A 57671-nucleotide genomic window follows, 5' to 3' on the forward strand; every position below is an offset into this window, starting at 1 on the left:
GCCAGATATAACATGCTCAGCCTTTATCAGCGGCAATGTGTGGATCAACGGTCATTCGGGGAACTCTTCAGGGCTTGTAATGATGAGATGAACAATCTATCTTTTATGGTTTCTTTGGAGCGGATCATGCGTTTAGCTTTGGTAAATATTCGGCGACTATTTGATTTTAACGAGCGTATGGTACAAGAGATGCTTGATCAGGTGATGGGTCAAGCCCTCAAGTATTTCGGCTTTTCAAGTGGTCCTGAGGAATTATTGGGGGTGTAAATTTACTCCTCCGAAAGTTGAGTTATTGAAAAATAGAAGTGGGGACCATTTTTGTCCCTTCTTGTATCTGCTGTCATAGTCTGCTGGGTTCAGATTAAAACTTTCTGCCGGTTCTGTGTTTTAAATGGCATTGGTGTCTTGCTGAAAAAAAGGAAATTTCTGTCCTTTCTTTAAATAAACCTTTATAGTATGTAAAATACAATAGTTCTAAATATATGGAAACTAAAATGTCTGCAATAACATTGCGGGATTTTAACCTTTAACTAAATAATAAATACGTCATGTCAAACAAAGTCATACTAAAATTCTTTTTTTCTATTATCGTCCCGTCCATACTTACCATTTTGCTTTTCATCACTTCGATGTATGTGATTCTGATACCATCATTCGAAAAAAACATGATGAACAATAAAAAGGAAATGATCAGGGAACTGACCAACACGGCATGGAGTTTATTAAAAGAATATGACGATGAATATAAGGCGTCTTTAATTACCCTTGAGGAAGCACAACGCCTTGCGTCAAAAAAAATTGGGAAAATGCGATATGGTGCCGAGGGAAAAGATTATTTCTGGATCACCGACATGAAACCAGTGATGATCATGCACCCCTATCGTCCCGAAATGAACAATTTAATGCTGGAGGACTATAAAGATCCCCAAGGGGTTAGATTGTTTATTGAAGCAATCAAAGTTGTAAAAACAATGGACGAAGGGTTTATCAACTACATGTGGCAATGGAAAGACGATTCCACTCAAATTGTTCCAAAGTTATCATACGTAAAAGGATTTAAAAACTGGGGATGGATCATAGGAACCGGTATTTATCTGGATGATGTAAAAGCTGAAATAGGTGCTTTAAAAGGAAGGTTAACAAGAATTTCATTATTAATATCAGCAATAATTATACTTATCCTTTCTTTTATAATCCGGCAAAGCCTTAAAATTGAAGCCAGACGAAAAGAGGCTGAAGATGACCTTTTACAATCAAGGCAAAAATACAAAACACTGGTAGAAGCGTCATCCGAAGGAACCATTATGATCAAAGACAGCAGGATCATTTTTTCCAATCAAATGTTTGAACAGCTATCCGGAAAAACACATACAGAACTTGTTGCGTCTAAATTTGAGGATATTTTCAGCATTAGCTGGGAAGAAGTTTTATTGTCTTGCGAAAAAACCAACAAATCCATTTCCATTGAAACCCAGGTAAAACACGGTGAAACTGTATTTCATGATATTGTGATCTCGGTAACAAGAATTTTCTTTGAAGAACAGGAAGCATATGTTGTGGTCACAAAAGATATATCACGAAAAAAACAAACAGAAAAAATCGTCCAGAATTTAAGCACCGAACTTCAAAGCTCCCTGATATTAATGAATCAGCCAATTTCTCAATTTGTAAAGCCGATTGTAAAAACCAATCTGCAAACAACAGTAGCTGAAGCCGCTTCATTAATGGACCGGAAAAAGATGAATCTCATTTTTATTGCCGATGATGATAAAATGCTTGGGGTTGTCAATGACAGCGACCTGCGTAAAAGAGTTTTGGCAAAAAACAAAGATGGGAAGTCTCCCCTTGTGGACGTGATGACCTCCCCAATTATTTGCATTTCAAATACTGCCTTACTTTACGAAGTTGTTTTGAAATTGAGGAAACAGAACATCAGCCACCTGGCTGTAAAAAACGATAAAAATGAAATTATCGGAGTCCTTAGCCATGAAGATATACTTGAAATCCAGCATAATTCATTAAGCTATATCCTCAGGGAAATTGAATATGCCGAAACTGTTAATGAACTTAAAAAGATCTATGACAAGATACCGGTTCTTGTTAATGCGTTATTGGAAAGTGGTAATAAAACCGCATTGATTACCCATATTATTACATCAGTATCCGATGCAATGACAAATCGTATAATAACTTTTGCTTTGGAAGACCACGGAGAACCTCCATGCCAGTTTGCTTTTGTTGCATTGGGCAGCGAAGGAAGAAAAGAACAAACCATTGCCACCGACCAGGACAATGCCATTATTTTTGAAGATGTCGGGGAAAATAATGTCCAAAAAATTAAAAACTACTTCCTGACATTTGCAGAAACTATCAATAATCACCTGGCCCATGTTGGATATGAGTTATGTACAGGTGAAATAATGGCCAAAAATCCAAAATACACGTTAAGCTTATCGGATTGGAAAAAGCAATTTACAAGCTGGATTAACACCCCCCAACCTCAAAACATAATAGACACTGCCGTTTTTTTCGATTTCAGGTGTATTTATGGCGATAATTTTTTCACAGACGAACTAAGAAAACATATAAACCTGCTTATTGATAAAAAAGCCGTTTTTGTTTACCACCTTGCCCAAACTGTTATTCAGTACAGGTCCCCGTTAAACATTTTTGGAAATATTGCCGGTGGTGATAACGAAACATTCGATATTAAAAAAATACTTGTTCCGGTTATTACGTTTATTAAGGTTTTCTCCCTGCAACGAAAAATTTCTGAAACCAATACCTTACAACGAGTTGAACAATTATTAAATCAAAACGTGATTCAAAAACCCATGTATGAGGAATTAAAACAAGCATACAATTTTTTAATGGGATTACGTTTTCATACCCAAACCAATGCATTAAACGAATTCAGAAAACCTGATAATACTGTCAATATTAAAAATTTAACTGAAATTGAAAAATCAACTTTAAAGAAAACATTTTCATTAATTTCTGAAATGCAAACAAAACTGAATTTGGAATTTAAAGGAAGGTAGTTTCCGAACTCCCTTATCTCTCTGCCGAAACGGTTTCGATAAAATCAAGACTGATTTTTCTTCTAAGCATTGAGATCCTGGAAATAACTTGTTTTAGATGTTCAACCTCTAAATCATTGAGTTCTTCGATGCCTAAATCATCATTCACCTTGTCCAAACCGGTATGTTTAAAAATTTGATTGAAAAACCTTAACCGCCATAGATAATTAAATATATAGACAGTTTCTTTGTGGAATTCTTCGGATATTTCTTCCTTTTCTCTAATGTCCTTTAGTCTTTTAATCGTATTTGCAGTATTAATTCCATGCTTTAAGGCATAAATTCTTGAGAAAATCTCAATCGGACGCAGTGCTTCTTTAAGATTCAAGGTTCTTGCGCCATCCTGCCGTTCAGTTTTTAACCGTCCAAAAACATTAAGGGGCGGTTTATGTATCAACGCATTTTTCGCGTAGTGATTGATAAATAGAGGGTATTGTTGCATTAACAATTGAATTTGTGAATGTATTGAGTTTGCTAAATCAATATTGCCATAAGTACATTTCAAATCGAAGAATACGTTAAATTCAAGAAACCCGTCAGGCGTTGGGGTGTTCATTATATTTTTCAATTTCTTATGCCACTCTTTTTCGGAAAGACACCATTTGGGGTGTAACGCCATAATGCCCGCCGGACAGAAATGATAACCGGAAGCATTGAGCTTGCTGCAAACCTTGTCTCCAAGCTTCAGGAAATATGCCCTTATCTTGTCAAGAGCTGTTTGTGTGGTATCTTCAAAAATTATTGCATTATCCTGGTCTGAGAACATGGTCATCTCATGCCTTGCATTGCTGCCAAGAGAAAGGAATGCAAAAGCAACCGGTGGCTGACCGATTTCATTTATTGACAGCTCAATACAACGAACGATAACTTCATCATAAGTAGTACCAATCACCATGCGCAAAGCTCTCGGCCTGGCGCCTATATCAATCATTTCTCGAATAATTGCCGGCAGTTTATTCATATTTTGGACAACATGTCCGATTCTATTACTCTCCCTGATTTTTTTGATAAGAGAATCATGAATGGGTGTATAATCAGTCGGAAGACTTGTGGCGGTTCCAACCCCAATATAGCTTTTGCGAACAATAGGACGTAAAGAAATAACATGCCCGTGTTTTTCAGATAGAAATATGCGAGATGTTGTAATAATAACATCAATAGAATTTCCAACAGAATCAGCAGCTACAGCTTCAAACTCTCCGGAATCAGACTCGTTTTTGAATACATTGCTCAGGTGTTCTCTTAACCTGCTGTTATTTTCCACATCAGGAAATATAATATCCCAGATATCGGTTTGATGAAGCTCTGTGTCAGAAAATCCTAACATTTGTTGTAACCTGAAATTTGAATATACGATTCTGCCGTCTACAGTCAGAAGGTAGCCCTCATGTGAAGATTCGACCAGCGCCCGATAGCGGTCTTTAACTTCTTTTAGACCTGCTTCAGCCCTTTTACGGTCGTTTTCAATGCGTCTGCTTTGTAAAAGAAAATAGGCTAACAGCATAAATAGTCCGTCAACCGTAATGCCAACGATTTGGAAAATATGCAGCTGCAAAGCCTCTTTTTCTTCTGCAATATCATTGATATATATACCTGTACCAACAATCCAGCCTCTTTGGGGAATTCCTTTTACATACGATAGCTTTTCAGCAGTCTTGTTTGGGTTATCTTTCCATTGCCAATGATATCTTAAATATCCCTCTCCACTGGATTCTACAATTCGAACGGACTCAACGAACAGTTTTTTTCCGCTTTTATTTTCTTCATCTGTATAGTTGCTCAAATCCATGCCTGTCAGCTCAGGACGATAGGGGTGCAGGATCATTTTAGGGGTCATATCAATGATAAAAAAGTAATTTTTATCCTGGCTGCCATAGCGCATCGTTTTTATTTCATCTATAGTACGCTGTTTGGCCTCTTCAGGGGTAAGCTCCCCCTTTTCTTCCAATACTTGATAGTGTGTAATTACGCTTGCTGCTGTTGCTGTCAGCTCCTTTACCATCAGCTTTTTCTGGTTTAGCATGTTATCTTCAAAGAAAGGAACCACGTAAAAGAATATATAACTGATAAAGAGTATCATCGCCAATATAGTCGGCAACACAATGCGACTACCGAAGCCATCAAAAAATTTCTCGCTTTTTTCCTTTTGATAATTGTAGGATTCGCCTTGAAAATAATCGGAAAGTTCTTCAAAACTCAATATTTTTTTATCTTCAGTTTCTGCGGCATCGTGATATTTTTCTGTAAACGTACCGTTTTCAAAGTCTTCTCTTTTGGGAAGATACCCCCTATAATCGTCCTTTACATGTGTTTCAAATACCTTTTTGATTTCTTCACGAGAATACTTGCCCTCAAACTTTTCATAAGCTTCTTCCAATCCTTCAATGCAATGACGAAATTTTCGGTGTGAATACGGGTCATAGTTAGCCGGGCTTTGCCCTGCAAGCAGTCTTTCAAATGAGCTTGTATCAAAAAAGCCATCAAGCCATTGGTGTATATCTTGTCCTGGTATACCAAAAAGGTCTTCGGTTCGCTTTACATGTTCTTCAAGTTTCATTGCAGTATCCTTGAGCTGTTTTTAACGGAGAAAAGTTAGCACATAAATGACAGCGTTTCAAAGATTTAATATATAAAGCCCGCCGATGCCAAGCATCGACGGGCTTTTTAAATGGCTGCCGCGGACCGTGCGGCAGTAATAAGTTTTTAGAAGATTCCAGGTATCCCGGGAAGCTGACCCACCAGCCCTAGGGAAACGACACAGACGATAAACATGATCCCTGGGATGACAAGTTTTTCATTCCAGGTGAGCATCTTAGCCCGCTCAGTATCGCCGATGAGCCCCAGGTTGTCCAGGAGCATGGCAGCGGCCCAGCCGAACACCGGATTTACAAAGGCGCAGGCAAAGATACAGGTTCCGGCACTCTGGGAATCCTTGTGGTTGCTGACCATCTGCATCCCTGCTTCAAGGAGCGGCAGGAATACGCCAACAATAAGCGCCACCCGCAGAACAGGTTCCCACATGGCAAGGTCCATGGGGTAGCCGAGGATACCGGCCACCACGCAGAAAATGCCGGTGAGAATCGCACCACCGGGAATTGGACGCTTGGCAATGGCTGCAGGAATCATGTATGTACCCCAGGACGAAGCTATATTGCCACCGCCAAGGCAGGAACCGATGGCCTGGCGAATAGATGCGACCATCATGGTATCGTCCACGTCCATAAGAACGTTTTCAGCCCCTTTCGGGTAGTTAAGTTCCTGGAATACCCGATGTCCAAGGTAATCCGGCGACCACATCGCAACGGCCAGAATGGCGAACGGAATAACGGCAATGAAATGGCCGATGTTCGGAAGTCCCATTTTCCATCCTGTATTCGTACCCCACCACCACATGGGATCAAAATGGGGAAGTCCCGGCGGCGTAGAAAAGCTGAAATCAGCGCCCATTGTGAATGCGATGATACCTGCGATGGCGGAACAAAGTGGGATGGCCAGCCAGCGCTTCTGAATACGCGCCAGATAGGCATAGACAAGCACGGTTACGCCGATGACCACAAAGGAAACCACGCCGACGCCACCTCCTGCCGCCCATTTTCCAAGTTTGCCGATCTGTCCCATAAGTCCAACAGCACCTAAATAAATCAGAAGCCCTCCCCGGACTCCTATTCCGGTCAGATTCATCAGCTTGGAACCGCCCTTTGTAATGGCGAGAATAAGGCCGAATAAGCCGATCAAGATACCCAGAGCCAGCGGATGCCCGCCAGCCGCAGCGACAACCGGGATGAGGGGGATCATCGGGCCGTGGGTGCCCGCAAGGTTTGAATTTGGATTAAGGAAGGCAGAAAAAAGCAGGACAAAGACAGCACCTGCGATCAGCATCTCTAATCGGACGTTCTCTGCGACGAATTCGGGTGTAAGAGCGTACTGGTCCGCAAAGGCGGCTACCATGGCGGTTACCATCACAACCTTTCCGATGGTGGCGGCAATAGCTGGTACAAAATCCTCGATTTCGATGCCGTAATCCCGGAAGGGCAGGTTGACCCGCCAGCGACGAAATTTCATAATAGTTAATTCATGGTCAAGATACTCAGCTCGAGTCTTAAACTCGCTTGCTTTCTTACGTTGTTCGCCATACGACTTTTCACTGTGCGCTACCATCTTGTAATCTCCTTCTCCTTCGCTACCCTACTGATCTTTTGTTGGATCTTCGTGCACACCTTTCGGAGTGCTTAGGTATAAATAAAGTACTTGGTTAGATAAATGGCCCACTGCCTCAACGATATCCAGATTGAAACTCTCTACCTTTTTCCCTTAATGAATGCAAGAACTATTTATTAGAATTTACTTTTTTACTTTAAGGGATCATAAACAACCAGGATTATGACTATGTATTTTATTCCAACAGGGATATTTATTAAAAAATATCAGGATACAGTACGCCTCTCCGGCTTCGGTGAGAGTCTGGATATTTTTAACTGGAAAAATATGTTTACCCTTAACATTTGAATTGTTACATTGGGGAATATAGTCGGTGGAACGGTTCTTGTAAAATGTGGCCATTGGTGGGTCTATGTGCCGGGGGCACAACCCAATTCGTAAAATAAAATTTGATGCCTTGAAACGGAAATCTTCATGAGTTCTGCAGCGATGGGGTTAAGCGAATGACATTGATATACAACAATATAAAAGAAGAAAGTGGTGAAAAGTTTACATCGGGTATAGTCATATCAACGGTATTGGCGGTAGTAAGTATAGTCATGTTTATTGTTTCGTTTTATGCAATTATTATCCCAATGTTTGAGCGCAGTGTCATGGAAAGAAAAAAGGAAATGATTCATGAATTAACGAATACAGCCTGGAGTGTTTTATCCGAATATGATGAGGAATATAAAGCCGGCAGGATGACATTGGACCAAGCGAAAGTTTTGGCTGCCGAGGAGGTGGACAGGATGAGGTATGGAAATGATCATAAAAATTATTTCTGGATTACGACCACCGACCCTGTAATGATTAATCATCCATATCGTTCGGACTTAAACGGGAAGAACCTAATTGATTTTTCAGACAAACATGGGAATAAGTTATTTGCTGATGCCGCTAATTTAATCAAGGAAAAAGGCGAGGGGATCATTCAATATTATTGGAAAAGGAAAGAGGATGCCCCGCGCGAAGTACCGAAATTATCGTATGTAAAAGCTTATCAGGAGTGGAACTGGATAATTGGTACCGGTATATATCTTGATGATGTAAGGCTGGAAATAAAAGCGTTGCGAAATCGGTTATTAAGAATATCGATTCTTATTATTGGCATTATAATTGTAATTCTTATTTATGTAATAAAGCAAACCAGAATCATTGAGGAAAAACGTAAAGATGCTGTAAATGAATTAAGGTTGTCTAATCAGAGATATAAAAGCCTGGTGGCTGCATCAACCGAAGGCACCTTAATGGTCGTTGAACGTAAGGTTGTATTTGCTAACAGTAAATTTATCAGCCTGCTCGATAATGAAACCGGGTCGCTGGTTGGAGCCGATTTCTCAGAACTATTTAAATTAAGCTGGGATGAAATGGTTTCAGGAATTAAAAATCCCAATAAAACATATGCTTTTGAAACCGAGCTTTTGAAATATAAAGCCGGTTACCAACATATCGTAGCTTATGTAACACAGGTTGAACAGTCGGATAGTACAGCGTACATATCTGATAATACAGCATATATAGTTGTTATAAAAAATATTACTGAAAAAAATAGACTCAGGCTTGATACCCAGAAATTGTCTGAGGATGTTCAGCTTTCACTGCAATTAATGAACCAGCCGGTTAAGAATCTGGTTAACGAAAATATTCATTGCGATATAAATATGCCGATAGGTAAGGCTATTGAGCTAATGAATAAGATGCGCAGCGAAATTATAAGTGTAAGAAGCCGCGATGAAACAGTAGGAATTGTAACCGATAAAGATATCCGGTGTCGTTTAATGAATAATGGAATTACTATGGATAGTCCGGTAGTCAGGTTAATGACATCGCCGGTAATCAGTATAAACCAGGGGGCATTACTGTACGAAGCTGTTCTTTTATTTAAGGAGCATGCTATTTCGCATCTTATGGTTACCAATAATAACAATAGAATTTATGGTTACATTAGTTATCTGAATTGTCTCGAAATGCAGAATAATTCGCTGACCTTTCTAATACAGGAAATACAAAATTGTGATGTTATCAGCGATATACGAAATATTTACAACAAGGTGCCTGTACTGATACAGGCAGTTTTTACCAGTACAGATAATATCAGCAGCGTATCTCGCATAATTACTTCAATAGCTGATGCCATAAACAAACGGGTAATAGAAATGGCAATAGCCGAAGTAGGAGAGCCGCCCTGCCAGTTCGCATTTATAGCTATGGGAAGCGAAGGCCGGGGAGAACAAACACTTAAAACCGACCAGGATAATGCTATAATTTTTGCAGAGCAGTCTGATGATAATAAAAAATATTTTTTAAGCCTGTCGGTGATAATAAATGAAAACCTGCATAAGATAGGTTATGCGCGTTGCGAGGGCGATCTGATGGCAGGTAACCCTGAGTGGTGCAACCATATTGATGAATGGAAGCATATATTTTCAAAATGGATTAATAACCCTGTTACGTTAAATGTTCTTGATGGTTCTCTCTTCTTTGACATGCGTTTGGTTTTTGGAAGTAAGCAGCTATTATCAGAACTGACTGATTTTGTATATGAAGAATTAGAAGGTAAAAATGAATTCTTCAGCCAGTTGGCTAAAACAGTCGCCGCAACTAAGCTGGTATTCGATAAAAAACGAGTCGATATTAAAAAGTTCCTGTTACCAATTGTCGGGTATTTAAGAACCAAGGCATTGTTTTATTCTATAAAACAAACAAATAGTATGTTGCGGTTAGATTATTTGATGGCATATGATTTAATTTCTGAAAGTAAGGCCCAAGAGATTGAAAAAATGTATAATTTTCTTATGCATCTGCGAATAAAGTGGCAGGTAAGCCTTATACTTGACAATGACTGGCCAACCAACACCATTTCGTTAATTAATCTTACTGCAATAGAGCAGGAAACGCTTAAAAATATAATTAAAGAGGTGCTAAAATTACAGGAAGAACTGCAATTAAAGCTTTAGGGACGGGCAGGGCCAGTCGTCGGGAAATTTGACGGAATATGGAAAAGTTAAAGCAAATACTGATACGATAGCCGTTGACAGGTGTCTTTTCAGTCGATATTTGTATATGCAAGGCGTTTGATAATATTGGCAGGCTCAAACGTGTGCTTGAACCGTAAACCCGTGTTTGAACGGCATAAAGGAGGAAAATATGAACAATTTGTCAGCATCAGTCATGACCCCCTGCCTGCCGGATACCTTGCCGCCTGAACAACAGTTTCTTTCCGGGGGCAGCAGATCGCCTGACAGAGGGGGGCGCCTCATCCGATCACAGACCGTTACGGTCCTGGAAAACGCCTTCTTATGTATTCCTCAAAATTTTCATGATGAACTTATTCCTGAATTCTTTGAATTTTTAGAAGAGCCCAAGACCCGGGCCGGAGTTCCTTGTGCTTGAATATACGCCGATTGCCCAGTTTGCCATAGGGCTCGACCACAGGGTAAAGGTCTGGAACAAAGCCTGTGAACTTCTCACCGGTGTTTCCGCTGAAGAGATTATCGGCACAGACCACCAGTGGAAGATTTTTTATTCCAGGAAACGGCCCGTTCTGGCCGATCTTGTCGTTGAACAGGACTATGAAAAGTTCCTTGAAATATACGGCACGAAAAATCCGGCCCAGTCCAGCATTGTGCCCAATGCCTGGGAAGCAACAGACTATTTTGAAAATTTTAACGGAAAACCAAGATATATATATTTTCTGGCGGCCCCGGTTTTTGATGATAAAGGCAACATTACAGGTGCAGTCACAACGCTTCAGGATGTTACGCTTCGCAAAATTCAGGAAGACGCCATGAAGCGTGAATCCGAACAGCTCCAGCAACAGTATTCACTATTGCAGTCCTCAATGGGTGAGCGTTTCAAGTTCTGCAATATCATCGGCAAATGCCAAAAAATGCAGGAGGTCTATGACATAATTATACGGGCGGCTGCCAGTGCTGACAGCGTTGTTATCCACGGCGAATCGGGGGTGGGAAAGGAGCTGGTTGCAAAGGCGATACACGATATCAGCCAAAGAAAAAACGCACCGTTTCTCCCTGTCAATTGTGGTGCTATTTCTGAATCTCTTCTGGAAAATGAGTTTTTTGGTCATGTAAAAGGCGCTTTTACCGGTGCCCATAATGACAAAAAAGGTTTTCTTTCCCATGTACAGGGCGGCACGCTGTTTCTTGATGAAGTTGGAGAGCTTTCCTTAAACATGCAGGTCAAGCTTTTGCGGGCAATAGAAGGAGGCGGGTATTCGCCGGTCGGGAGCAATGAGGTGCTTTATTCCGATTTCAGGATTGTTGCCGCAAGCAACCAAAATCTATGGGCGGAGGTTAAAAAAGGCAGGCTCCGCAGTGATTTTTTTTACCGCTTATATGTGATACCTATAGATATCCCGCCCCTTCGTGAACGCAAGGAAGACCTTGCCCTCCTTGCCGATTATTTTTTCAGCCAGATGGAATCAGCCCTTCACTTTGATGCGTTGCCCGGAAAAGACATAAAAGCGCTGTACAATTACCACTGGCCCGGAAATGTCAGGGAGCTTCAGAATGTTCTTCGCAGGTACATTACCTTTAACAGCCTTGATTTTATGGCTCTCCCGGATATTGATCCCCCTGTAATCCCGCCTCAACCCCCATCAGGCCCCATTGCCGTTTCCGATTCGGCTGCAGCACTTCCGCTGACAGATGCCGCTTCCCGGTTTGAGAAACAGCTTATTCTTTCTGCCCTTAACCATTGCCGGTGGCACAGAGAAAAAGCCGCTGAAAAACTGGGTATTTCCCGCAGGACGCTCTATCGAAAAATGATGTCCCACGGCCTCATAAGCGCTATATAAAAATCATCTTCCCTAATACCCTGGCAAGATCAAGCTTGCCGACCCTGTTCATATCCCATAAAGGCCGTCCCAAACAACGTGCGGTTAAGAAGTGATGACTTTCGCAGGACACTCTATTGCAAAACAATGGTTTATAGATTTTATCTGTCCCAAAATGGGACAAAACCGCTCATTCATTTTTATTTTTATATTTCAATACGTTACGTGCTTCTTTGTTTTTATTCGGGCCAAATCTGCCCAAAACAATTTTTTTCCCGTTTAAAGCCTCACCTGCCACCCCCCTTTTTTAGCAGAACTAAAATATGCGGATTATTAACAGTGATAATGGGCATCTGGGTTGATTATTCATGACAATAAACCTACTCGACAACGCTTTCAAGGAGTCGATGGCACAATGATTGCTAAGGTTAATATATGCTAATTTTAATGAAATTGATTTTTTGACCTGTTTAATTGCTGAGGTTTTGTATGAAAGAGACTAAAAAAGAATTACAGATGCTTTGAAATCGTTTGTTAACCGCCTGAGGGATTGCGCCTCTCCCCCCTCCTGAATCAGTGTGGAAGCTTTCGGGCAGGTTGGCAGAATAAAGTGTTTTTAAGAGGAGTGTTTTTACAGTTTTTTTTAATCATTTGAGACAGGAGAAAAAGATGAGAGACGAAACGTTGGCAAATCCGGGACCTCTCGGATTAATGGGATTTGGAATGACAACTGTGCTTTTGAATATTCATAATGCCGGTTTTTTTGAAATTAGTTCCATGATCCTGGCAATGGGTCTTTTTTACGGGGGATTGGCCCAGATTATCGCCGGTATCCTTGAATTTAAAAAAGGGAATACTTTTGGCGTTACGGCATTCATATCCTATGGTCATTTCTGGTTGACTCTGGTAGCGCTTATACTGCTGCCCAAACTCGGCTGGGCAGATCCGACGCCCGCAAAATTCATGGCTTGCTATCTGTTCATGTGGGGAATCTTTACAATGTTCATGTTTTTCGGGACATTAAAATCGAACAAAGGCCTTCAGTTTGTTTTTGCATCGCTGACGGTATTGTTTTTTCTTCTTGCAATCAAAGACTGGACTGGTTCACACCTTATCGGAATAATTGCCGGTTTTGAAGGCATCATCTGCGGACTGAGCGCAATTTATCTTGCCATGGCGGAAGTCCTCAACGAACAATACAGCAAAACAATTCTTCCGGTAGGCTTGCCTTAACCGAAAAAGCCCCCTTGTTCAGACAACTGAAAAGGGGGCTCTTAAAAAATAAGCATACTATATTATATGGAAACCCGATAAGAATGAGACCGTCCCAGGGCACAACAATTCCTGCAATAATAGACCCAAGCAGATACGCGCTGGAACCTCCTTCTGAATCCCCTCGGGAATCGGCCCATTTATTTTACCTAAACGATAGGGCCAAAACCTGCAACTGCAAAACTGGTAAGTATACCCTTTTTATCCGAGAACCATTTATCACCAAAGGAAATGAGAACATATGCCAGCCCATATCAGAATCTGAGCAAAGAAGAAAAGACCGGCTGAAAAAATCCATGCTGTTTGGGGTGCAGTGGATTGATAAGCACCGTCCGGATCAGACAAAACTCTGGTAAAGGCAGACCATGCACAAACAACACCAAAGGCTATTTGAATTAGAATAGCGCCAACGATGACAAACCAACGATTGATAACTTTTTTGGTAGACATTTGGAAAACCCTCCTTTTGTTAGTTGAACATAATTGGTTGAGCATCTTGAACGTTTAACTACAAGTTCAGCCGTCCGGGGGTGGGCAATAAGCGCATTCAAAAAACCGCACCCCCCGATGATCTTTTTCTACTTGTTATACTATACACTAATAACATTAAAATTGATTAACCCGGTCTTACACTTAAATATAGATAAAAAAGGAGAGCTTGTAAAACACTCTCCTTTTTTTTGTAAAATATTCTCCTTTTTTTAGTTTAATGCTCTGTTTTTACGTGTGTATATTATGCTGCTCGTTTTTCTTTGCCCTCCCAGTCGTACTCGTTTTTCTTTGTCAATAATGACACAACAACCAGCGTAATAAAGCTAAGCGGTATTGATATTATACCAGGATTATTCATGGGTATGGGCGCGCTTGAAGCGGGAAGTCCATAGACCTCAAAGGTCTTGGGCGAAAGTAAAATAATTGTTAAAGCGCTTATGATACCCACTACGATGGATGCGGAAATACCCTTTGCAGTGGTTCTCTTCCAGAACAACATCATTATAATTGCGGGCAGGTTTGCGGATGCTGCAACCGCAAAAGCCAGCCCGACAAGGAATGATACGTTTACCCCTTTGAATGCTATCCCCAGGAATATAGCGAGTATCCCGACCACGACTGCCGCGATTTTCCCCGCCTTTACCTGGCCCTTATCGGTCATTTCAATTCCCATATAATTGGACATCAGGTCATGGGCAACAGCACCGGATGCTGCCACAATGAGTCCGGATACTGTCCCGAGAACCGTTGCAAAGGCAATGGCACATATGATAGAAAATATTGCAACACCAAAAAATTTAGCCAGGAGAGGACCGGCCATGTTACTGCTCTGAACATCAAGCACACCAGTCGTCATTGCCCCCAGTCCCATGAAAAGCGTAAGGATATAAAAGAAACCGATAGATGTTATGGCAACGATAGTTGACTTACGCGCTGCCTTTGCGCTTGATACTGTATAATACCTGATCAGAATATGAGGCAGTGCAGAAGTTCCAAAGAATAATGCTATCATAAGGGAGACAAAATCAAGCTTGGACATAAAGGTTGAACCCTTATCTACCTTGAATCTTAATCCAGGTCTCATGATCGACTCACCTGGTGTCGGCGTCTGATACCAGAGATGTACTTTATCACCATTGTCAACAAATATTACCTTGGTGAAACGGACGATAGTGCTGGCTTCTATTGTTGACAGGAATTTAAATGGACTAAGGCTGCCTGTTTCTGTAACCTCTTTTCCATCAACCATGAGTTTGCTTACATGGCCTACCTGGAAGAACTTTTCGGCTTCCTTCGGCTCTCCATTGTAAAGCGCTTTGCCGTCTTTGCTGTGTACAACTGAAAGAGCCTCCTCAAGGCAGGCATTTCCATCTTTTTCAACCAAATGCCACCATGTATTTACGCCTTCTTTGTTCAATTTTACATAATGGCCCTTTGTATCATTATATGCCCCGGCTATTTTGTATTCAACGCTGTCAATTGCCGTAACATCCCCATCGGTCACAGTGGCATTTATTGTTTTGAATTTATGATAATTTTCCGATGGCGGCTGTTTAATGCCATGCACAAATATGCAAATTGAAAGAATTGTTGAGAAAATGATCAACAGGCCGCCTTTTAAGAATTGAACGTAAGTGGTTGATGCCATCCCTGCTGTGGCTACAATAAAAATAACGATAGCGCCGACAAGGATAACCCCGACGTAATGCGGCATGCCGAGCAGGGGCGTAACAAGGCTTCCGGCGCCTACCATTTGAGGCACAAGATAACATAAAGAGACAATCAGCGTGCTGATAGCCGCTGTAAGATGAATGCCCCTTGAATTATATTTATAGTTAAGTGCGTCTGTGAATGTGTATTTACCATAGCGCTTCAGCGGCTCGGCCACAATAAACAGCGCAACAACCCATCCGGCAAGATACCCGATTGAATATAAAAATCCGTCGTATCCGCTGAATGCAATCATTCCGCATATTCCAAGGAAGGAGGCGGCTGAAAGATAATCGCCTGCGAATGCAATACCATTTACACCCCAGTGTATATCTCCGCCAGCAGCATAGTAACCTTGTGATGTCTGTGTTTTTTTAGCGAAATAGGATGATAGCCAGAGTACACCAAGTACAAAGACAACAAATATTCCAACAGCAAACGGCGATGCATTGTATATCATTTTTCAGAACCCTCCGTTTCATTCAGTTCGTCTTCTTTTTGGGAACAAAGATAATCGTAAATGATTCCCATTACGAAGGCCAAAGCAATCAGGCCAAAGCCGTACACAACTGCCAGATTTTGACCGGCAAAAACTATCGTCGCCATTGTTTTCGGACTGACAACGTTTATAGCGATAAATCCGATATAGACTAAAACGTAAATAATGAACAAATACAAACCAAATTTTGTTTTGTAGGCAATTGCTTTGTCCTCACCCCATTGCGTCGCAGGTCCATGTGACATAGATTTTCCTCCTTATCTAAGAAAAGTAAAATTTAATTTCGGATCTACCTGTTTATAAACAGGATATCCTATGTTCCGGCGTCCTTTTTTCAATCGGCTTCAACAGGATATGAAAGCCGAACGCAGCTGCAGCCCAACTGGTAATACTGAGAACTGATGATACGAACGTCCTCTTTGAGAAAAACGGTTTGAGGTTTAAATAAATTGATCTGGTAATTACGGCGACTACTAGTTGTACTTTCCATTTCCCCTCCTTCTTTTTGATTTAGACTCTCGTACGATGCTTCTTTGTCGAACAATATGTATACCCACCAAATTCCGGTGGAATAATTGTTTTACTATACAGCAGAGAAAATCTTACGCTAACATTAAGGCCGGGTTTTAAAAGTTATTGATATACCGCAACTTGAACAAATTAAGTTTATTTATCGCCTTTGCCTTTCGGCAAAAAGTGCCCTTATTTTACCTTTCATTCATACATCCAAACTCTTTTTGATAAGGATCAAGACCCGAATGTATCTCATTATGAAGATTTGTAAATCGCCTGTCTTTAGACAAAATCTTCAAGTTTCCAATAAAATAATAAAAACTAATTTATAGTTCCGTATTATCTTATGAATAGCCTTGATGTCAAGTATTAAAATTTCAGTCCCAGAGTAATTTTAATTTGTCAAATCAAATCCCTTAAGTGGGCATATAAAAATAATTTCTGTTTTTCAGTATGTTGCAATAAATCATTGCGGTTTTTTTAATTTGCACAGCAAGGATATCAGATGAACATCCCCGTAGAAAATTTGCTTCCCTAATTGAGCTTTTGACATTAAAATCGCTGTCGCGTCTTGAATATTTGGCTGAATAGCAAATCGTACTAAGGGCTGCGGAAAAAAATAAATCCCCCATTTCGCTGGCTGTTTTATCCGTATTTTTCGTTGCGACTCAAAGCATCAGAAAACAATATGATTACTGAGCCGTGCCTTGAATACGAACAAAAATTCGGCGAAAGATCTGTGGCATTTATTTTTTCCGATTGATTCGTTAATTGATAAAAATGGATGGTTGATCACTTAAAGACAAAGGGGAGGGGAGCGGTATCATTTTGATGAAAGCCGGTTTTAAATATCGAGAACAAAAGAACGACTGTTATAGAAGCTATCGCTTGATTTGCCCCAAGGCAGAAAAACGATGACGGCATCCATAGATGCACCGTCATGGATGAAGTAAACGGGATCTTGCCAGCATTTCAAAATGAGCCGGAACACGATATGCTGTAATTACCGGCCAAAGGCTGTTTGGAGAACGTCACGCAGATACTATATATCGGCTTCGTTGGGAGGGGATCGCTGCCCTCCCAAAAACCGTCATAATAAAAAATGCGTTACAGGTTACCTGTCAGTGACCTGGACAGCACGTCCAGATAAAAGCGGGCATGGCTGATGGGCGCCGCTATGTTGGCCCGATGGTTGGCGAATATGCCGTCCGGGCTGCCCTCCAGAACGATCCAGGGATCTATGTGCGAGGCATGATAAAGGGCTTCAATCGTGTGATGGAGCACATCCATGCCCTGAACCGATCCGATGGTGTCGTCAAAATCCAGGGCCACTGCCTCAAGGATGGTGACCATGGCGCTAGCCACGCCCTTTGTGTAGTAAAAGACATCATCGGCCTTAAAGGTACTGATATTTCCCAGTTCCTTGACCAGATTCTCATCGCAACTGCCCAGGATGCTTTCATATGCCTTGAGCAGAGGAACCAGGTTGTCCACCCGCCGATAAAAACGCTCCTCCCTTCTTTCCAGCATGTTCTGATAATTTCGCCACTCGTCCAATCCTTCCTGATATTTACTCTCAGCCGAGGGAAACATATATTCGGAGGGCTTGATCATGAATGAGTTCATGGCGTATTCGAGACTGGGAACGTAGGCGTCGGTGCTTCCGGTCCGTGACAGATTTTCAGCCAGGGCGACCGCTGTTCTGCGGGTCACTTCCAAAATGCCCAATTGCAAATTCTTGATATTATCGGCAAATCTAATGATGTCATTGGGGCGCCACCCCAAAAATCTGTGGTTTAATTCATAATCAAGGGGCTTGATGCAGGCTTCCACAAAAGCCACTCCGCGGGGGCCTGTGCGCACCGGCGCGGCCTGCGTCGTTCCATGTCCATCAGCTGCCATTGTTGCGGGCGCATAACTATCTGCGTTATTTCTATCAGCGGTCTCATTCACAGTTGTGTGAGAGACTGTGTGATTTTGGGAGTTAGCCGCATACTGAGCGGTTCCATGAGAATCCTGCTTTTGCGCAACGGGTTGATGGATGGTCAGGGGACCAGGTGTGGCGTCCTTTGCCGCGCTGTGAGTGTCATGGGCCAAGTCGGTTTTCGGAACCACTTGCGTTTCATGGGTTTGCCCGCCCCTTTTTGCTGTAAAATCTTTCCACCAATTCATCCCCCACCATGTGGCATATCCGGAAACACCCAGAATCAGCACAGTGATGAAAAACCATTTGGATGTGAGCAGCTTTTTTAAAAAACTCTTTTTCTTTACCGCATCTCCGCCGTGAGCAGCATTCTTCCCGTCTTCCATATTTTTCTCCTTGCCAATAAAAAAAGTTTATGGTCAAGCTTCTCTTCGCTTACGTATCTCGCCAACCCCGATGTTCACGTTCCGGGTATCAAAATATTCCAGCAAGGGGATCGAAAATTTCCGCTGCATCCCCTCCAATCTCCTTAAATTGTGACGTTGACAAAGGATTAAGAACTTCCTTTTTTTTTAATAGCAAGGTATAACAAAGAATAAAAAGATTATCAAGGGCTTGAAATATAGCCCCAATCCATCGCAAATGGATGCGTTACGATAATCTTTTTCATCGGTTTAACGGGTCAGATTGTCTTTTCCCCACTCTTTCAAATCCTCCTCAGACATGCCCCGGAACTCGCTCAATGCCTCTCGAATCTTCTGGGTGGTGATTTCATTGACCTGCCGGATGTCAAACCGATCTATTTTGATGTCATAGAGGGTATAGTCGCCTTTGTTTTTTTTCAGATGCTGATACACCAGGTCACGGATAGCGCCCCAACTGTCTTTGCGGGTCTGGTCGGTAACGGGGGTGAGGGTATCAATATTTTCCAGCCGGGTGGCGCGGAATTTTAGTTCCAGCTTTTTCTGGAAAAATGCCAGCCATAAAATCATAATCAGACTGGCACCGATACCGCCCACAGACAATAGGGCCGTGGGATCAGCCATTGCGGCCAGTGTCATCATGATTAAGGCAATCAGGCCTCCTCCCAGAAGGCTGATCAGAAACCCGATAAACATTTTTTGTATGCGGAAACTTCTGAATTCCAGACCAAAGGTCTGAATCGCTTCAATATAATGGGCCAGACGATCCCCGTGAATTTCCAGATAGGATGCCAGATGATCCAGTCTGCGCAGGGGGGTCTGTAAAATGGTCTGTTTCAGATCCTCCCGCTGATTTTCAAGAAGGGGGAGAAACGGGGGCTCAAGTGCGGAATTCTTAGTGCTGGCAACTGCATTGGACGAATAGGTCATCCGGATCATGGGGATGTCCTTTCGTCCGGTAATCTGGGACAGATTCCAGCACAGGGTGCCGTAAACCCGCAACAGATCATTAAACGTGGTGCATTCATCAATACGGTTGAGTACAAAGATGATCCGGTCTTCAAAGGTATGGGTGGTCAGGGTATCCCGAATGCTTTTATAAGCCTCCCGCACGGTTCCGGCTTTGTGGGCGTCAAACAGAACGAGCACCAGTCCGGCTTTTTGGGCTAGATCGCCGATGACCTCCTGATAATCATATCCCCGATCCCGCTCGGTAATGCTGTCAAGCATACCGGGGGTATCAATGATGGCCAGATTTTTTAGAAAAGGCGAGTTGATTCTTTTCAGTTGAAAATGGGCTGCAAAACGCTGACCGTGTTTGCGAAGGGTGGAAAAGGGAAATTCAGGATCATTAAGCAAGGCCTTGCCGTCTTGCTGTTCCACCACCCGTATTCCTTCTGTTTCCGGCACGGAATCATCATAGGTCAGTACGGTGAATGAATCATCTGTGGGGGCCTGGCCTGTATCCTGAATCTTTGCGCCCAGAAATTCATTGATCAGGGAAGATTTACCGGATGAATAATTGCCGATAACCAGCACCATGGGACGCCATTTTACATTGATCTCCAGGGGTATATCGCTGTAACCGTACCGCTGGGCCACCGGTGTTAGGTGCTTGGTTATGGTCTCAACGATATCTTCCCGAAGGGCATTCATATAATTATCACGATGCATGGATTCGCTCCAAAATAATGTTCAGATTAAGATGCGCCGCTTAAAAATGATATCAGGCGACAAATATTGTCATTAAGTCAGCGAGTATAAAAAAATAGCACAAGGGTGTCAATTTGATTTATTGTCTTGGATGGGCAGATGGCATGAAAAAATCCTGGTGCCTGCGTCTGCCATTATCGTGCACCAGGAAAAAAAGATTTAGAATTTTTTTAAAGCCAATGCCCGGGGAGGCCGTCTGCCGTCAAAAAAATCGCAGGCTTTGTAATATTGAAGATCCTTAACCCAGCAGGTGCCGTACCCCGGATCCTTGGTCATTCTGGCTGCCAGGTGCAATGGTGCGGCAAGGGCTTCCATAAATGGGCCGCCAAGTTCGGTGGGATCCCTGAAACATTCCCAGTCGCAGGCCAGGCAGTATCCCTTAGGATCAATGGCCTTGAGGTTCAAGTCCGGAAACGGACCTAAACTTTCAGCGCCCCTGTACCCGCATGGGTAGGTGTTACCATCGGTGCAGTTCAGATAAAAAAAATCAATGCCTCCCCGGCAGCCGTATGGCGTATCTTTATTTTGGCCTGAATAGACATTGTAAAGGGTGTGAAGGCTGGCAAGGGGTGAAAAAATTCTTATTTTGGATCTGAATTTTGGAATGGTGTCTGAAAGTGCTTTGAACAGGAGCGCCTTTTCCGTGGCCGTGAAACAAACCACCCGGTCTGCAGACGCTGCGGCATAGACAGCATCCAGGTCCGCTTTATCCACGCTGTCCGTCATGCTCATGGGATAGCAGGCATTGGCAATGGTGAATCCCATGTTAATCACCTTGCTGTAAAAGTCGGCAAACCCCCGGATAAAGGCCTGGTAAAAGGGGGATGCTTCCGGATCTGAAAGATCTTTTCGGGTTGGCGGTGCAAGGGCCCGGGTGATTTGGGAAACATTGCGGTTCAGCCCAAGATTCACCGAAGGGAAAAGCCCTGTGTCATGGAAAATGGGTAATGCTTTTTCCATGCCCTGGACAACGCCGTCAAACCCGCGCATCTGCTCGTGGATGTGCGGGACGGATGAGTCCAGGCTGATCCAGAAATTGCGTAATGGCGTATCTGCAAGTTCCTGGGCAATGACCGTTACCTTGTCTTTGAAGTCGGGCCTGTCATGGCCGGCAAAAAAAAATCCATTGGTGCCGGTGCGGATATAGGGAATCCCGGCTTTTCCGGCGTGCCGGATAAGTTCCGGCAGATCCTTGCGCAGCAACATGGGCTCCCCGCCGGTAAAGGAGATGGCCTGAAATCCCTTTTCCCCTGCCGCATCGATGATCTCTTTGAGCTGATCATTGGTGAGCCGGGTTCTGTCAAATTTACTGGTTTTGCGCATGCCGCATTGGGGGCAGGTGGCATTGCACCGGTCCGTGATCTGGATAACAAGCTGGCCGGGCATCCGGCCTTTGAGCATACGTACGGCAGTTTTCAGTCCTGATTTTATATGGGCCATGATCATACCGCTTTGGCGAGTTCTTCCATGGACCCCGGGGTATCCATCTTTTTGTAGAACTCCCAGGACTGTATAAATGCATTGTCAAAGGAGCGGTCTTCCATGTATTCCCTGGCCCGCCGGGACATTTGACTGCACAGTCCCGGGGTGATCGCAAGTTCCTGCATGGCGGATAACAGGGCCGCACCATCATCGCTTTTAACAATAATGCCGGTTTTACGGTCCAGCATGTTTTCGCAGGGGCCGCCCAGGTCAGATACGATCACGGGCAGGCCCGAAGCCTGGGCTTCCAGAATCACATTGCCAAAGGTATCTGTGGTGGAGGGGAAGACAAAGAGATCTGCAGAGGCATACACCCGGCATAAAGGCTCGCCGGAAAGATAACCGGTAAAGGTCACGGGATAGTCTTTGAGCAGGGCTTTCATTTCACCGGCATAGGGGCCGTCCCCCACAACAATGAGGTGTACCTTGTCACTGGCGGTGGAAAGCGTTTTAAATGCATCCACCAGAAGCGGCAGGTTTTTCTCCTTGGAGATCCGGCCCACATAGAGAAATTTCAATGCATCCTCTTTAACTGCGTAATGGGAAGTCAGTATGTCGCAGCGCTTTGAGGGATGAAAGATCTCCGTGTTGATGCCCCGGGGTATGATACGGATTTTTTCGGCCTTGATGCCCCGTTCCGTGAGTTCGTCAAAGGAGTTTTGACTGGAAACATAGATCTGGTCCATCTGGTCGTAATACCAGATCATGAATTTCCAGGTCAGGTCTTCGATAAAATCATCCCCGGTCAAATACTGGGCATATTGGGGAAACTGGGTATGGTAGGTGGAGGTCAGGGGCAGCTTCAGGATTTTTGCAATGGCCAGGGCTGCCAGGCCGATTGGACCGGGTGTGGCAGAGTGGATATGGGTAAATCCCTGGTGAAAGCAATAATCCAGCATCTCCAGGAACGGCGGATAATACAGTTTTTGTTCCGTATATTCCGGGATTTCATAGACGCCCATGGGGGTGAAGTTTTTCACCCCGCGTCCTGTTTTTTCCGCCTGGGCATCACAGGTAATGATGGTCAGATGTTTGTCGTTTTTCAATGCTGCCTGGACCTGCTGCTGGAGGGTCTGGGCCACACCGTTGACATCGTAGAAGGTGTCGGTGAAATGTCCGAGATTGACTCTGGATCTGGGGGGCCGCATCCCGTTTCTGTACCTGGCAAAGCGGTTAAGGACTGCTGTGTTCATTTCATTGTCCTTGGCAAAGTGGACAAAGGCCACAAAGTAGGGTGCTAAAAGTGAGTAGAGCCCACCCACGGAACCGATGGTCTGGAATATGTTGAACAGGTTTGCGCCGGATGCCTGGCCAAGCAGGAGATCGCCTGTGTGGGATAAAACTTTGTTTGAGAGCTGGTTGACAAAATCAAACCATAGTTTTTCTCTGTTCTGTCCCTGTTTTCCCAGGGACGAGCCAAGGCGTATTTTGTTTGACTGGGCCCTGGCAATATTCATCAGGTCCGGGTTTTCATCAAACAGGCGTTCGGTCTCTCTTCTGATCAGATCTTTCATGGAAACGGATTTGGTGTTTTCCTGGCGGGTTTTACGTTTGTTCAGGAAGGTGTAAAACCGTGACATAAGGCCGGTATCTGCATTGGATACCGGCATCAGGGACTGGTCAAGAAATCTGAGCAGCTGGTCCTTGCCCGTGTGGCGCCTGAGGTTGAAGCGATTTGAGTAAAACTGGTAGGCAATACCGTAGAGGTTGTGGGCCATGGTCTGGGGGGTGAACGGATCGGAAACAGCCCGGGATTTGCCGTTGAGGATACCGGTCATGAAAGCGTCAAGATTCGTTGCATTATCAACAGCCGTGCAGGTCCTGGCAATATTTAAGCCGGAGTGGTCATCGGAGCCGCCAGTGAGATTTTTTTTCCACGGTGTATCGAACAGGGGCTGGTAATCATACATGTTGGACAGCCGTTCAATGTCCATGGGGGTGAGTTGCCTGAGTACCTGGGCCAGGATCTGGTTTTGTTTGTCGTTTCTGGCGCCGTTGAGTTCAAAATTTTTAAACAGCAGAATCATCTGTTCAAAATGGTTGATGGTCAGCCGGTCATTCACGCTGTAGAGAGGGTGGGCAATGATATTGACGATGTTTTCTTCATTCAGATAAGCCACCAGATCAAAGACATTTTTTCGGATTTTCTGGATCTGGTCATGCTGGACTTCGGAGATGTTCTGGGCCAGCACATGGACTTTACAACCGTCTTCCGGGAAATAGGAAGTGATCTCCTCGGAAATATAGGTATCTGGCAGATGAGCGATTTCAAGAGCGCCTTCAATGGTGTTGTGGTCGGATATGGTCACAAAGGACATCCCTTTTGCCTTGGCTGTGTTATATACCAGCATGGGGTCCGTGAAACTTTCAGGACAGCTGATTTTCTGCAGGATCCACTGGGAAGGGCGTTTGGAAAACTTGGAGTGCACATGAAGGTCTATTTTCATCATTTTCTATCCTTATTAATGAGATGAACATCTTATTAACCGCGCAATTTACGCAAATTATGTTACATCCCTGTGAAGACAGGATTAGAACAATGTGAAAAAATGACGAGGAACTTTTAACAAATAGCCCGCGTTGAACATGGCATTTTATTTCAGATGGTTGGACCCGGCTAATAAATTGTCCTTTTGGCTTCGGCATACAACCGTTCAACGACTTTTTTATCCCAGGCTTTATGGGGCGCAGGGGTTTGGAATCCTTCTGCGCGGAACAGCCGGATAACGTCATTGGTGGTAAATCCTTTTTCCTCTTTCAGCCAGATGATGTTTCTGAGCACCAGCCGATAATAATTATCATCCGTGACAGAATTATCCGTGTCCCCTTGTTGCTGCGACGCCATGAGCTGGGAGATCTTTTTTTGCTGGCTGTTCATCATGGTACTGAATATGCGGACCTGTTCCTTGACCTTGAACAGGTCATTTTTCAAGGAGAGAATTTCATTTCTATACGTTGTGACAAAATCAACAAGCTCTTCCATGAATGCATCAGGAACTTCTTCTGTGGGCTGCTCAGGTTCCTGGGCATAAGATGTCGGTTCAACTTCTTCGTCTACAATTTCAAAGGGCTGTTCAGGTGCTTCAAAGGTCGCCCTTTCAATTTTTTTCAGTTTATCCAGCTGGTTGTCTGCTCTTTTTTTGGCAAACACTTCAACATCAAGTAATGAAGGTCTCTTATTTTTCATAGCACTGGCTCCTTAAATAGTATTTACCATCTACCGGTCAAGAATAGACAGAACCTCCTTGGCAAGGGAGCGGATCTCTTCTGCGGCACTGTCCTTGCCGGAAAATTCCGACACGTTCTGGCCGTAAATCAGGGAATATTTATATGCCATCCGGTTTGCGATTTTAGTTTTCAATATATCAAATTTATACGTTGATTTTAATACTTGCGCAAGCTCGCGCGCCATGACTGAATTTGTTTGAATACGGCTGAGCAGGAAATAGGGCTCAATGTTCGGATTTAGTTTCCTGGCTTCGTTGATCAGGTTTACCGTAGTTTTTGTACTGCGGATATCAAGGGGAGAATCCTGTACGGGAATGATGATAAGATCAGAGCATACCGTTGCAACCGTCACAACTTCATTGTCATGGGGCGGCGTATCAATAATGGCAAAATCATAATTCTTTTCACATTCCTCAATGGCCTGATACAGATTTTCGTAAATGGCTGCAACCTTGATTTGCGCCGTTTCCCCCTGATCATCGCGAATTTCGGCTGTTTCATAGCAACTGCCCTGGGGGTCCGTGTCAAAGATGATGACCCGGTACTGCTGCAATGCAAATTCAATGGCAAGATTTAAAACAATGGTGCTTTTTCCACAACCACCTTTCTGGTTTGCAAGTGTAATAATTTTCATGATGATACCATTTGCCACTTTTTAATTTGTTAGGGGAGACAAAACATGCAAAATCATATCGTGGCTTGTTCCGGCTTGTCAATAGAACATTTCGCATGGGAAGTGGGACTTCGTAATTTAAGAAAAATGGTCCCGCATTTTTTGTTGAAAAGGGCGGAACCATACGAGTTTTAATAAATTGAAAAAGTGTTAAGACGGACGGGCCACAAGGACAGGGACCTTTGATGCGTGGATGACTCCCTGGGCTGTACTGCCTAACAGAATATCCTCAATACCCTGGTCTCCGTGGGTGCCCATGATGATCAGATCAAAATTTCCCTGGGCCGCAGCTTGGGTGATTTCCTCCACCGGATCCCCTGTTTTGATCATTATGCGGTCCTTTGACAAGGGGCAGAATGAAATTTCCCGGACCACCTTTTCTGATGTGGTTCGGATACGTTCCCCAAGAATTTTTTCAGCATTTTCAACGGCATCCCGGTTGAACTCTTCCTGTTTTACGGGGTCCTTTATGGTGACACCGGCGCCTGCCGAATATTCTGCCAAAAGATCCGGGACCACATGGATGGCCCATACCTTTGCGTTGAATTTGTTGCCGATGGCACAGGCATAGCGGGCCGCATATTTTGCCGTGGATGTGATGTCCGTGGCAAAGAGGATTTTTTTAATGTCGGCAACCATGGAGATTTGAGATTCTTCCCGGGCATCGGGGGCCGGTTCCGCCAGGTTTTGGGGCGCTGTTTTCAACGGCGGTTCCGCGTCCAAAGGAACCGGCCCGAATATTTTATCCGTCAGTTTAACATACCAGGCCGCAGACTGGACCTGGATGATATAGGCCACAGCCACGACCAGGGCAGCCGAGGCCCCTTGTTTGCCGAATGCATTTATGGCAATGGCCAGGGCAATGGAGAGGTTGCGCATGACTGATCCGTAAACAAGGGCAATGGCATCCCCCCTGGGCAAAAGCCATTTGCCCACAAGGCTGCTGAAGGTGAAGTTGAATCCGTAAATGATCACCAAAGGGATAAGGATGTAAGCAAGCATGCCCGGGGCTGCGGCAATGGCCCGGGCCTTAAGCGCCATGGCAATGAACACGATGCCCACAACACCCAGGGTGGACAGCGGCGGAAATTTGGGTGCCACTGATGTTTTGAATCCCTTTTCCCCGTGTTTTTTTACCAGGTGTCTGCGGGTCAGGTAACCGGCTGCCATGGGAATGAATACAATGACCACGATCTGTTTAAAAATACCTGCCATGTCAATTTCAATGCTTGTACCCATGAGCATGCGGACATATAAGGGCGTGGCAATGGAGCCCAGGGTCAGGCCGATAACCGTCATTTTTACGGCAGCCGCCAGGTTGCCCTTGGCAAATCCGGTCCAGGAAATGGTCATGCCAGACGTGGGTACGAGCCCTGCCAGAAGCAACCCCAGGGCCATGTAAGGCTGGTTTTTAAAAAAGATCAGACCCATTATATAGGCCAGGAAAGGAACCACGCCAAAGTTGATCACCTGGGTGAGCACCTGGGCCTTGACGTCTCCGCCCTCAAATACCTTCTGGATATTCAGTGTCACCATCATGGGGTAAACCATTAAAAAGGTGAACGGAATAATCAGGGTTTTTAAAAAAGCGGCATCCATGAAAATGCCGAATATAAAACCGGCCAGCATCATTGCCGGAATCGCCAGGGTCAGATTTTTACTCATTTTCTGCAGCAGTTTCCACATCATTGAATTGTCCTTTTGTATTAAAGGGTAAGCTAATAACGTCCCAAATTCATTAATCCAAAATTTATGCCACGGACTTACTATAAAAATAAAATTAGATTAACACATTGATTTTATATCGTATATTTTTATTTTATCCATAAACGAATACAGGAAAGGAGACGATGCGTTACCATTTGTAACGCATAGGGTTGCGTAGTAACGATACGCTGTGTTAATGAACTCCGGATTATATTTTTTTGTTCAGGCTTCTGGTCATAGTCGTCGTTAAATGATGAAGGAGTGGTTAAATGATGAAAAAGAAATTCCAGCGTTTTCTATACCATTATCTGTTTCCCTATGCGGGGGTGTTTTTTGTCAGGCTTTTGTCAGCCACCTACCGGATCAGGATCGTTGATCCGGACAATGAACAGGACATTTTAAAGGCCGGGGGACAGCTGGTTTATGCCTCATGGCACCAGCGGTTTTTCCCGGGGATCACCTTTTTTTCAACCCGAAAGCCCATTGCCATTATGATTTCCCGGAGCCGTGATGGTGAAATGGCGGCCCGGGCTGTGAATATTCTGGGCTGGCGGGCGGTGAGGGGATCTTCATCCCATGGGGGCAGGCAGGCCCTTGAAACCATTAAATGTCTGGCCGGGCAGGGGTACAGGATAGGCCACATCGTGGATGGTCCCCAGGGCCCGTTCGGTACGGTGAAGCCCGGTCTGATCCGCATTGCCCAGTATGCGGGTCTGCCCATTGTTCCCACCATTACCTCCGGGCAGAACCTGTGGATTTTCAATTCCTGGGACCGTTTCATGGTGCCCAAACCCTTTTCCCGGGTGATCATCCGGTTTGGTTCACCCATCCATGTGCCGGAGGATGATATGGGGCAGGGCGGATTTGAACAGATGCAGGCGCGCGTGGCCCATGCCCTTAAGCAGCTCTATGAGGAGACCGATGCGGTCTGGCAGGATGACACACGGATAAAAGAAATTTTCGGTTAATCACCATCTGGGAAATTCGGGGGCAGAATATGGATCATATCCTGCCCCCGAAAATTTTTGTCTTGTTTTATAAAAAATCTAAAATGTCACGAAATGCGTTGATCATTCGTCTGCTTCTTCCGGCATATTAAGTTCAGCCAGATCCGGTCCCAGATATTTGCGTTCACCTTCACCAAGTACGCCCAGGGCAAACGCAAGCAGTGTCCACAAATGAAGGACATGGTAATGACATTCATAGTGTTCGGCAAGTTTATGGATTTGATCATGGCAGTTATGGCAGGGGGTAACGCAGTACGCTGCACCGGTAGCCACGATCTGATCCTTTTTGATTTCACCGTATTTCAAGCGCTGTGCATTGAAACCGGATTGCAGGTATCCGCCGCCGCCGCCACAACAGAAATTGTTGGAATAGTTCGGCTGCATATCAATGAAATTTTCTTCGCCAACGCAGGCTTTGACAACAAATCGTAAATCTTCCGCCAGGGGATCACCAAAGCTTTTACGAACCTGTTGACAGGGATCCTGAACCGTAAATTTAACTTTCAGATCTTTGTTCCAGTCGGAGCTGGGTTTCAGTTTGCCTTCCCGGATCCATTTGGCATAGTATGGAACCATGGGAGCAATTTCAAGATTGGTTTCTATACCGAATTTTTGCTGACCCTTCCAGACGGAAAAGGTGGAATGGCCGCATTCGGTGTTTAAATACACCTTGCAACCCAGGTCCATGGCAGATTCAAGGGTGTTTCTTGTAACTTTTTCCCAGCATTTGTCATCTGCAAGGAACATGCAGTAGTTTTCACCACCCCAGCCCCGTGTGGCATAGGTCCAGTCTGCACCGACCATATGCAGGATCTTCCACAGTGGAACCATCTCTTCTGGTTCCACGCCCGGTTCACGGGAATTCTGGCTTAAGAAGAAGTGTGCCCCTTCTTTATTGACCGGTGCTTCAAGATCTTCCCAGCCCGGCTGGTCTTCATGAACTTCGTCAAGAATGTCCCCAACCACCCATTCAAAATCCTCTTCAGAAATGCCCATGGCGCTGCCGCAGGAGTTTCTAAGGGCCATATCACAGGAACCTACGATGCCTTTGGGCCTTTCTTCCCGGGGCCATAACTGCCGGGCCTCAAACACCATTGCCGCGATGTCGATATTCATCGGGCAGACATAAACACACCGCTGACACTGGGAACACATCCACACCCATGGGTGCTTGGTCAGTTCTTTGTCCATGCCCAAAGCCACCATTCTGACAAATTTGCGCGGATCCATATTTTCAAGACCGGTTGCCGGGCAACCGGAAGCGCATGCGCCGCATGTCAGGCACATATTGAGATTGACACCATTCGGCAGTTTGTTCATCAGTTTTTCTTTGAACGCTGCCTTTGTTCCTTTATCGAGTTTTATTGCCTCGGTCATAACGTTCTCCTTTGAAAAGGGTTGCTTTTTAGATCTTAATTTTTTTACATTAATCTTTTTACATCAGCATTGTTTTAAATCCCCGATGTCCGCTGACCGTCAGCGTATCAACCGGCCACAAGCCCGCAGAACACCTTTCTCAGGTATTTCTGGGGAATGGATGCCAGGCACTGATCGTCAAAATCCGGTTCCCGGTCCGGGGACCGGACTGTTTGAAAATCAAAGGGTTCCGGGGTGTCACAAATGGTGAAGGAGATCATTTTTATTTCAGTACTTTGGGGCTGTCTTTTTGAATTATTATTCAGCCAGGCATCACAGCTTTCGTGATCCCCTGCATGCATGACGTAAATGATCTGTTTGGTGCGGATGCAGATCAGACGGTATCCTGCACCAAGGTCATATTTCCAGCAATTTTTCACCCGGGCATCTGAACGTGCCCTGAACAGCCCGGCTGCCTGGGATGTCTGGCCTTGGGTCATGGCCTCAATGATTTTTCTGGCACGGCCTGCTGCAATGAATGGCGCATTGGCCTGCCCTTCCATTGCTGTAAGCTGTCTTTCCAGTTTGGGATGAAGGAGGACTTCGTCAGCCATACTTACCCTCCGGTTAACTGCCGCATGTCCCGCCGCTGCAACCTGTACATCCGCCTGCCGGTTTCAGGCCGGAGTCAAGGCGAAAGCCGGTCCCTGCGAAATCAATCTCCACAGGACTTGCCTTTTCCAAAAGATCCTTATCCATGACGTATTCCACATCATCAAAGGTAAACACGGCATCTGTACTTTTTTTCTCGTCCAAAGCCATGGCAAGGCTTGGGCCACCGCATCCGGCAGTGTTGAGAAAGATTCTGACGGGCGCAATTTCTTTGCCTTCAAAGTACATCCTGACCTGTTCCTGGGCAGGCTTACTGACATTGATCATCATGACTGAACTCCTTATATCTTTTACTTTCCGGTAGCAACAATTATCCAGTCTACACCAGAAACGATTCAAGACCTATATAAAATAAGGATTTTTGGCAAATTGAAAATCCTTATGAGCTTATATTTCTTTTATAGCTATTTTCAATTTTTTACATGGCCGATTCCGGATCAAAAATAAGGATGATTCGGCCCTGGTACCGGGTTTCTTTCCTTACTAATTGCTGGTACGAAGTTTTTCCCAGTATTTTTGATAAATTTCAATGGCCTGTCCCACATCATTCTGGAACTCGCCCTGTTTGATGATCCCCGCGTCAGGAAAGATGGTCCGGCTGCTGCTGATGTCCGTATCCAGCAGGGCAATGGCCGGGGTCACCGGGGTGGGGTACCCGTACTCCTCAACACAGGCTTTGGCCACTTCGGGGGTCATCATGAAGTTGATAAACGCATGGGCGCCCTTGGGGTTTCTTGCCCCCTGGGGGATGACAAAGCTGTCCACCCAGAAGCTTGCGCCTTCTTTGGGGTATACATACTGGATTGCCGGATTTTCTTCCCGGGCCATCCATGCCTCACCGTTCCAGATCATGCCGATGCTGACCTCGCCTGCCAGAAAGGGAAGACGCGGGGAGTCGGAGTTGAACAGCAGCACATTGGGCATCAGATCCTTGAGCAGCAGGTACGCCTGTTCAATCTCTTTGGGATTCGTGGTGTTGCCGGAAAACCCTTTAATGCGCAGTGCCATGTGAAACACTTCCCGCAAATCGTCCTGGAGCAGCAGTTTCCCTTTAAATTCCGGTTTCCATAGATCCTTCCATGATGTGATCTGTTCTTTGGGGATTTCGTCGGTGTTCACGGCAATGCCGGTGGAGCCCCACATATAGGGAATGGAGTAGGCGTTGTCCGGGTCATAATCCTTGTTCAAAAGTTCCGGGTCAAGATTTTTCATATTGGGTAAAAGGGCGTGGTCCAGTTTCATGAGCATACCTTCCCGGCCCATCTTTGAAACAAAATAGGTTGAGGGTACGGCCACGTCATACCCGTCTTTTTTGATCAGCTTGAGCTTGGCATACATGGTCTCATTGCTGTCATAGGTGGTGTAAACCACTTCAATGCCGGTCTCTTTGGTGAACTGTTCAAGCACTGATTCGGGCAGATATTCTGTCCAGTTGTAAATAAAAATTTTTTCTGCGGCCTGGGCCTGAAGGGCGGCAAGCAGCAGCACGGCGGCAAGGATAATAAGGGGTTTAAATCGTGTTTTCATGGTTTTTTTTCTCCTTCAACATTAATTGACTGACAATAACCAGTGCAAGGGAGAGCAGGACCAGAAGCGCGGCAAGCGCATTCACTTCGGGTTTGACTCCCACCTTAACCATTGAAAAAATTTTCAAGGGCAGTACATCGTAACTTGGACCCGTGACAAATGAACTGATGATGACATCATCAAGGGAGAGGGTAAATGCCAGAAGCCAGCTTGAGATAAGTGCCGGCCGCATCATGGGCAGGATCACCCGGGCGAGAATATTTTTTTCCGATGCCCCCAGGTCCCGGGCCGCATCAAGAATGTTGGGATCAAAATCCTGCAGTCTTCCCGTGATGGTCATGATGGCAAAGGGCAGGCAAAAGGTGATGTGGGAAAACAGCAAAGACCAGAACCCCAGGCCAATGCCCAGGGTGACGAAAAGAACAAGAAAGGCAATGGCAAGGATAATATCCGGGGCCATCATCAGGGTCATGCTTGTACCCTGGATGACTTTTCGTCCGAAAAACCGGTACCGGTTCAGCCCGATGGCGGCAAGGGCGCCAATCATTGTGGCCAGGCTGGCCGCGCATACGGCAATGACCACGGAATGGCGGGCCGCCTCCATCAGAGAGTGGTTTCCCAGCATGGCCGTGAACCATTTAAAGGTAAATCCCCCCCATTTCATGCCGTATTTGTTCAGATTGAACGCATTGACAACCAGCACGCTGATGGGCAGATAGAGATAGAAAAATATGCCTGCAAAGTAAAACAGCCTTAATATATTCATCCGCTGATTCCCTTCCCCCGGCCGAAACGGCGTAACAGCAGCCCGTATCCGATCAGCATCACTGCCATGAAAATAATAAGGACAATGCTGGTTGCCGAGCCCAGGGGCCAGTTCCTTGCGTTGAGGAACTGCTGCTGGATCAGGTTGCCCACAAGCAGCTGGCGTGCACCGCCTAAAAGGGAGGCCACATAGAAAAGACCCATGGTGGGTACAAACACCATGACACAGCCGGCCATGATGCCGGGCAGGGTGAGCGGAAAAATGACCTTGATAAACGCGCTGGCAGCGCCTGCGCCAAGGTCCCGGGCCGCTTCAACCAGCTGGAAGTTGAGCTTTTCAATGGTCGCATACAACGGCAGCACCATGAAAGGCAGCATCAGATAAAAAAGCCCTGCCACAACCGCATAATCAGTGTACATGATTCTCAAAGGGGTGTGGATGAATCCCAGACTTAAAAGGGCTTTATTGAGTATCCCCTGGGTACCCAGCACCATGCGCATGGCATAGGTCCTGACAAGGGAGTTGGTCCAGAAGGGAATCATCAGAAGTACGAGGACTGAGGTGCGCCATCTCGGCGGCATCCTGGCTGTGTACCAGGCAAAGGGATAGCCCAGGCCCAGGCATAGCAGCGTCGTTATCAGTGCCAGTTTAACGGAACGGATGAAAACGATAATATAGCTGGGATCAATAAGCAGCTGTGAATACGCTTTCAGACTGAAAGAAAGACGAACCAGATTTGCCGGATCCATGGTCAGAAAACTTGTAATGACAAGCAGCACCAGAGGAATAACACCGAAAAGGATAAACCATCCTGAGATCAGCACGATGATGCTGAACCGGGTTTTGCTATCAATTTTCATCAGGCAAAACAACCTCCCAGCCCTTAACCCAGGAAACATATACCCGTTCGCCTACGCTGTAGTCAAAATCCGGGTCATCCTCATCAAAAAACTCGCAGGCTGTCAACAACGGACCGTCATCAAGACGGACCAGTGTATCAAGGGTGGACCCCCGGTAACTGCGTTCAACAATGCTGCCGGCAAAGGTTTTTATCTCCTTTGGGGGGTGCTCATAAAGCCTTAAATCCTCGGGCCGCAGCAGCAGCACGACCTTGTCATCCGGCTGGAACTGCCGCTGGGTGTGGGCCGTGATCTGCCGGCCAAAGATGGTGACCTCCACCTGGCCTGAATCGGAAACCGTGCTGATTTTCCCCGGGAAAAAGTTGATATCGCCGATGAATCTGGCAACATAAAGATTTTCAGGCTCCTCGTAAACCTGGCGGGGGGTGCCAAGCTGGGCAATCCTGCCCTCCTGCATCACCAGTATCCTGTCCGACATGGACAAGGCTTCTTCCTGGTCATGGGTGACAAAAATAAAGGAGATGCCAAGCTCCCGCTGGAGTTTTTTCAGCTCAAGCTGCATTTCCCGGCGCAGCCGTGCATCCAAAGCAGAAAGCGGTTCGTCCAGCAGAAGAATCCTTGGCCGGTTGACAATGGCCCGGGCCATGGCCACCCGCTGTTGCTGGCCCCCGGAAAGCTGATGGGGATACCGTGCGGAAAAATCATTCATCTTTACCTGTTCAAGGGCTTGATTTACCCGTGTCTCAAGTTCCCTGCCGTTGATTTTTTTAATTTTCAGGCCAAAGGCAACATTATTGAACACAGTGAGATGAGGAAACAGGGCATAGCTTTGAAATACGGTGTTTAACTTGCGTTTTTCCGCAGGCAGGGACAGCAGGTTTTTTCCGTCAAGGAGGATGGTGCCGGTGTCGGGCTTTTCAAAACCGGCAATGATGCGCAAAAGCGTTGTTTTCCCGCATCCCGAAGGACCGAGAAGTGTAATAAACTCACTTGCTTTTACTTCGAGGTCAAAATCCTGAAGAATCTGCTGGCCGGAAAAAGATTTTCCCAGTCCGCCAATAGAGAGCACCGATTCCACCAGCATCTCCTTTGCCTGTATTGGTGTAAAATGTGTTTAGGTTACAGTGATATAGCTTTTTTGTGTTTTAAAAAAACGAGTTTTAACGTATATTATTCTTCATCCATTTGTCAATTTTAAAGACGCAGATGCCCAGGGCGATCGCGGCCAATATATTTACCTGTATTGAATTTCCATGACCGATATTTTATTTTTGATAAAAATAAGCCCGAAACAACGCAAAAAAGGAGAATTTAATGGGGGCAGATGTATTTTTTATGGACATGACCGCCACATCAAGGGAGAATCTTCCGGCCAAACTGGAACGATTGGTAACCACGGCAGGACTTCATGCTGTTCTGGAGAAAAACGATCTGACAGCGGTCAAGGTGCATTTCGGTGAACAGGGAAATACGGCCTATATCCGGCCCGTTCTTATCCGGAAAATTATCCGGGCCATCAGAAAAGCAGACGCCACACCTTTTCTGACTGATGCCAATACCCTTTACGTGGGAACCCGGTCTGATGCCGTATCCCATATCAAAACCGCCGTGGAAAACGGGTTCTCCTATTCATCCATGGACGGGGCCCCTTTGATCATTGCCGACGGACTGTTCGGAAAAAGCGAGACTGCTGTCCAGGTGGATCTCAAACACAACCGGGACGTGTTTATCGGTTCGGAAATTATCAATGCCAACGCCCTGGTGGCTTTGGCCCATTTCAAGGGGCATGAACTGTCCGGATTCGGTGGCACCCTTAAAAACCTGGGGATGGGATGTGCATCCCGCCGGGGCAAGCTGGACCAGCATTCCAATGTAAGTCCTAAAATCAAACGCAAAACCTGCATTGGCTGCGGCCTGTGTGCCCGGCACTGCCCGGGGCAGGCCATAACCATTGAGAACAAAAAGGCCTATATGAATAAGGCGGCCTGTATCGGGTGTGCCGAATGCATTGTCCGCTGCCCCACCCAGTCCATCACCATCAACTGGAACCAGGATGTCCCCGTGTTTCTTGAAAAGATGATGGAGTATACTGCCGGTGTGCTGAAAGACAAGGCCGGCAAATGCCTGTTTGTCAATTTTATCACCAATGTCTCCCCCAAATGTGACTGCCTGCCCTATGCCGAATCCCCCATCTGCAACGATATCGGTGTGGTGGCATCCTGCGATCCCGTGGCCATTGACCAGGCCAGTGCAGACCTTGTCAACCAGGCCCAGGGGTTTGCGTCTTCGGTGCTGACCACCCACCTGGACCCGGGGGAGGACAAGTTCAAAGGACTTTATCCGTACGTAGACTGGGAACACCAGCTTGCGTATGCCCAGGACATTGGCCTTGGCGTAAGACAATACAACCTGGTCAAACTGGATACCCTGGCATATAAAAATCCAGGGGTCCACGGTTAGCCATGTACCTGGCAAAGATAAAAAAAGACAGGCAGACCACCTATATCTTGCGGGAATCTGTCAGACAGGGTGAACAGATGGTGGCCCGGGACATTTTAAATCTGGGGCCCTGCCCCGGGGCCTGGATTGATTATCCCGGCGGCAATGCCTGGTATTTAAGCCCGGATCTGGAGTCAAGGATTTCAAATCTTGCCGGCACCTTTGACAGTGAACAGCTTGAAGACCTGTTCCGGCCGTTTGTCCGGCCCGACATCCGCAGAGCCACCCAGACGTTCTGGCAGCGCTCTTTCAAGCAGTATACGCCCATGACCCGGGCCCAGAAAGAAACCATTGAAAGACAGGTTCATGCCTTTGACAAACGCCGGGCCCATTTTCTTAAATTCGGCAATATGGACCAGGGCCCCCTGGTGAATATGCCGGCAGTGATTTTCAGACAGCTGCACAACAAGTCCCGGGATGAACTCGAGCAGTTTTTCATGGAACAAGAGCGGGCGTTGCGACAAAAAGATCTGAAATCCTATGTATATACGGTGCTTGATCTGCATCGCTTTTTCAAAAGGTTCATGGCCAAGCAGATGCCCCATGCCCTGGACCAGGATAAGGTGGAAGCATTTTTTATCCAGGAGTTATGCCTGTTGAACAAGGATCTTTTCGGACTGACCAGCCATCTGAATGAATACCTGATCCGGTATGCAGTCATGTTTTTTGATCACACTTACGGGGATTCGGTATTGCTGGATGATATGGTTAAAGATTTTCAGTTCCGTCAAAGAAGCCGCTGGTTTAAGCAGCCCGGTGCCACCCGGCAGCTTGCGTTATCCCGGGCATTCAAGATATTTAATCTCACGGCCCAGGTCCTGGCATCCATGGACAAAAAAGACCTGACCCGGGAATTCAGACGTCTTGCAAGGCAGCATCATCCGGACAGGGGCGGCAGCCACGACAGGTTTGTGGAACTGAGCAACGCCTATCAGGCATTGCTTGAAAAGATCTCATATCGATGAACAACCCGGAATTTAAAGAAAGAGGGTTCAGGTGCCACGCGTTTTCCAGGAAAAAATAATTGTGCTGCTTTTACTTCTGCCGGGCCTGTTCTTTTTTTTACCTGGCTTATGCCCGGCCGCCCGGAACCCGGACCCAGATCTGACTGAATTCTCCATTGAAGAACTTATGGACATCAAAGTCACTTCCGTGAACAAAAAAAGCCAGCGGCTGTCTGACAGTGCTGCCGCTGTTTTCGTGATTACCCGGGAGGATATCAGGCGCTCCGGGGCCACCAGTATCCCTGATGCCCTGCGCATGGCCCCGGGCGTGAATGTGGCACGCATTGATGCCAACAAATGGGCCGTAAACTGCAGGGGATTTAACAGCCGGTTCTCCCCAAGTCTTCAGGTTCTTGTTGACGGCCGAAGTGTTTATGCCCCAAGCTTTTCAGGCGTTTACTGGGAAGTAACAGATGTGCTTCTTGAGGATGTGGACCACATTGAGGTGGTCCGCGGCCCCGGGGCCACCATCTGGGGATCCAATGCGGTGAATGGGGTGAGCAATATTATCACCAGGCAGGCCCATGATACCCAGGGCGGTTTTGTACAGGCTTCTGCGGGATCAGTGGAAAAAAATATGGTGGCCGCAAGATACGGCGGGTCCACGGGTAAAGACAAATTCTGGCGGATTTATGCCAAACACAGGGCCAGAGATGAATTTCAGCGTCTTTCCGGGGAAGATGCCGGTGATGACTGGCAGACCAATCAGGCTGGATTCCGCATGGATTCCCAACTGTCGTTGGCCGATAATTTTACCCTCCAGGGGGATATCTACGACGGTCATATCCACCAGGATCTCTATCTTTACAGTCAGGTGTCGCCATACATGGATGAATTTCCCGTAAAAACAGATGTTTCCGGCGGTAACATCATGGGCCGGTGGACAAAGGTCTTTTCCGGAACATCGGAAATATCTTTGCAGATGTACTATGATGCCATGCAGCGTTCCGAAGACATCCTCAACGAAGACCGGCACAACGTTGATGCACAATTCCAGCACCGGTTCGGGCTGGGTTTTGGAAACGACATGATCTGGGGATTTCGGCTGCGGAAGACTTATGATGATTATTCAGGCTCAAAAGTTGTCTTTATGGATCCTGTCAGCACAAGCGAGCTTCTGTACTCGGCCTTTATCCAGGATGAAATCTCTTTACTTGGGGATAAAATCAAACTGACCATGGGCTCAAAATTTGAGCACAACGATTATACCGGTCTTGAAATTCAGCCATCCACAAGGCTGTTGTGGGCACCCAGTGAACACCACAGGGTGTGGACTGCCATTTCCCGGGCCACCCGGATTCCCTCCCGGATGGAGGCCAATGCCCTGATCTACATCTCCGGACGGGATATTTCAGGTATCCCGATGTATTCAAGATTTTTAAACAATGAGGACCAGACAGCGGAAACGCTTTGGGCCTGGGAAGCAGGATACCGCTTTATCCCGCAATCCCGCCTTTTCATTGACCTGGCACTGTTCTTCAATGATTATGAAAATCTAAGAATCTATTCACCGCAAGGTTCCGCCTATTTTGACGCCGGGAACCGAATACTTATCCAGGACATTGTGCTGAGCAACATGTCCAATGCCCGGTCCTGTGGGGCGGAAATTGCAGTGGATCTGGCCACAAGCAGGAACGTCAAATGGACCCTGGCCTATTCACTGACCTACCATGATTATGACAATGACGGAGATTTCGAAATCGATTTTGGATTTACAAAACACCAGGCCTCCTTGAGGGGCCGGTTTGATTTGACGGAAAATCTGACCCTGGACGCCTGGCTTCGATACGTGGGCAAAACCAACGCAACCTACGGAATTTCGTTCACGGATAATGTCATCTATGAAATTGGCGACTACACCACCCTGGACCTGCGCCTGGGATGGAAGATCCGGCCGGATCTGGAATTTTTCCTGATCGGGCAGAATCTGCTCCAGGACAGCCATCTTGAATTTGTCCAGGAAGCATTCAGTTATCCCGTGGAAGTCCCGCGCAGCGCCTATGCCGGCCTGACATATAAATTCTGAAGCCCGTTGTATTTCCCATGACAATAAAACAGGTGCGATCCTTAAAAAATAAAATAATAAAAATATGCATATCTGCATGTGCCTGTCAGTTTCTGGTCTGTACCGTCATTGAAACCGTCCGGTCACAGCACCTTGGAGAATATACGGTCAAAGCCGCCTTTGTTTACAATTTCACCAAACTCATTCAATGGCCTGAAACTGCTTTTGACAGTGGCGGGAAAAATTTTAAAATCGCGGTGTTCGGTGATGAACATCTTAAAGAGGACTTCCGGACCATTGACGGCAAAACCAGTGCCGGACGCATCATATCCGTCCAGTATCCTGACCCCAAAGCCGAAGACGATAAAGGCGGTTATAAAAAAACGCTGGCAGAAAGTCAGATTGTATTTATCAGCAGACATACGCGTCTGGAACAGGTTTCTAGGATTTTAAACGATATTGGGAACAGGCCGGTTCTCACTATCGGTGAAGATAAAAATTTCAGCCGGGTCGGGGGTATTATTCAGTTTTTTACACGGAATGATCATCTCCATTTTGAGATCAATATTAAAAGCGCCGAGGCACACCAGCTCAAATTCAGTTCCAGGCTGCTTAAACTGGCTATCATCGTAAATGAAAAATAATGAAATTTAAGAAACAATCAAACCATAACGCCGTTTCCATCAGGACAAAACTGATCCTGACACTTGGATTTACGGCATTGCTGGCCCTTTTTATGCTGGCCGGTTCCATGGTGGCCTATGAAACCTATACTGCCAGACGCAATCTGGTTGATGAACTTGTATCCATGGCAGATTTGGTCGCGTTGAACACTTCGGTTGCCATGATGTTCAACGACCGGAATGCTGCATCAGAGGATTTAAGCGCCCTGTCTGCAAAACAGGGCATTATCGGCGCAGCCCTTTACGACACCTTTGGCACCCTTTACGCTGATTTTTCAAGGGGCCCCATTCCCATTGACGCCCTGGCCCATGAAGTCAGACAGATATGCAAGCCAGGCATGTCCCCAATGGAGATATTTACTGCCCGGAAAATGCTCAGCGGGTTTACAAACGGCCATGCCCATGTGATCCTGCCGGTCAATTTCAAAGGTAATTTCCTAGGTGCCATTCATCTGATTGATGATATGCAGCAGCAGAAAACAAGGCTGTATGCCTATTATCTGATTGTTGCAGGCATTGTCATCATCACGTTGGCAGTGATCCTGATTCTGTCTTCCAAAATGCAGTCCATCTTCACCCGGCCATTATTTGGTGTTATTGATTCCATGGGGCAGGTGACCCGGCAAAAGAATTATCAGGTCCGGGTAAAACAATACAGTGATGATGAATTCGGTGTGCTTGTGGCGCAGTTTAACCAGATGATTGAAGAGATCCAGGCCAGGGACCAAGCACTGAATGCATACAGTTCAAGCCTTGAATCCCGGGTCAAACAAAGAACTCTGGACCTTACCCAGACCAAGGAAGAACTTGAATCCACGGTCATTCGTCTGGAAAAGGCCCAGAAAAAAGCAGAAGAAGCCAACCAGGTAAAATCCCAGTTCCTTGCCAACGTGAGTCATGAGATCAGAACGCCCATGAACGGCATTCTCGGCATGACCGAAATCCTGCTGGCGTCCAGACTTTCCAGTGAACAGAAAAAATTTGCGGTCAATATTCAAAAATCCGCCCAGGCCCTGCTTGAGATCATCAACGATATTTTGGATTTTTCCAAAATTGAAGCAGGAAAGCTTGAGATTGAATCCATTGCCTTTGACCTGGGCAGCCTGCTGACGGACATTAAAACACTTCTGATGTCTGCAGCCAGGGATAAAAACCTGAATCTAACCCTTGATATCCAAAAGGGGTCGCACCTTTTCCTGATGGGAGACCCCACAAGGATCCGGCAGGTGCTGATCAATCTTGTGGGCAATGCCATAAAATTTACAGAAAAAGGCGGCGTAGCCATCATGGTGTCCACATCCCTGCCGGAGGATAGTGAATTTCAAAGCTTTACCGGCAAGGGGGACAGGGTTGGCCTGACCATCTCAATCAAAGACACCGGCATCGGCATCCCGACTGAAAAACAAAAACTTGTATTTACACCCTTTTCCCAGACTGATGCCTCTTTTACGCGCAAATACGGGGGCACCGGACTTGGCCTTGTCATTTCATCGGACCTGGTGTCACTTATGGGAGGTACCATCAGGTGCATCAGCAAACCAGGGCAGGGAAGCATATTCTCCTTTGTTCTTCCTTTGAAAAAGGCAGAACAACGCCTTGGAGAGAAGTCTTTCGCTGGTCGTGCCCGGCCCCCAAAGACGGACAAGATCAATCTCCATGTGCTGGTGGCCGAAGACAATATCACCAACCAGGAGGTTTTTTCAGGCATGCTCAAGGCCTTTGGATGCAGGGTGGATATTGCAGCCACGGGTGTTGATGCCAGGGATAAGTTCATTTCTCTAAAACCGGACATCATCCTCATGGACTGCCAGATGCCGAAAATGGACGGTTACCAGGCCAGCCGGGAAATCAGAAAACATGAACTGACTCTTGGCACCCATACCCCCATCATCGCCATCACCGCCCATGCCATGACGGATGACCAGGACAATTGCCGGGATGCAGGCATGGACGATTTTCTGACCAAACCCTTCATGATGGAAGATCTTTTGGAAATACTAAAAAAATGGACGCCTCATCATCCCTAATCAAAAAGTGTGATATCGCCCGGTCTTTCCAGCTGTTCCTGAATCCGGTTCCGTTTTGCCTGTTCTGCTGCTGCCAGCGATTTCATGGATGGCACGCGCTTTAAAAAAACGTCACCCGTGGCAATGTGAAAAAAAATTTTACGTGAATCATGACCCCCGAAATCACGACCCAGGATCTTAATTTTTTCCGCCCGGAGGAAATCAACCACGAATTCTGCATTTTTTACCCCCACGGCATTTTCCCGGGACACGGCCATGAGCAGATTTGCCCCGCCAAAGGTCTTGGCAACCAATTTTTTACGGTTTCCACCCAGCTGCATGATGGCGTTGATCAACAACTCCATGGCATTGATGCCATAACGGGCAGAGGCATCATACTTATTAATATCCGGATTGAACGGCATGAGGATGTGATTCATCCCACCGATTTTTTTTTCCGGATCATACATGCACACCGCCACACATGAGCCGAGTACGGTATGGATGACAACATCCTGGCGGCTGGCAAAATAGTCTCCAATACCGATGGAGATTTGATTTACCGTCCGCTTAAAGGGTGCGGCATTTTTTGAGTAAGGCGTCTGCAATTTTATCCAAAGGAAGAATGCTGTCCACAGCATTCAGTTTTATGGCCTCATTGGGCATGCCGAACACCACGCAGGATGCTTCATCCTGGGCAATGGTGTAGGCCCCGGCCTGTTTCATTTCCAACATCCCTTTGGCACCGTCATCACCCATCCCGGTCATGAGGAGGCCCAGGGCATTTTTTCCGGCATACCGGGCAGCTGAACGAAAAAGAACATCCACCGAGGGACGGTGGCGGGACACCAGCGGGCCTTCCCGGATCTCAACATAATACCTGGCACCGCTTCTTTTAAGCAGCATGTGCTGATTGCCGGGGGCAATGAGCACATGGCCCCGTAAAACAGTATCGTTATTTTCCGCCTCCTTGACAGACATAAGGCAGGTTTTATCCATGCGACTGGCAAAGGCCCTGGTAAAATTGGCAGGCATATGCTGAACCACAACCATACCGGGCATGTCCCGGGGCAGACTTTCAAAAAGAATCCTTAACGCTTCTGTGCCGCCGGTTGACGCACCCACGGCAATGACGGTTTCCGTGGTTTTGTCCATGGCTTTGCAGGGAGGGCCGGGCAAAATGGCATCTGCGGTCAATTTTGGAGAGACTTTAATGGGTGTTACATGCTTGCGCACCGTGACCGTGACCATGGCAGCCGCCTTGACCGTGTCACAGATTTTAATTTTTGATTCTTCAAAAAATTTTCTTGTCCCCAGGTTCGGCTTTTCAATCACCTTCACGGCCCCGCTTTCCAGGGCTGACAATGCGACCTGGCTCCCCTGGGTGACCAGGGTCGAACAGATGATAACAGGAATGGGATGCTGGGCCATAATTCTTTTCAGAAACGTAATCCCATCCATACGGGGCATTTCAACATTCAGTATAATGACATCCGGAACTTCATTGCGCATCTTCGAGGCCGCAACGATCGGATCCTGTGCCATTGCCATGATCTCAATTTCCGGATCAGAGGTCAGCACCTCGGACAGCGCGTTTCGGGCCAGTGCGGAGTCATCAACAATAAGTACTCTAATTTTTCTCCCCATCGCAACCTTCTTCTTTTATTCTCTTTGATCACTGCCCTTTTTTTGATAAATAGTTGTTTGAACTGATTTTAAAGGAAAGTCAGCGTGCTGGATAATTTCTGAATGCCCCATGAAAAGAAAGCCCCCGGGCTTTAAATGATTTAACAGCTTGTGCAGGATCTGATTCTGGGTTTGCTTTTCAAAATAAATCATTACATTCCTGCAGAATATAATATCCATCTGATCAATACCGGTATACCGTTTATTCATCAAATTCAACCGGAGTAACCTGACCTTGGATCGGAGTTGGGGGACAATTCTGACCGTATTTTTACACCGGTCCTTGCTTCGCAAAAGATATTTTTTTCTCAGCGCCATGGGTACCGGTTCAATATCATCATGGGGGTATACTGCTTTTTGGGCAACCATCAACACCTCTGTGGAAATGTCTGTCCCTAAAATGCTGAAGTCTATTTTTTTATCCTGCTGTTGTGCATATTCAGACAGCACCATGGCCAGGGTATAGGGTTCATGGCCCCGGGAGCAGGCAGCACTCCATACATACAATTTTTTGAACCCGCCAGCGGGCAGGGAAGAAAGCAGTTCAGGCAATGCCTTTTGCTTTAAAAAATCAAATTGTTTGGATTCTCTGAAAAAATCGGTTTTATTGGTTGTCACCTGGTTGATAAAATAGGGCAGTTCATATTTTTGCCCCCCGGGGCTGAACAGGTACGCACAATATTCTTCATAAGAGGACATATCCAGGGCACTTAAGCGTTTACGCAAACGGGATTCAACCATACCTCGCTTGGCATCAGGCATCTTGATGCCCAGTTCAGCGTGTATATAGTCGCCTAACCGTCTGAAATCCGCCATGGCAAGCGAGGGGTGAGACGGGAGACTCATAATCTGCCACTCTGGGGTACGAATAGCAGGGTATTACGCCTACTCATTTTTTTCTTCCTCGGCATTTGCACCCTCGGATGTTTCGGGCACGGGCATATCATCAGCAGCCTGGACAATGGCAAGCTCCTGGGCGGAAAAAACTTTTGTCGTTTCAAGAATGATTATAAATTCCGTATCCTTTTTTCCCATCCCCCTGATAAATTCAGTCTTGAGCCGGGTACCGATCCTGGGAGGGGGATCAATCTGTTCGGGGTCAAGGCTTATCACTTCCAGGACCGAATCCACCAGAATACCAAGGATCGTCTGTTCGTCGTCAAGAATCACCTCAATAATAACAATGCATGTTTCCTTTAAAGATGTTGCCTTTTTTAGACCGAATTTAAGTCTTAGATCCACAACCGGAACCACCCCACCCCTCAGGTTGATGACCCCGCACATGAAATCCGGCATCTGGGGTACTTTGGTGATCGGAATGATATCAAGTACCTCACGAACCGTTGTTATGTCCATGGCGTAAATTTCATTGTCCAGTTTAAATGTCAGGTACTGGCTTGTCCGGATGATACCCTGTACACTCATTGATCCTCCTATATGATTAATATGTTAGGCGCTTTCCAGAAGAACATTGGTATCTAAAATCAAGGCCACGGTGCCGTCCCCCAGGATGGTGGCCCCGGATATATCCTTGATATTTTTGAAGGCCGGGCCCAAAGGTTTTATCACGGTCTGATGTCCACCGATCACATGGTCCACGACAAAACCGATACGACTGTCATTTACATCAGTAATAACGATATGTTCCTTCTCCGGACGACGGTTTCCCATGTGAAAACGGTCCCGAAGGCGGATATAGGGCACCATATCCCCCCGGACATTGAGAATGTTCCTGCCGTTGATCATCTCGATTTCCTTGCTCTTAATCTCAACACATTCCTCAACAGACATCAAAGGCAGTACAAAGAAATCATCGTCAATGCTCACAAGCAGACCGTTGATAATAGCCAGGGTTAAAGGAAGGATCAGCGTGATTTTGGTCCCTTCACCAGGCACACTGTCAATATCAATGCGCCCCCTCAAGGACTCAATGGTTCTTTTGACCACATCCATACCCACACCGCGGCCGGATATACTTGTCACTTCCTTGGCTGTGGAAAATCCTGGCGCAAAAATCTGGGCAAATATTTTTTTGTCGGATAACTCTGCATTTTCAGGGATCAACCCCTTTTCCACAGCTTTTTGCCGGATGGTATCGACATTGAGTCCAGCGCCGTCATCCTGGATGGTAATGACCACATTGGTTCCCTTATGGCGGGCGGACAGGATAATCGTTCCTTTTGCGGGTTTGCCCTTGAGTTCTCTAAGCCCGGGAGGTTCCACGCCATGATCAAGACTGTTGCGGATCAGATGTATCAGGGGATCATCAAGGCGTTCAAGAACGGTTTTATCAAGCTCTGTTTCCGCGCCATGGGTAACCAGCTCAATCTCCTTGTTGAGCTGGGAGGACAGATCCCGCACCAGACGCCGGAACTTGTTGAATGTGGTGCCGATGGGCATCATCCTGATATTGAGCACACTGTCCCGAAGCTCACCGGTCAGGCGCTCAATCTCCTCCACGGATTCACCTAGGTCTGTATCCTCCCTGTTTGACGCCACCTGGGTCAGCCGGGCCTGGTTAATCACCAGTTCGCCCACCAGGTTGATCAGCTTATCAAGCCTGTCTGACGGCACACGCACGGTTGATGCGGCAGCGGATTTATGCATTTTGGAGACAACCGTCTGCTCGTTCAGCGCAGACTTGATCTTTTCCTTGGAAAGCGCACCGGATTCCACCAGTCGCTCACCTATTTTTTTCCGGGTACCGAATTGCTTGTCCAGGGTTTTTCTGTCAATATCACCCCGTTCAACAAGAATATCACCCAACCGCGGCCCAGGCATCTGCTCGGATGTAATCACTTCCTCTTCAACGGTTTTAATATCGATTTTGCATTTATCTTCCACAAAGACGAAAACATCCTTGACAGCATTGATACGTTTGGCCGTGGTTAAAATTATATCCCAGAAAAGATAGCATGACTCCGGGGAAAGATTTTCCAGATCCGGTACTTTCTCGGTCTGGGCCACGACGCTGCACTCCCCCATATCTGCAAGATCATAGAGCAGTATGACCGGATCCATGCCGGTGAAAAATATATCCGGATCAGGTGAAAACCGAATACGGTAAACCGCTTGGTTTTGCTGAACCGGCTTAGCCGGCTCCGAGGCTTGTTCCGGCGTTTCTTTTGGGGGATTTTCATCTGGGGCGGCAGCGCCATGGGAACTCAGCAGGGCTTTAAGGGAAGCAATAATTTTTTCGCCTTCCCGGGGATCTGCCGGCGGGCCATCTCCGTTGGCTTCGGCAAGCATGGCCGTGATGCGATCCCGTGACACCAGGATCAGATCGATAAGCGTCTTGGTGACGGGAACCGTTCCGTTTCGAACTTTATCCATAGCTGTTTCAACATGATGGCTAAACTCGGCAATGGCATCAAATCCGAACATGGATCCGGATCCCTTGATGGTATGCATGGCGCGAAACAGCCGGTTTACCGCTTCCTGATCCCCGGGATTTTCTTCAATATCCAGAACCGCATCTTCAACACCTGATAGAAGCTCTTCTGCTTCATGGCAGAATTCTTCAATGAATCTGTTGGATTCATTCATAGTATCCGTCCTTTAAAATAGATGCTCAAGTGATGGATATACATGTTCAAGATGAAAACTGTCTTATCTTTAAGCACAATTGGATTAACGAAGAATTCTTTTTACCAGGGCAAGCAACTGCTCGGGTTTAAACGGTTTCACAATCCACCCTGTGGCCCCGGCAGCCTTGCCTTTTTGTTTCATTTCCGTCTCAGCTTCGGTTGTCAGCATAATAATGGGCATAAACTTGAATCGGGGCATGGACCGGACCCATTCAATCAACTCTAATCCATTCTTGTTGGGCATATTCAAATCCGTCAACAGCATGTCAACATGGATGCCGGCGAGTTTATCTGCCGCATCCAGCCCATCCTCAGCTTCAATGACGTCATAGCCGGCCTGGTTTAATGTAAAACTGACCATCTGTCTGATACTGGTTGAATCATCCGCCGTCATAATGACTTTTGCCATTCTTTAATCCTCCTTCAAAACACAGGGAAAGTCTTCCGCTTCCAGTCCCAGCCCGGTTAGCATATCCTGAACCGACGGGGAGTCTCCTGTGACATTAAATGTTTTATTTAACATTTCAGCTGTTTTCCTGGCGGATAAAAGAAGCTGAATCCCCAGTGTATCGCATTCGGTGACGCCATTAATATCTAAAATAACCCCTTGATGATTTGTAAATCCCGTCAATAAACGATCTTTAATATCTCCTGCGTTGTAAGCAGACAGGGATCCCTCAATTTTTATCACCAAGTTGCCGTTTTTATCTTGATTCCCGGAAATCATGTGTGCTCCTTGTCTGATTTCACTGCTGTTTTTTTAAATATACGCCAATCAAAATTTTGTGTCAAAAAAGTTCAATATTATCATCCAGAGAAATTGAATAGCCATTACAATTTTTCTCCATAATGTCGGCTATGTTCAAGGAATGATGGCCTGCTTTTTCCAGTATTATTGCAGCCTGGCTGCCGATGGCGTGAAGCTCTTCACTATCGTACGCCACCACGTATTTCGCAGCCGGCGCTAATAAAATAATTTCAATTAAAAGCCGGAATGTCCTGATTCATGATTCGTATTGACAATAAAACCCCCGTACAGATATAATTTTAAGTCTTTCAATTGTATCACTTTAAAATTAATAATGCCTTCAAGGCAGGCCGTTACGAAAATAAAATTTATCCGTACGAAAATTATGATATTTGATGGGTGAAATAAAAGTCTTGTTTTTTTAAAAAATCACTTCATCTGTAAGGAGGATTAGGATGCGTTTTAAAGATTTTAAGATCAAAAGAAAAATTATCATAATCGTTATTCTGGCAATTCTCATTTCAGTCGGCGTTGTGGGGAGCTACTCCCTTTACAGCACAATCCACCTGGTCCGCGAAGATATTGCAGCCTTTGAAAAAGAGTTGATGGATGAAACCAGACAAAAGCTTATAGACTTGGTGGATTCGGTCTATACCATGGTTGTAAAGGTTCATAGCCAGGCCGTTAATATTGAAGATATAAAAAAGAGATATGGTGCAGAATTGAAAAATCTTGTGGAAGTTCCTTATTCCATGATCAATAGGGCATATACACAAGCCCGGAAGGGATCCTCCTCTATTAGCGATCAAAAAATGAAAACAGCCCAGAAAAAGATTGAGTCCGAAATTGAAGCGTTGCGCTATGAGAACGGCAACTATTTCTGGATCAATGACACAGATTCCAAAATGGTTATGCATCCCATCGCACCGGATTTGAATGGAAAAGACATTTCCCGGCTTACCAAAAACGGGAAAGTCATTACGGCAATAGGAACCGATACCCCTTTATTCGTGGAGTTTGTACGCCTGTGCAAGGAAGCGGGAGAAGGATATGTCGGCTATCTTTGGCCCGCTCTTGATGATGACAACAAATGGGTGAAAAAACTGTCCTATGTCCGCTCCTTCAAGCCATGGAACTGGATCATCGGTACCGGTCTATACGTTGACAAAGCTGAAGCAGATGCACAAAAAGTAGCCATAAACATTGTTTCTGATATGAAATACGGGGACAATGACTATTTTTACATCATGGATACCCAGGGCAATGTTCTGGCCCATTTAAATCAGGAAACCGTTGGCACAAATTTTATGGATATTAAAGATTCCTCGGGGAGATTTGTTTTCAGGGAAATTATTGCGATGGCCAAGTCTGATGGTCAGGGCCTCATAAATTATACCTGGCCTAAAATAGGATCTGAAAAAGCTGAACCCAAAATCGGATATTTCAGATACTTCAAACCCTGGAACTGGATTGTTGTCACAGGCGTATACATTGACGGGGTGCAAAATAAAATCCTGGAGAAAAGAAAACAACTCAATAATCTGGTCCGAAATCAGATTCTTTTAACGGCGGTTACTATTGCCATACTTATACTTGCGGCTTTTTTCTGGGTAAGATTTATGGCAAGAAAATACATTGAACTTCCCCTTTCCCAGGGTGTTGATGTGGCAAACAAGCTTGCCCAAGGCGATCTGAACGTTAATATTGAATCCAACAGTGAAGATGAGATTGGAGATCTTCAAAAGGCCATCAAGAATATGGCGGCATCGCTTACGGATATTGTCGATGAGGTCCAGAATGCTGTAAGCAACGTTGCTGCCGGCAGCGAAGAACTCAGCGCCACATCTGAACAGATGTCCCAGGGTGCCACGGAACAGGCGGCCTCTGCGGAACAGGCTTCCGTCGCCATGGAGGAGATGTCCGGCAATATTAGACAGAATGCAGAGAATGCCCGGCAGACCGAGCGATTAGCTGTCCAGGCCGCTGAAGATGCCGAGCAGGGGGGGGGCGGCTGTGGCCAAAACCGTTGCGGCCATGAAAGAAATTGCCGCCAAGATCCTTATTATCGAAGAGATTGCAAGACAGACCAATATGCTGGCGTTAAATGCCGCCATCGAGGCGGCCCGGGCCGGGGATCACGGCAAGGGATTTGCCGTGGTTGCAGATGCGGTCAGAAAGCTTGCCGAGCGCAGCCAGACCGCAGCCAGTGCAATCAGTAATTTGTCCACTTCCAGTGTTGAAATTGCTGAAAATGCCGGTGAAATGCTCAACAAAATCGTTCCGGATATCCGCAGAACATCCGAACTGGTTCAGGAAATCAATGCGGCCTCTGCGGAACAGAGCACAGGTGCAGACCAGATAAATAAATCCTTGCAGCAACTGGATCAGATTATCCAGCAGAATGCCAGTTCTTCCGAGGAGATGTCCTCAACCGCAGAAGAGCTCTCTGCCCAGGCAGAACAGCTCCAGCAGGCAATTTCTTTCTTCCGGATTGGAGACATGAAAACCCGGGGGCAGGTGCTGCAACAGGAAAAATCCGTATCCAAGACAGATCGGACAGACTGCAGCCGGGAGAGCCGTAACTCAAAAACCATTACCAACAGCCAAGACGCACTGGGTCAGGTTCGGGGCGTTGTGCTGGACATGGGGGAAGATTGCCTGGATGATGATTTTGAAAAATACTAGACATGATTCGTGCCGGGTATCCATCTAATCGCTTGACTCTTTTGGAAAACCGATTAATATATTCAAAGTTCATTCAATCTAAATTAAAAAAGGCTGAAATTTTGACCTGTACCAAATCCACACTTATCGAAGAAATTTCAAATATATTTGATCACAACCCATCCCAGTCCAAGGAGGTCCTTGAAACCCTGATCGAAATCATTAAGTCCACCCTGGCTTCGGGTGAAGATCTTATGATTTCCGGATTCGGGAAATTCCAGGTCATTGAAAAGTCCCCGAGAAAGGGGAGGAATCCGGCTACAGGGGAGGCCATGATCCTTGAAAAAAGACGGGTGGTCACGTTCAAATGTGCAGGCAAGCTTAAAAATAAAATCAATGAAGAAATTTAATCAAAATCTAAAGCACACGATTTTCACGTAATCGTTTTCTGGTCCTGCAGCGGCTATATTTTTACCTCTTTTGTAAGCAAAACCTCTAGCGCGGTTTGGCGGCGGCTGATATCCTGATTTCCCACGGCCATGCCCAAAGCCCTTCGGGTGCCGACAAACACGGCCAGTTTTCTGGCACGGGTAATTCCTGTGTAGATCAGGTTGCGGAAAAGCATTTTAAAATGCTGGGTCAATACCGGAATGATCACCACTTCAAATTCACTTCCCTGGGATTTATGGATGGTAATGGCATAGGCCAGGTCAAGTTCCATGATGTCTGCTTGGCTGTAGTGCACCACCCGGTTATCCGGTAGAAAACGGACCGTGCAGGTGATGTCCATGGTGTTGATCCGGTCAATGATGCCGATGTCTCCGTTGAATACTCCCAGATCATAGTTGTTTTTTCTATGGATCACCCGGTCCCCGGTTCTGAATATCCGCTGCCCCACGGTAAGCTGGGCCTTGCCCGGGCCCATGGGATTATAGCTATCCTGGATTTCACGGTTCAAAGATAGTGTGCCAAGACTGCCCCGGGTCATGGGGGAAAGGATCTGGATTTCCGTATCTTTTCCCAGGTATTTGGGAATCCACTCCAGATATAATTTTTTCACCGCATCCAAAGCAGACAGGCCATAATGCAGAGAGGACCATGGGTGTATCTTTTCCACCACCTCCATAAGTTCTTCAATGCGATTTTCAGTGCCTGCCAGGCGTGTCAGATCCACATGGGCAAACTTTCTGGGTATCGCAATTTCAGTCTCCCAGGGTGAACACGCCTCATCAACCCTGAATTCATACAAATCATCATGAGCATTGTCCCGGGAATCACAGGCGCCGGAACTTTTTTGAATCCCACTGCTTCCCGACATTTTCGGGTCAACATGCACATATAAACGTTTGACCCGGCTGACAAAGGCGATCTGTTCTTTGGTGGCTTCATCGGAATCAATGAACAGACAGTCGGTTCCGTCCTGCCAGATGGATGGAGATTTAAACGGACTTTTTATCCATGGCATTTGGCCCTTATTGATCTGGTGGGCAAATTTTATGATCAAAGAGGACTGGGCCTGGCGAAACACCTGGGTAAGCCGGAAACAGGGCACTGCCTGTGAGGCAATGATATCTTTAAGCACGTTGCCCGCCCCCACTGAAGGCAGCTGGTCGTAGTCGCCGATAAATACCACCTGGCATAGCCTGGGTACTGCTTTGAGCAAGGAGGCAGTCAGGTTGATATCCAGCATGGAGCACTCGTCCACCACCAGAAAATCTGTCTTTAACGGGGAGTTTTCATTTCGTTTGAATCCGCCGGCTTTCCAGCCCAGGAGCCGGTGAATGGTTTTGGCCGGTTTTCCGATCACCTCGCTCATACGCTGGGCCGCCCGGCCCGTGGGTGCAGCCAGCATCACCTTTTGGCCCATGGCTTCCAGCAGGCGGACCAGCACCCGTGTGGCCGTGGTTTTACCGCACCCGGGTCCACCGGTGAGCACGGAAAACTGCTGCTGTACCACCCCCTTGACTGCTGTGGCCTGTTCAACGGAGAGCTGCATCTGACACCGTTGGCAGAATAACGCCACCCACCGGTCAATCCGGGCCTGGTCAAAGGTCCGGTCAGGACCTGGATCTGAAAGCCGCCTGGCCACATACGCCTCGTCAAAATAGAGAGAGCGTGCATAGTAACAGGCCACAGGCTGTCCGTTGTCATCGGCCAGATCCCTGCGCATCAGGAGCCGCTGGGATTCCATGTCTGCCAGAAGGGTTTCAAGCTGCTGTGACAGGTCAAGCTTGAGCAGATCTTTTACCTGTTCCCGGATCTGGGGAAATGTAAGATAACAATGCCCGAACTCCCGGGCTGCGGACAGCACATGGCGGATACCGGCGGTGATTCGCGGAAGACTGTCCGTTTCAAGGCCAATGCTTAAGGCCACCTTGTCTGCGGTAAAGAACCCAATGCCGAAAAAATCAGCAGCAAGGCGATAAGGGTCCTGGGTGATCCAGGCAATGGAATTATGGCCGTATTCCTTATATATGCGAACGGAAAATAAAGTGGAAATCCCGTGGGACTGCAGAAACATCATCACATCCCGGATGGCCCGGTGCTCCTCCCAGGCCGTTGAAATCATGCCAAGCTTTTTGTGGGCAATCCCGGGCACCTCCACCAGGCGCGCAATATCGGATTCAAACACATCCAGGGTCTGGTCCTTGAAATATCCCACGATTTTTTTTGCGGTTTTGGGGCCCACGCCTTTGATCATTCCTGAGCCGAGATATTTTTCCAGGGCCGATGCCGTAGCAGGCTTTTTTTCCCGGGCATGCACGGCCTTGAACTGACGGCCGAATTTCGGATGTACGGTCCATGCCCCCTCAAATTCCATGGTGGCCCCGGCAAATACCTTTGTCTGGTGGACCACCACGGTTTCCCGGCTGCCCGGACGATCAAAGGGCAGTACCCTGAGAATAGACCAGCCATTGTCCGGATTATGGAATGTGACCCGGTCCACGACAGCCTTTAATACTTCGTTGATATGGCCGGTATCAGGCAATGTCTCTGTTCTTTGGTTCATTATGGGCTTACCATACAGGACACGCCGGACCAAAACAACTTAATTTGGGTAAATCTGGTTTGACCCGCTACCCCTGATTGTATGCATATGTATAGGGTGTTTGCTCATGGCTGATATTCCACAGTGTTTCCAGGGAGCCTGAGGCGGCATTGATGCTGGAATATTGGGCTGCCAGGGAAAGAAGATCAGCCTCTGTGGTGTCGCTATTCATGAAGTCGGCCAGGCTGGTACTGGCTACTTTTTCCTGAAGGGATTCGGTAAAATCCAGAATTTCATTATTTGCTGTTAATGCAGTGAATGCCTGGGTGAATTCGCGGCTTGCGTTTAACACGTCTTCAAGTTTATCACTGCCTGTAAAGCTGTTTTTAACTTTAATTTCATTGTTGCTGTCCAAGGACAAGGAAACCTTCTGGTCGGCATCAATACCCAGCCCTTCCATGGCCGAGGCCAGCAGCGTGTTTACTATGTCTTCCTGGTCGGATGACGCAGTTTCAAAATCCGACAAGGTCAGTTTACCTGTTGCCGGAAGCCCTAAAGAATCCCGGTTGGCTGCGGCCAGGGCTTCTGGCGACAGAGTTACGGTATCTGTGCCGGTAGATACGCCGGTGCTTGAATCCTCGTCATCCCGACTGGCGGGCGAAGCAGTTGACAACAGGCCGGCCAGGCCGGTTCCGGCATAGGCATTAAGGCTTGAATAATTACTGGATATGGCGGTCATGATGTTTTCCTTTTCTTAATGATATGATCACTATCTCATTTTTTTGAAATAGCAATTACTGTGCCTCAGAAAAGAAAAGAATAATGCCTTTATTCTCCAATACCTTTGCCCGATCCGACGGATTCATGACTTCTTTTAACCAGCAATAATTGCCTGGTTTATCGGCAATTCTTACCGTATGGTCATATAAACAATTCCCCTTCGCTGCGGAATACCCGGTTGATCCCCTTTTTGGAAAATACAATCTGCCACAGCTGGTTCCGCCGGGTTCTGAAACTGGCGGCACAGGACAGAAGATAATAGGTCCACATGCGGAAAAACCGCATGTCATATTGGTCTTTGATTAAATTCCAGTTCTTCGTGAAATTTTCATACCAGGCCATGAGGGTCCTGTCATAGTAACGGCCCAGGCTATGCAGGTCTTCCAGGATAAAGAGTCCTTCTGCGGCTCGGGAGACCTGGCTGGCAGAGGGGACCATGGAGTTGGGGAAAATATATGTACTGATCCAGGGGTCCGTTCCTTTGGCAGGGGTATTTCCTGCGATGGTGTGCAGAAGAAAAAGCCCGTCATCTTTCAGGCAGCGGTGGACCACTTCCATAAAGGTCCCGTAATTTTTCCATCCCACGTGTTCAAACATGCCGATGGAAACAATCCTGTCATATGTTTTATTCAAATTACGATAGTCGGACAATTCAATGGTTACATCAAGGTTTTTGCACTGTTCCCGGGCATATTCCGCCTGTTCCTTTGAAACGGTGATGCCCTTGACCCTTACGCCGTAAGTCTGAGCCGCATATTTTGCGAACCCGCCCCATCCGCATCCGATATCCAGAACTTCCATCCCGGGTTTGAGACCGATTTTCCGGCAGATCAGATCCAGCTTTCCGGTCTGGGCCTCATCCAGATTATCTGCATGGTGCCAGTATCCGCATGAATAATTCAGCCCTTTATCCAGCATGATTTGAAAAAGGGCGTTGCCGATATCGTAATGCTTTTGTCCGATGATAAAGGCCCGGGTTCTGCTTTGGACATTCATAACCCTGGCTTTGAAAATTTCCCAGAGGATGACCGGCTTCATGGATTTGATCTTTTTATCCAGCTGGGATTCAAGAATTCTTTTGAAGAATTCATCCAGGGCCTTGCAATCCCACCACCCTTCCATATAGCTTTCCCCCAGGGCCAGGGATCCGCCCGAAATGATTCTTTGGTAAAATCGGGGGTTGTTGATTTGAATATCCCAGGGACGGCTCCCATTGATCTGGATATCCATTGGTTTTAAGATTGTTTTTATAGTCTGCTGTGCTTTTTCTCCTCTCATGGTTCCCCTTCCTTTCCGGCCCTGTCCCTGCTTTTTGGGGGATGTTGCAAGTTCAAAGGGCCAATGGATGAAAGACCCGGAAAGCCAGCCTAATTATGCAGGCCCAAGGCCTTTACAATTGACGATTTTTTATTCTGCCATAAAAGAAAGTGGTTTTCAACTTTATTAGAACGCCCGGCAATGCCCTTGAAAAAAACAGGCAGCAGGTTTTTTCAAACCGGCTGCCTGTGACGGTTTTACAGTCTCGGGTTATTGATTTTTTGAGCTTAATTCCGGGAACTGATGATAAAAGAATTCAGTGACCTGGCCCGCGGTTTTGCTCTCCTCATTTTCCCGGAGCTCTATGCGCCGGATTTTACCGGAGATGGTTTTGGGCAGTTCTTCCACAAATTCAATGATTCTGGGAATTTTGAACTTGGCAAGCACATCAATGGTATGTTTGAACAGTTCCAGAGCCAGTTCCCTTGATGGTTTCTGTCCGGGAACCAGGATAACAAACGCCTTTACCAGCTGGTGACGTTTGGGATCAGGCACGCCCACCACGGCAGTCTCCATGACGGCCGGGTGCTCAATCAGCGCACTTTCCACCTCAAAGGGGCCAACCCGGTAATCACTGCTTTTGATGACATCGTCGGAGCGGCCCACAAACCACCAGTAGCCGTCCTTGTCAAAGGTGGCTTTGTCACCGGTGAAATACAGGCCGTGCTTAAAGGCTTCAGCCGTTTTTGCCTCATTGCCGATATATTCCTGAAACAGCCCAATGGCGCGCCAGTTGGAAAGACGGATCACGATATGGCCGGTGGTGTCAGGTTCTGTGATCTGTTTGCCTTCATCGTCGGATAACATGATATCGTACATGGATGATGGATATCCAAATGAACCCAAGCGCATTTTGCCTTCCATCCAGGGCGGATTGCCAATCATGCATGTGGCTTCGGTCTGGCCGTAGAAATCTCGGATTTCAGTCCCCGTGGCTTCCCGCCACTGGTCAATGACTTCCGGATTCAACGGTTCGCCTGCACTCAACGAGTATTTCAGGTTCGAGAAATCATACGCTGCCAGGTCAAGGCCCACAAAGGCGCGCCAGGCAGTGGGCGGTGCGCAGAATGAATTGATTTTATATTTGGCCACAAAGCTTAGGTATTTTTTAATATCCAGCGCGGTGAAATTAAAGCCTGTGGCAGTGCCGCCGACGTTAAACGGGCTGAAAAAGCTGCTCCATGCCCATTTAGCCCAACCGGGCGCACTCAGGTTGTGGTGGATGCCTCCGGGCTCAAGTCCGATGGTTACAGCCGTTGACATATGGCCCAAAGGATAGGAGACAGCGGAATGGCCCACCCGTTTGGGAAGCCCTGTGGTACCGGAGGTGAAAAAGCAGAACAGGACATCTTCACTTTTAATGGTCGCAGGTGAGGCTATGGGTGATTCTTCTGCGATTTCAGGATAGGATGTCCACCCCTGTTTTGCGCCAAGGATGATTTTGGCCTTGGGTATGCACCCGGCCTTGGCCAGGGCATCGTCCACCAGGTCGGCTAGGCTCTCAAGGGCAATGACAACATCCGGTGGATACGCTTCAAAACGGAACTGGATTTCGCGTTCAGTCATGGTGGTGGCTGTGGGAACAGCGACAAAACCGCCTTTGATGGCGGCAAAGGAGGCAAACCAGGTTTGGGGGACAATGGGTGTCAGCATATAAAGGTTATCGCCTTTCTCCACCCCTTGTTTACGCAAAAAATTTAATACTTTGTTACCGTTTTCAGCCAACTGGGTATATGTATATTGCTCTTGTTCATCTGTATGCAGGTCTGCCCAGATAAGCGCCAACTGGTCCGGGCGCTCTTTGA

Annotated in this window: 44 protein-coding genes and 2 pseudogenes (1 of these 46 running past the window's edge); 15 read left to right on the plus strand and 31 right to left on the minus strand. The window is 46.4% G+C overall.

Translation table 11 applies throughout. The features are described 5' to 3' along the window. Positions 1–267, plus strand: a pseudogene (locus Q366_RS05970) (IS4 family transposase); the annotation flags it as partial. 362 nt (positions 268–629) lie between these two features. Further along, complete coding sequence (locus Q366_RS05975; RefSeq protein WP_281175476.1) at positions 630–3041, plus strand: DUF294 nucleotidyltransferase-like domain-containing protein; 2412 nt, start codon at positions 630–632, stop codon at positions 3039–3041. 13 nt (positions 3042–3054) lie between these two features. Here the strand turns inward: Q366_RS05975 and Q366_RS05980 are convergent, their stop codons facing one another. Together Q366_RS05980 and Q366_RS05985 are read right to left on the minus strand one after the other, a co-directional pair. After that, positions 3055–5637: a DUF294 nucleotidyltransferase-like domain-containing protein gene (locus tag Q366_RS05980; RefSeq protein WP_035237282.1), complete on the minus strand. Its 2583-nt coding sequence runs from the start codon at positions 5635–5637 to the stop codon at positions 3055–3057. Between the two features lie 146 nt (positions 5638–5783). Next, positions 5784–7238, minus strand: a complete 1455-nt coding sequence (locus Q366_RS05985; RefSeq protein ID WP_035237285.1) for a DUF3360 family protein — start codon at positions 7236–7238, stop codon at positions 5784–5786. 503 nt (positions 7239–7741) lie between these two features. Between Q366_RS05985 and Q366_RS05990 the strand changes: the two genes are divergently transcribed. The 4 genes from Q366_RS05990 to satP all read left to right on the plus strand — a co-directional run bounded on the left by Q366_RS05990 (position 7742) and on the right by satP (position 13308). Beyond that, on the plus strand, positions 7742–10237 hold the full coding sequence (locus Q366_RS05990) for a DUF294 nucleotidyltransferase-like domain-containing protein (protein WP_035237288.1): 2496 nt from the start codon (positions 7742–7744) through the stop codon (positions 10235–10237). 190 nt (positions 10238–10427) lie between these two features. Beyond that, positions 10428–10673 carry a hypothetical protein gene (locus Q366_RS05995; RefSeq protein WP_035237290.1) on the plus strand — a complete coding sequence of 82 codons (246 nt, stop codon included), beginning with the start codon at positions 10428–10430 and terminating at the stop codon, positions 10671–10673. Then, positions 10666–12096: a sigma-54 interaction domain-containing protein gene (locus tag Q366_RS06000; RefSeq protein WP_035237292.1), complete on the plus strand. Its 1431-nt coding sequence runs from the start codon at positions 10666–10668 to the stop codon at positions 12094–12096. The genes Q366_RS05995 and Q366_RS06000 overlap by 8 nt, the downstream gene beginning before the upstream one ends. 648 nt (positions 12097–12744) lie before the next feature. Further along, positions 12745–13308 carry an acetate uptake transporter gene (gene satP / locus Q366_RS06005; protein WP_035237294.1) on the plus strand — a complete coding sequence of 188 codons (564 nt, stop codon included), beginning with the start codon at positions 12745–12747 and terminating at the stop codon, positions 13306–13308. Between the two features lie 258 nt (positions 13309–13566). Here the strand turns inward: satP and Q366_RS21230 are convergent, their stop codons facing one another. From Q366_RS21230 to Q366_RS06060, 11 genes are all read right to left on the minus strand, one after another. Then, positions 13567–13797 (minus strand): hypothetical protein, encoded by a 231-nt coding sequence (locus Q366_RS21230; RefSeq protein ID WP_156968121.1) that lies wholly within the window; start codon positions 13795–13797, stop codon positions 13567–13569. A gap of 283 nt (positions 13798–14080) precedes the next feature. Continuing rightward, positions 14081–16009 carry a solute symporter family protein gene (locus tag Q366_RS06015; RefSeq protein WP_035237298.1) on the minus strand — a complete coding sequence of 643 codons (1929 nt, stop codon included), beginning with the start codon at positions 16007–16009 and terminating at the stop codon, positions 14081–14083. Continuing rightward, entirely contained in the window at positions 16006–16293 is a 288-nt protein-coding gene (locus Q366_RS06020; RefSeq protein WP_035237299.1) for a DUF485 domain-containing protein, read from the minus strand. The genes Q366_RS06015 and Q366_RS06020 overlap by 4 nt, the downstream gene beginning before the upstream one ends. Positions 16294–17668: 1375 nt before the next feature. Further along, positions 17669–18871: a DUF2333 family protein gene (locus Q366_RS06030; RefSeq protein WP_035237303.1), complete on the minus strand. Its 1203-nt coding sequence runs from the start codon at positions 18869–18871 to the stop codon at positions 17669–17671. Between the two features lie 33 nt (positions 18872–18904). Continuing rightward, positions 18905–19009: a SelB domain-containing protein gene (locus Q366_RS21235; RefSeq protein ID WP_281175475.1), complete on the minus strand. Its 105-nt coding sequence runs from the start codon at positions 19007–19009 to the stop codon at positions 18905–18907. 150 nt (positions 19010–19159) lie between these two features. Beyond that, positions 19160–20581, minus strand: coding sequence for a dynamin family protein (locus tag Q366_RS06035; RefSeq protein WP_035237460.1), 1422 nt, complete (start codon positions 20579–20581; stop codon positions 19160–19162). 198 nt (positions 20582–20779) lie between these two features. Continuing rightward, the gene (locus Q366_RS06040; protein WP_035237461.1) at positions 20780–22060 is read right to left on the minus strand and encodes a radical SAM protein; all 1281 of its coding nucleotides are present in this window, start codon (positions 22058–22060) and stop codon (positions 20780–20782) included. Between the two features lie 2 nt (positions 22061–22062). Continuing rightward, on the minus strand, positions 22063–24552 hold the full coding sequence (locus Q366_RS06045; RefSeq protein WP_084691729.1) for a glycosyltransferase: 2490 nt from the start codon (positions 24550–24552) through the stop codon (positions 22063–22065). Between the two features lie 167 nt (positions 24553–24719). Beyond that, positions 24720–25289 carry a hypothetical protein gene (locus Q366_RS06050; RefSeq protein ID WP_035237305.1) on the minus strand — a complete coding sequence of 190 codons (570 nt, stop codon included), beginning with the start codon at positions 25287–25289 and terminating at the stop codon, positions 24720–24722. A gap of 30 nt (positions 25290–25319) precedes the next feature. After that, positions 25320–25964 carry a ParA family partition ATPase gene (gene parA / locus Q366_RS06055; RefSeq protein WP_035237307.1) on the minus strand — a complete coding sequence of 215 codons (645 nt, stop codon included), beginning with the start codon at positions 25962–25964 and terminating at the stop codon, positions 25320–25322. Between the two features lie 189 nt (positions 25965–26153). Next, positions 26154–27692, minus strand: a complete 1539-nt coding sequence (locus Q366_RS06060) for a universal stress protein (protein ID WP_245619886.1) — start codon at positions 27690–27692, stop codon at positions 26154–26156. A 287-nt stretch (positions 27693–27979) separates the two neighbouring features. On the opposite strand from Q366_RS06060, the gene Q366_RS06065 reads away from it, so the two are divergent. Further along, positions 27980–28678 (plus strand): lysophospholipid acyltransferase family protein, encoded by a 699-nt coding sequence (locus Q366_RS06065; RefSeq protein ID WP_035237309.1) that lies wholly within the window; start codon positions 27980–27982, stop codon positions 28676–28678. A gap of 102 nt (positions 28679–28780) precedes the next feature. Here the strand turns inward: Q366_RS06065 and Q366_RS06070 are convergent, their stop codons facing one another. From Q366_RS06070 to potA, 7 genes are all read right to left on the minus strand, one after another. Further along, positions 28781–30094: a (Fe-S)-binding protein gene (locus tag Q366_RS06070; RefSeq protein WP_035237311.1), complete on the minus strand. Its 1314-nt coding sequence runs from the start codon at positions 30092–30094 to the stop codon at positions 28781–28783. A 107-nt stretch (positions 30095–30201) separates the two neighbouring features. After that, on the minus strand, positions 30202–30687 hold the full coding sequence (locus tag Q366_RS06075) for a hypothetical protein (protein ID WP_035237313.1): 486 nt from the start codon (positions 30685–30687) through the stop codon (positions 30202–30204). Positions 30688–30700: 13 nt separating this feature from the next. Next, positions 30701–31015, minus strand: a complete 315-nt coding sequence (locus Q366_RS06080) for an IscA/HesB family protein (RefSeq protein WP_342668581.1) — start codon at positions 31013–31015, stop codon at positions 30701–30703. A 213-nt stretch (positions 31016–31228) separates the two neighbouring features. Then, positions 31229–32272, minus strand: coding sequence for an extracellular solute-binding protein (locus Q366_RS06085; protein ID WP_035237315.1), 1044 nt, complete (start codon positions 32270–32272; stop codon positions 31229–31231). Further along, entirely contained in the window at positions 32256–33038 is a 783-nt protein-coding gene (potC, locus tag Q366_RS06090) for a spermidine/putrescine ABC transporter permease PotC (RefSeq protein WP_035237317.1), read from the minus strand. Before potC ends, Q366_RS06085 begins: the two co-directional genes overlap by 17 nt. Beyond that, a complete protein-coding gene (gene potB, locus Q366_RS06095) occupies positions 33035–33898 on the minus strand; it encodes a spermidine/putrescine ABC transporter permease PotB (RefSeq protein WP_035237319.1) in 864 nt (287 codons plus the stop codon). The genes potC and potB overlap by 4 nt, the downstream gene beginning before the upstream one ends. Next, positions 33888–34982 carry a spermidine/putrescine ABC transporter ATP-binding protein PotA gene (gene potA, locus Q366_RS06100; RefSeq protein WP_035237321.1) on the minus strand — a complete coding sequence of 365 codons (1095 nt, stop codon included), beginning with the start codon at positions 34980–34982 and terminating at the stop codon, positions 33888–33890. Before potA ends, potB begins: the two co-directional genes overlap by 11 nt. Before the next feature lie 230 nt (positions 34983–35212). On the opposite strand from potA, the gene Q366_RS06105 reads away from it, so the two are divergent. From Q366_RS06105 to Q366_RS06125, 5 genes are all read left to right on the plus strand, one after another. Beyond that, complete coding sequence (locus Q366_RS06105; protein WP_035237323.1) at positions 35213–36358, plus strand: DUF362 domain-containing protein; 1146 nt, start codon at positions 35213–35215, stop codon at positions 36356–36358. A gap of 2 nt (positions 36359–36360) precedes the next feature. Further along, on the plus strand, positions 36361–37362 hold the full coding sequence (locus Q366_RS06110) for a DnaJ domain-containing protein (RefSeq protein ID WP_035237325.1): 1002 nt from the start codon (positions 36361–36363) through the stop codon (positions 37360–37362). 61 nt (positions 37363–37423) lie between these two features. Further along, positions 37424–39427 carry a TonB-dependent receptor plug domain-containing protein gene (locus Q366_RS06115; RefSeq protein WP_245619887.1) on the plus strand — a complete coding sequence of 668 codons (2004 nt, stop codon included), beginning with the start codon at positions 37424–37426 and terminating at the stop codon, positions 39425–39427. Between the two features lie 17 nt (positions 39428–39444). Next, positions 39445–40050 carry a YfiR family protein gene (locus Q366_RS06120; protein WP_035237327.1) on the plus strand — a complete coding sequence of 202 codons (606 nt, stop codon included), beginning with the start codon at positions 39445–39447 and terminating at the stop codon, positions 40048–40050. Next, positions 40050–42116, plus strand: a complete 2067-nt coding sequence (locus Q366_RS06125; protein ID WP_035237329.1) for an ATP-binding protein — start codon at positions 40050–40052, stop codon at positions 42114–42116. The genes Q366_RS06120 and Q366_RS06125 overlap by 1 nt, the downstream gene beginning before the upstream one ends. On the opposite strand, the gene Q366_RS06130 is transcribed toward Q366_RS06125, so the two are convergent. The 7 genes from Q366_RS06130 to Q366_RS06160 all read right to left on the minus strand — a co-directional run bounded on the left by Q366_RS06130 (position 42113) and on the right by Q366_RS06160 (position 48095). Then, positions 42113–42703 carry a chemotaxis protein CheD gene (locus Q366_RS06130; protein ID WP_035237331.1) on the minus strand — a complete coding sequence of 197 codons (591 nt, stop codon included), beginning with the start codon at positions 42701–42703 and terminating at the stop codon, positions 42113–42115. The genes Q366_RS06125 and Q366_RS06130 overlap by 4 nt on opposite strands. Then, a complete protein-coding gene (locus Q366_RS06135; protein ID WP_035237333.1) occupies positions 42666–43742 on the minus strand; it encodes a protein-glutamate methylesterase/protein-glutamine glutaminase in 1077 nt (358 codons plus the stop codon). The genes Q366_RS06130 and Q366_RS06135 overlap by 38 nt, the downstream gene beginning before the upstream one ends. Positions 43743–43757: 15 nt before the next feature. Then, positions 43758–44627, minus strand: coding sequence for a CheR family methyltransferase (locus Q366_RS06140; RefSeq protein WP_035237335.1), 870 nt, complete (start codon positions 44625–44627; stop codon positions 43758–43760). A gap of 39 nt (positions 44628–44666) precedes the next feature. Beyond that, a complete protein-coding gene (locus Q366_RS06145) occupies positions 44667–45206 on the minus strand; it encodes a chemotaxis protein CheW (protein WP_035237337.1) in 540 nt (179 codons plus the stop codon). A 24-nt stretch (positions 45207–45230) separates the two neighbouring features. Continuing rightward, entirely contained in the window at positions 45231–47327 is a 2097-nt protein-coding gene (locus tag Q366_RS06150; protein ID WP_035237339.1) for a chemotaxis protein CheA, read from the minus strand. An 84-nt stretch (positions 47328–47411) separates the two neighbouring features. Continuing rightward, a complete protein-coding gene (locus tag Q366_RS06155) occupies positions 47412–47777 on the minus strand; it encodes a response regulator (RefSeq protein ID WP_035237341.1) in 366 nt (121 codons plus the stop codon). 3 nt (positions 47778–47780) lie between these two features. Then, entirely contained in the window at positions 47781–48095 is a 315-nt protein-coding gene (locus Q366_RS06160; protein WP_035237343.1) for an STAS domain-containing protein, read from the minus strand. 626 nt (positions 48096–48721) lie between these two features. On the opposite strand from Q366_RS06160, the pseudogene Q366_RS21910 reads away from it, so the two are divergent. The 3 genes and pseudogenes from Q366_RS21910 to Q366_RS06170 all read left to right on the plus strand — a co-directional run. Beyond that, positions 48722–49837 (plus strand): annotated as a pseudogene (locus Q366_RS21910) (cache domain-containing protein); the annotation flags it as partial. Between the two features lie 313 nt (positions 49838–50150). Further along, positions 50151–50801: a methyl-accepting chemotaxis protein gene (locus Q366_RS21915; protein ID WP_245619888.1), complete on the plus strand. Its 651-nt coding sequence runs from the start codon at positions 50151–50153 to the stop codon at positions 50799–50801. A gap of 101 nt (positions 50802–50902) precedes the next feature. Next, complete coding sequence (locus Q366_RS06170) at positions 50903–51190, plus strand: integration host factor subunit alpha (RefSeq protein ID WP_035237345.1); 288 nt, start codon at positions 50903–50905, stop codon at positions 51188–51190. Between the two features lie 53 nt (positions 51191–51243). Here Q366_RS06170 and recD2 read toward each other — a convergent pair whose 3' ends face one another. The 4 genes from recD2 to Q366_RS06190 form a co-directional block, all read right to left on the minus strand. Beyond that, complete coding sequence (gene recD2 / locus Q366_RS06175) at positions 51244–53790, minus strand: SF1B family DNA helicase RecD2 (protein WP_035237347.1); 2547 nt, start codon at positions 53788–53790, stop codon at positions 51244–51246. A 67-nt stretch (positions 53791–53857) separates the two neighbouring features. Further along, entirely contained in the window at positions 53858–54508 is a 651-nt protein-coding gene (locus Q366_RS06180; RefSeq protein WP_035237349.1) for a hypothetical protein, read from the minus strand. A gap of 182 nt (positions 54509–54690) precedes the next feature. Continuing rightward, positions 54691–55827 carry a cyclopropane fatty acyl phospholipid synthase gene (gene cfa / locus Q366_RS06185; protein ID WP_035237351.1) on the minus strand — a complete coding sequence of 379 codons (1137 nt, stop codon included), beginning with the start codon at positions 55825–55827 and terminating at the stop codon, positions 54691–54693. A gap of 249 nt (positions 55828–56076) precedes the next feature. After that, positions 56077–57671, minus strand: partial view of an AMP-binding protein gene (locus Q366_RS06190; RefSeq protein WP_035237353.1) — the 3' portion only. 160 nt of this gene lie beyond the right edge of the window; the window shows 1595 of its 1755 coding nt (coding positions 161–1755); its start codon lies beyond the right edge, outside the window — the gene reads right to left on this strand; the stop codon is at positions 56077–56079.

The organism is Desulfobacter vibrioformis DSM 8776 (genome assembly GCF_000745975.1).
In the GTDB taxonomy this organism is placed as follows: domain Bacteria; phylum Desulfobacterota; class Desulfobacteria; order Desulfobacterales; family Desulfobacteraceae; genus Desulfobacter; species Desulfobacter vibrioformis.

What these genes read in the sequence shown, in the direction of transcription:
- cfa (WP_035237351.1), bottom strand. Translation starts at nt 55,827, where the DNA reads ATGAGAGGAGAAAAAGCACAGCAGACTATAAAAACAATCTTAAAACCA.
- Q366_RS06015 (WP_035237298.1), bottom strand. Translation starts at nt 16,009, where the DNA reads ATGATATACAATGCATCGCCGTTTGCTGTTGGAATATTTGTTGTCTTT.
- satP (WP_035237294.1), top strand. Translation starts at nt 12,745, where the DNA reads ATGAGAGACGAAACGTTGGCAAATCCGGGACCTCTCGGATTAATGGGA.
- Q366_RS06180 (WP_035237349.1), bottom strand. Translation starts at nt 54,508, where the DNA reads ATGACCGCCATATCCAGTAATTATTCAAGCCTTAATGCCTATGCCGGA.
- Q366_RS05985 (WP_035237285.1), bottom strand. Translation starts at nt 7,238, where the DNA reads ATGGTAGCGCACAGTGAAAAGTCGTATGGCGAACAACGTAAGAAAGCA.
- Q366_RS06030 (WP_035237303.1), bottom strand. Translation starts at nt 18,871, where the DNA reads ATGGAAGACGGGAAGAATGCTGCTCACGGCGGAGATGCGGTAAAGAAA.
- recD2 (WP_035237347.1), bottom strand. Translation starts at nt 53,790, where the DNA reads ATGAACCAAAGAACAGAGACATTGCCTGATACCGGCCATATCAACGAA.
- Q366_RS05980 (WP_035237282.1), bottom strand. Translation starts at nt 5,637, where the DNA reads ATGAAACTTGAAGAACATGTAAAGCGAACCGAAGACCTTTTTGGTATA.
- Q366_RS06060 (WP_245619886.1), bottom strand. Translation starts at nt 27,692, where the DNA reads ATGATGTGGAAACTGCTGCAGAAAATGAGTAAAAATCTGACCCTGGCG.
- Q366_RS06145 (WP_035237337.1), bottom strand. Translation starts at nt 45,206, where the DNA reads ATGAGTGTACAGGGTATCATCCGGACAAGCCAGTACCTGACATTTAAA.
- Q366_RS05990 (WP_035237288.1), top strand. Translation starts at nt 7,742, where the DNA reads ATGACATTGATATACAACAATATAAAAGAAGAAAGTGGTGAAAAGTTT.
- Q366_RS06065 (WP_035237309.1), top strand. Translation starts at nt 27,980, where the DNA reads ATGATGAAAAAGAAATTCCAGCGTTTTCTATACCATTATCTGTTTCCC.
- Q366_RS06155 (WP_035237341.1), bottom strand. Translation starts at nt 47,777, where the DNA reads ATGGCAAAAGTCATTATGACGGCGGATGATTCAACCAGTATCAGACAG.
- Q366_RS21230 (WP_156968121.1), bottom strand. Translation starts at nt 13,797, where the DNA reads ATGTCTACCAAAAAAGTTATCAATCGTTGGTTTGTCATCGTTGGCGCT.
- Q366_RS06110 (WP_035237325.1), top strand. Translation starts at nt 36,361, where the DNA reads ATGTACCTGGCAAAGATAAAAAAAGACAGGCAGACCACCTATATCTTG.
- Q366_RS06020 (WP_035237299.1), bottom strand. Translation starts at nt 16,293, where the DNA reads ATGTCACATGGACCTGCGACGCAATGGGGTGAGGACAAAGCAATTGCC.
- Q366_RS06150 (WP_035237339.1), bottom strand. Translation starts at nt 47,327, where the DNA reads ATGAATGAATCCAACAGATTCATTGAAGAATTCTGCCATGAAGCAGAA.
- parA (WP_035237307.1), bottom strand. Translation starts at nt 25,964, where the DNA reads ATGAAAATTATTACACTTGCAAACCAGAAAGGTGGTTGTGGAAAAAGC.
- Q366_RS06105 (WP_035237323.1), top strand. Translation starts at nt 35,213, where the DNA reads ATGGGGGCAGATGTATTTTTTATGGACATGACCGCCACATCAAGGGAG.
- Q366_RS06125 (WP_035237329.1), top strand. Translation starts at nt 40,050, where the DNA reads ATGAAATTTAAGAAACAATCAAACCATAACGCCGTTTCCATCAGGACA.
- Q366_RS06050 (WP_035237305.1), bottom strand. Translation starts at nt 25,289, where the DNA reads ATGAAAAATAAGAGACCTTCATTACTTGATGTTGAAGTGTTTGCCAAA.
- Q366_RS06045 (WP_084691729.1), bottom strand. Translation starts at nt 24,552, where the DNA reads ATGATGAAAATAGACCTTCATGTGCACTCCAAGTTTTCCAAACGCCCT.
- Q366_RS05975 (WP_281175476.1), top strand. Translation starts at nt 630, where the DNA reads ATGTATGTGATTCTGATACCATCATTCGAAAAAAACATGATGAACAAT.
- potB (WP_035237319.1), bottom strand. Translation starts at nt 33,898, where the DNA reads ATGAAAATTGATAGCAAAACCCGGTTCAGCATCATCGTGCTGATCTCA.
- Q366_RS05995 (WP_035237290.1), top strand. Translation starts at nt 10,428, where the DNA reads ATGAACAATTTGTCAGCATCAGTCATGACCCCCTGCCTGCCGGATACC.
- Q366_RS06075 (WP_035237313.1), bottom strand. Translation starts at nt 30,687, where the DNA reads ATGGCTGACGAAGTCCTCCTTCATCCCAAACTGGAAAGACAGCTTACA.
- Q366_RS06160 (WP_035237343.1), bottom strand. Translation starts at nt 48,095, where the DNA reads ATGATTTCCGGGAATCAAGATAAAAACGGCAACTTGGTGATAAAAATT.
- Q366_RS06140 (WP_035237335.1), bottom strand. Translation starts at nt 44,627, where the DNA reads ATGAGTCTCCCGTCTCACCCCTCGCTTGCCATGGCGGATTTCAGACGG.
- Q366_RS06120 (WP_035237327.1), top strand. Translation starts at nt 39,445, where the DNA reads ATGACAATAAAACAGGTGCGATCCTTAAAAAATAAAATAATAAAAATA.
- Q366_RS21915 (WP_245619888.1), top strand. Translation starts at nt 50,151, where the DNA reads ATGAAAGAAATTGCCGCCAAGATCCTTATTATCGAAGAGATTGCAAGA.
- Q366_RS06035 (WP_035237460.1), bottom strand. Translation starts at nt 20,581, where the DNA reads ATGCATCGTGATAATTATATGAATGCCCTTCGGGAAGATATCGTTGAG.
- Q366_RS06040 (WP_035237461.1), bottom strand. Translation starts at nt 22,060, where the DNA reads ATGGCCCATATAAAATCAGGACTGAAAACTGCCGTACGTATGCTCAAA.
- Q366_RS06135 (WP_035237333.1), bottom strand. Translation starts at nt 43,742, where the DNA reads ATGGGGAGAAAAATTAGAGTACTTATTGTTGATGACTCCGCACTGGCC.
- Q366_RS06070 (WP_035237311.1), bottom strand. Translation starts at nt 30,094, where the DNA reads ATGACCGAGGCAATAAAACTCGATAAAGGAACAAAGGCAGCGTTCAAA.
- potA (WP_035237321.1), bottom strand. Translation starts at nt 34,982, where the DNA reads ATGCTGGTGGAATCGGTGCTCTCTATTGGCGGACTGGGAAAATCTTTT.
- potC (WP_035237317.1), bottom strand. Translation starts at nt 33,038, where the DNA reads ATGAATATATTAAGGCTGTTTTACTTTGCAGGCATATTTTTCTATCTC.
- Q366_RS06080 (WP_342668581.1), bottom strand. Translation starts at nt 31,015, where the DNA reads ATGATGATCAATGTCAGTAAGCCTGCCCAGGAACAGGTCAGGATGTAC.
- Q366_RS06085 (WP_035237315.1), bottom strand. Translation starts at nt 32,272, where the DNA reads ATGAAAACACGATTTAAACCCCTTATTATCCTTGCCGCCGTGCTGCTG.